This window comes from Streptomyces lunalinharesii (genome assembly GCF_039532155.1).
Lineage (GTDB): Bacteria > Actinomycetota > Actinomycetes > Streptomycetales > Streptomycetaceae > Streptomyces > Streptomyces lunalinharesii.
This window is the reverse complement of sequence record NZ_BAAARK010000020.1, coordinates 112345-167686: the sequence shown is the minus strand read 5'-3', so window position 1 is coordinate 167686 and position 55342 is coordinate 112345. Positions and strand designations below refer to the sequence as shown.

Annotated in this window: 53 protein-coding genes, 1 rRNA gene and 1 pseudogene (1 of these 55 cut by a window edge); 33 read left to right on the top strand and 22 right to left on the bottom strand. The window is 72.3% G+C overall.

Annotated features, from left to right (window positions below):
• The first annotated feature begins 1 nt into the window (after position 1).
• The 9 genes from rrf to ABD385_RS26965 all read left to right on the top strand — a co-directional run bounded on the left by rrf (position 2) and on the right by ABD385_RS26965 (position 7252).
• A 5S ribosomal RNA gene (rrf, locus tag ABD385_RS27005) occupies positions 2-118 on the top strand.
• A gap of 93 nt (positions 119-211) precedes the next feature.
• Positions 212-862, top strand: a complete 651-nt coding sequence (locus ABD385_RS27000) for an HAD family hydrolase (protein WP_344580826.1) — start codon at positions 212-214, stop codon at positions 860-862.
• A 90-nt stretch (positions 863-952) separates the two neighbouring features.
• Positions 953-2215: an MFS transporter gene (locus tag ABD385_RS26995; protein WP_344580824.1), complete on the top strand. Its 1263-nt coding sequence runs from the start codon at positions 953-955 to the stop codon at positions 2213-2215.
• A complete protein-coding gene (locus ABD385_RS26990) occupies positions 2166-3341 on the top strand; it encodes an acetoin utilization protein AcuC (RefSeq protein WP_344580822.1) in 1176 nt (391 codons plus the stop codon). The genes ABD385_RS26995 and ABD385_RS26990 overlap by 50 nt, the downstream gene beginning before the upstream one ends.
• 262 nt (positions 3342-3603) lie before the next feature.
• A complete protein-coding gene (locus ABD385_RS26985; protein ID WP_344580849.1) occupies positions 3604-4416 on the top strand; it encodes a phosphatase in 813 nt (270 codons plus the stop codon).
• Between the two features lie 131 nt (positions 4417-4547).
• On the top strand, positions 4548-4757 hold the full coding sequence (locus tag ABD385_RS26980) for a helix-turn-helix domain-containing protein (protein WP_014144137.1): 210 nt from the start codon (positions 4548-4550) through the stop codon (positions 4755-4757).
• A gap of 120 nt (positions 4758-4877) precedes the next feature.
• Positions 4878-4976 carry a 30S ribosomal protein bS22 gene (locus ABD385_RS26975; RefSeq protein WP_003948845.1) on the top strand — a complete coding sequence of 33 codons (99 nt, stop codon included), beginning with the start codon at positions 4878-4880 and terminating at the stop codon, positions 4974-4976.
• Between the two features lie 216 nt (positions 4977-5192).
• Positions 5193-6242, top strand: a complete 1050-nt coding sequence (locus tag ABD385_RS26970) for an NAD-dependent epimerase/dehydratase family protein (protein WP_344580817.1) — start codon at positions 5193-5195, stop codon at positions 6240-6242.
• A gap of 14 nt (positions 6243-6256) precedes the next feature.
• Positions 6257-7252, top strand: coding sequence for a lysophospholipid acyltransferase family protein (locus tag ABD385_RS26965; protein WP_344580813.1), 996 nt, complete (start codon positions 6257-6259; stop codon positions 7250-7252).
• 76 nt (positions 7253-7328) lie between these two features.
• On the opposite strand, the gene ABD385_RS26960 is transcribed toward ABD385_RS26965, so the two are convergent.
• From ABD385_RS26960 to ABD385_RS26945, 4 genes are all read right to left on the bottom strand, one after another.
• Positions 7329-8531, bottom strand: a complete 1203-nt coding sequence (locus tag ABD385_RS26960) for a DUF5667 domain-containing protein (protein ID WP_344580810.1) — start codon at positions 8529-8531, stop codon at positions 7329-7331.
• A gap of 267 nt (positions 8532-8798) precedes the next feature.
• Entirely contained in the window at positions 8799-9587 is a 789-nt protein-coding gene (locus ABD385_RS26955; RefSeq protein WP_344580807.1) for an ECF subfamily RNA polymerase sigma factor, BldN family, read from the bottom strand.
• A 330-nt stretch (positions 9588-9917) separates the two neighbouring features.
• Positions 9918-10787, bottom strand: a complete 870-nt coding sequence (locus ABD385_RS26950) for an HAD family hydrolase (protein WP_425585484.1) — start codon at positions 10785-10787, stop codon at positions 9918-9920.
• A gap of 240 nt (positions 10788-11027) precedes the next feature.
• Positions 11028-11306, bottom strand: coding sequence for a glutaredoxin family protein (locus tag ABD385_RS26945; protein ID WP_344580801.1), 279 nt, complete (start codon positions 11304-11306; stop codon positions 11028-11030).
• A 333-nt stretch (positions 11307-11639) separates the two neighbouring features.
• Between ABD385_RS26945 and ABD385_RS26940 the strand changes: the two genes are divergently transcribed.
• The 5 genes from ABD385_RS26940 to hemB all read left to right on the top strand — a co-directional run bounded on the left by ABD385_RS26940 (position 11640) and on the right by hemB (position 17610).
• On the top strand, positions 11640-12434 hold the full coding sequence (locus ABD385_RS26940) for a redox-sensing transcriptional repressor Rex (RefSeq protein ID WP_344580798.1): 795 nt from the start codon (positions 11640-11642) through the stop codon (positions 12432-12434).
• The gene (locus tag ABD385_RS26935) at positions 12431-13801 is read left to right on the top strand and encodes a glutamyl-tRNA reductase (protein WP_344580795.1); all 1371 of its coding nucleotides are present in this window, start codon (positions 12431-12433) and stop codon (positions 13799-13801) included. The genes ABD385_RS26940 and ABD385_RS26935 overlap by 4 nt, the downstream gene beginning before the upstream one ends.
• Positions 13798-14814, top strand: a complete 1017-nt coding sequence (gene hemC / locus ABD385_RS26930) for a hydroxymethylbilane synthase (RefSeq protein ID WP_344580793.1) — start codon at positions 13798-13800, stop codon at positions 14812-14814. The genes ABD385_RS26935 and hemC overlap by 4 nt, the downstream gene beginning before the upstream one ends.
• A complete protein-coding gene (locus tag ABD385_RS26925) occupies positions 14811-16469 on the top strand; it encodes a bifunctional uroporphyrinogen-III C-methyltransferase/uroporphyrinogen-III synthase (protein ID WP_344580791.1) in 1659 nt (552 codons plus the stop codon). Before hemC ends, ABD385_RS26925 begins: the two co-directional genes overlap by 4 nt.
• Positions 16470-16617: 148 nt before the next feature.
• Complete coding sequence (gene hemB, locus ABD385_RS26920; RefSeq protein WP_344580788.1) at positions 16618-17610, top strand: porphobilinogen synthase; 993 nt, start codon at positions 16618-16620, stop codon at positions 17608-17610.
• Positions 17611-17713: 103 nt separating this feature from the next.
• Here hemB and ABD385_RS26915 read toward each other — a convergent pair whose 3' ends face one another.
• Both ABD385_RS26915 and ABD385_RS26910 read right to left on the bottom strand, forming a co-directional pair.
• Positions 17714-18259, bottom strand: a complete 546-nt coding sequence (locus tag ABD385_RS26915) for a DUF4232 domain-containing protein (RefSeq protein WP_344580786.1) — start codon at positions 18257-18259, stop codon at positions 17714-17716.
• A gap of 76 nt (positions 18260-18335) precedes the next feature.
• On the bottom strand, positions 18336-19022 hold the full coding sequence (locus ABD385_RS26910; protein WP_344580783.1) for a DUF4232 domain-containing protein: 687 nt from the start codon (positions 19020-19022) through the stop codon (positions 18336-18338).
• Between the two features lie 264 nt (positions 19023-19286).
• Between ABD385_RS26910 and ABD385_RS26905 the strand changes: the two genes are divergently transcribed.
• Complete coding sequence (locus ABD385_RS26905) at positions 19287-20711, top strand: transcriptional regulator (RefSeq protein ID WP_344580781.1); 1425 nt, start codon at positions 19287-19289, stop codon at positions 20709-20711.
• A 61-nt stretch (positions 20712-20772) separates the two neighbouring features.
• On the opposite strand, the gene argS is transcribed toward ABD385_RS26905, so the two are convergent.
• A complete protein-coding gene (argS, locus tag ABD385_RS26900; protein WP_344580778.1) occupies positions 20773-22527 on the bottom strand; it encodes an arginine--tRNA ligase in 1755 nt (584 codons plus the stop codon).
• 212 nt (positions 22528-22739) lie between these two features.
• Between argS and lysS the strand changes: the two genes are divergently transcribed.
• The gene (lysS, locus tag ABD385_RS26895) at positions 22740-24467 is read left to right on the top strand and encodes a lysine--tRNA ligase (protein WP_344580776.1); all 1728 of its coding nucleotides are present in this window, start codon (positions 22740-22742) and stop codon (positions 24465-24467) included.
• A 98-nt stretch (positions 24468-24565) separates the two neighbouring features.
• A complete protein-coding gene (locus ABD385_RS26890; RefSeq protein WP_344580772.1) occupies positions 24566-24772 on the top strand; it encodes a hypothetical protein in 207 nt (68 codons plus the stop codon).
• 78 nt (positions 24773-24850) lie between these two features.
• Here ABD385_RS26890 and ABD385_RS26885 read toward each other — a convergent pair whose 3' ends face one another.
• From ABD385_RS26885 to ABD385_RS26875, 3 genes are all read right to left on the bottom strand, one after another.
• The gene (locus tag ABD385_RS26885) at positions 24851-26173 is read right to left on the bottom strand and encodes a DUF2637 domain-containing protein (RefSeq protein ID WP_344580769.1); all 1323 of its coding nucleotides are present in this window, start codon (positions 26171-26173) and stop codon (positions 24851-24853) included.
• Positions 26174-26297: 124 nt separating this feature from the next.
• Entirely contained in the window at positions 26298-27011 is a 714-nt protein-coding gene (locus ABD385_RS26880) for a DUF3558 family protein (protein WP_344580768.1), read from the bottom strand.
• A gap of 201 nt (positions 27012-27212) precedes the next feature.
• Positions 27213-28130, bottom strand: a complete 918-nt coding sequence (locus ABD385_RS26875) for a hypothetical protein (protein WP_344580764.1) — start codon at positions 28128-28130, stop codon at positions 27213-27215.
• A 162-nt stretch (positions 28131-28292) separates the two neighbouring features.
• Here ABD385_RS26875 and ABD385_RS26870 point away from each other — a divergent pair, with 162 nt between their 5' ends.
• Entirely contained in the window at positions 28293-29486 is a 1194-nt protein-coding gene (locus ABD385_RS26870) for an RtcB family protein (RefSeq protein ID WP_344580761.1), read from the top strand.
• A gap of 166 nt (positions 29487-29652) precedes the next feature.
• On the opposite strand, the gene ABD385_RS26865 is transcribed toward ABD385_RS26870, so the two are convergent.
• The 4 genes from ABD385_RS26865 to ABD385_RS26850 all read right to left on the bottom strand — a co-directional run bounded on the left by ABD385_RS26865 (position 29653) and on the right by ABD385_RS26850 (position 34238).
• Positions 29653-30438 carry a DUF2306 domain-containing protein gene (locus ABD385_RS26865; protein WP_344580758.1) on the bottom strand — a complete coding sequence of 262 codons (786 nt, stop codon included), beginning with the start codon at positions 30436-30438 and terminating at the stop codon, positions 29653-29655.
• 147 nt (positions 30439-30585) lie between these two features.
• The gene (locus tag ABD385_RS26860; protein ID WP_344580755.1) at positions 30586-31380 is read right to left on the bottom strand and encodes an SDR family NAD(P)-dependent oxidoreductase; all 795 of its coding nucleotides are present in this window, start codon (positions 31378-31380) and stop codon (positions 30586-30588) included.
• A gap of 665 nt (positions 31381-32045) precedes the next feature.
• Complete coding sequence (locus tag ABD385_RS26855; protein WP_016572466.1) at positions 32046-32381, bottom strand: YnfA family protein; 336 nt, start codon at positions 32379-32381, stop codon at positions 32046-32048.
• A 132-nt stretch (positions 32382-32513) separates the two neighbouring features.
• Entirely contained in the window at positions 32514-34238 is a 1725-nt protein-coding gene (locus ABD385_RS26850) for an FAD-dependent oxidoreductase (RefSeq protein WP_344580750.1), read from the bottom strand.
• A 114-nt stretch (positions 34239-34352) separates the two neighbouring features.
• Here ABD385_RS26850 and ABD385_RS26845 point away from each other — a divergent pair, with 114 nt between their 5' ends.
• A complete protein-coding gene (locus ABD385_RS26845; RefSeq protein WP_344580747.1) occupies positions 34353-35051 on the top strand; it encodes a TetR/AcrR family transcriptional regulator in 699 nt (232 codons plus the stop codon).
• Between the two features lie 43 nt (positions 35052-35094).
• On the opposite strand, the gene ABD385_RS26840 is transcribed toward ABD385_RS26845, so the two are convergent.
• Positions 35095-35532 (bottom strand): MazG-like family protein, encoded by a 438-nt coding sequence (locus ABD385_RS26840; protein ID WP_344580744.1) that lies wholly within the window; start codon positions 35530-35532, stop codon positions 35095-35097.
• Positions 35533-35685: 153 nt separating this feature from the next.
• Between ABD385_RS26840 and ABD385_RS26835 the strand changes: the two genes are divergently transcribed.
• Positions 35686-36207 carry a cupin domain-containing protein gene (locus ABD385_RS26835; RefSeq protein WP_344580742.1) on the top strand — a complete coding sequence of 174 codons (522 nt, stop codon included), beginning with the start codon at positions 35686-35688 and terminating at the stop codon, positions 36205-36207.
• 278 nt (positions 36208-36485) lie between these two features.
• Positions 36486-37220: an SDR family NAD(P)-dependent oxidoreductase gene (locus tag ABD385_RS26830; RefSeq protein WP_344580848.1), complete on the top strand. Its 735-nt coding sequence runs from the start codon at positions 36486-36488 to the stop codon at positions 37218-37220.
• A 97-nt stretch (positions 37221-37317) separates the two neighbouring features.
• On the opposite strand, the gene ABD385_RS26825 is transcribed toward ABD385_RS26830, so the two are convergent.
• Positions 37318-37911 (bottom strand): hypothetical protein, encoded by a 594-nt coding sequence (locus ABD385_RS26825; protein WP_344580741.1) that lies wholly within the window; start codon positions 37909-37911, stop codon positions 37318-37320.
• A gap of 319 nt (positions 37912-38230) precedes the next feature.
• Here ABD385_RS26825 and hemL point away from each other — a divergent pair, with 319 nt between their 5' ends.
• From hemL to ccsB, 7 genes are all read left to right on the top strand, one after another.
• Positions 38231-39556, top strand: a complete 1326-nt coding sequence (gene hemL, locus ABD385_RS26820; RefSeq protein WP_344580740.1) for a glutamate-1-semialdehyde 2,1-aminomutase — start codon at positions 38231-38233, stop codon at positions 39554-39556.
• Positions 39557-39591: 35 nt separating this feature from the next.
• A complete protein-coding gene (locus ABD385_RS26815) occupies positions 39592-40287 on the top strand; it encodes a histidine phosphatase family protein (protein ID WP_344580847.1) in 696 nt (231 codons plus the stop codon).
• A gap of 147 nt (positions 40288-40434) precedes the next feature.
• Positions 40435-41658 carry a polysaccharide deacetylase family protein gene (locus ABD385_RS26810; RefSeq protein ID WP_344580739.1) on the top strand — a complete coding sequence of 408 codons (1224 nt, stop codon included), beginning with the start codon at positions 40435-40437 and terminating at the stop codon, positions 41656-41658.
• 142 nt (positions 41659-41800) lie between these two features.
• A complete protein-coding gene (locus ABD385_RS26805; protein ID WP_344580738.1) occupies positions 41801-42415 on the top strand; it encodes a TlpA family protein disulfide reductase in 615 nt (204 codons plus the stop codon).
• Positions 42416-42419: 4 nt separating this feature from the next.
• Positions 42420-43184 carry a cytochrome c biogenesis CcdA family protein gene (locus ABD385_RS26800; protein ID WP_233661132.1) on the top strand — a complete coding sequence of 255 codons (765 nt, stop codon included), beginning with the start codon at positions 42420-42422 and terminating at the stop codon, positions 43182-43184.
• Between the two features lie 3 nt (positions 43185-43187).
• The gene (resB, locus tag ABD385_RS26795; RefSeq protein ID WP_344580737.1) at positions 43188-45029 is read left to right on the top strand and encodes a cytochrome c biogenesis protein ResB; all 1842 of its coding nucleotides are present in this window, start codon (positions 43188-43190) and stop codon (positions 45027-45029) included.
• Positions 45026-46111, top strand: coding sequence for a c-type cytochrome biogenesis protein CcsB (ccsB, locus tag ABD385_RS26790; protein WP_344580736.1), 1086 nt, complete (start codon positions 45026-45028; stop codon positions 46109-46111). The genes resB and ccsB overlap by 4 nt, the downstream gene beginning before the upstream one ends.
• Positions 46112-46220: 109 nt before the next feature.
• Here ccsB and ABD385_RS26785 read toward each other — a convergent pair whose 3' ends face one another.
• The 4 genes and pseudogenes from ABD385_RS26785 to ABD385_RS26770 form a co-directional block, all read right to left on the bottom strand.
• Positions 46221-47648, bottom strand: a complete 1428-nt coding sequence (locus tag ABD385_RS26785) for an alkaline phosphatase family protein (RefSeq protein WP_344580734.1) — start codon at positions 47646-47648, stop codon at positions 46221-46223.
• A gap of 430 nt (positions 47649-48078) precedes the next feature.
• The gene (locus ABD385_RS26780) at positions 48079-48690 is read right to left on the bottom strand and encodes a DUF4291 domain-containing protein (RefSeq protein WP_344580731.1); all 612 of its coding nucleotides are present in this window, start codon (positions 48688-48690) and stop codon (positions 48079-48081) included.
• An 81-nt stretch (positions 48691-48771) separates the two neighbouring features.
• A complete protein-coding gene (locus ABD385_RS26775; protein ID WP_344580729.1) occupies positions 48772-49335 on the bottom strand; it encodes a nucleoside deaminase in 564 nt (187 codons plus the stop codon).
• Between the two features lie 179 nt (positions 49336-49514).
• A pseudogene (locus ABD385_RS26770) lies at positions 49515-49901 on the bottom strand (PLD nuclease N-terminal domain-containing protein); the annotation flags it as partial.
• 87 nt (positions 49902-49988) lie between these two features.
• Here ABD385_RS26770 and ABD385_RS26765 point away from each other — a divergent pair.
• Entirely contained in the window at positions 49989-51443 is a 1455-nt protein-coding gene (locus tag ABD385_RS26765) for a menaquinone biosynthesis decarboxylase (RefSeq protein ID WP_344580726.1), read from the top strand.
• A gap of 73 nt (positions 51444-51516) precedes the next feature.
• Positions 51517-52419, top strand: coding sequence for a menaquinone biosynthesis prenyltransferase MqnP (gene mqnP, locus ABD385_RS26760; protein WP_344580723.1), 903 nt, complete (start codon positions 51517-51519; stop codon positions 52417-52419).
• Positions 52420-52531: 112 nt separating this feature from the next.
• On the opposite strand, the gene ABD385_RS26755 is transcribed toward mqnP, so the two are convergent.
• A complete protein-coding gene (locus ABD385_RS26755) occupies positions 52532-53131 on the bottom strand; it encodes a rhomboid family intramembrane serine protease (RefSeq protein ID WP_344580720.1) in 600 nt (199 codons plus the stop codon).
• Between the two features lie 110 nt (positions 53132-53241).
• Between ABD385_RS26755 and ABD385_RS26750 the strand changes: the two genes are divergently transcribed.
• The gene (locus ABD385_RS26750; protein WP_344580717.1) at positions 53242-53991 is read left to right on the top strand and encodes a UbiX family flavin prenyltransferase; all 750 of its coding nucleotides are present in this window, start codon (positions 53242-53244) and stop codon (positions 53989-53991) included.
• Here the strand turns inward: ABD385_RS26750 and ABD385_RS26745 are convergent.
• Complete coding sequence (locus ABD385_RS26745; protein WP_344580851.1) at positions 53988-54122, bottom strand: hypothetical protein; 135 nt, start codon at positions 54120-54122, stop codon at positions 53988-53990. The genes ABD385_RS26750 and ABD385_RS26745 overlap by 4 nt on opposite strands.
• 125 nt (positions 54123-54247) lie before the next feature.
• On the opposite strand from ABD385_RS26745, the gene ABD385_RS26740 reads away from it, so the two are divergent.
• A complete protein-coding gene (locus ABD385_RS26740) occupies positions 54248-54706 on the top strand; it encodes an Lrp/AsnC family transcriptional regulator (RefSeq protein WP_344580713.1) in 459 nt (152 codons plus the stop codon).
• A gap of 179 nt (positions 54707-54885) precedes the next feature.
• On the top strand, positions 54886-55342 hold the 5' portion of the coding sequence (gene mqnE, locus ABD385_RS26735; RefSeq protein ID WP_344580846.1) for an aminofutalosine synthase MqnE. The gene runs 707 nt beyond the window's last position; the window shows 457 of its 1164 coding nt (coding positions 1-457); its start codon is at positions 54886-54888; its stop codon lies beyond the right edge, outside the window.

The window sequence follows — 55342 nt, the reverse complement described above, 5'->3', positions numbered from 1 at the left end:
TTTCGGTGGTTTTAGCGTTAGGGAAACGCCCGGTTACATTTCGAACCCGGAAGCTAAGCCTTTCAGCGCCGATGGTACTGCAGGGGGGACCCTGTGGGAGAGTAGGACGCCGCCGAACAAATTTTGATAAAGCCTCGTTCCCCGAGTTTCGACTCGGGGAACGAGGCTTTTTTGCGTTTGTGCGCCCGAAGGCCGTAGGTAGGGTCGAGGGATGCGCTATGACCTGATCATTTTCGACAATGACGGTGTGCTCGTGGACAGCGAGCCGATCTCCAACGAGATCCTCGCCAGCTATCTCACCGAATTGGGGCACCCGACCACGTACGAGGAATCGCTGCGTGACTACATGGGCGGTTCGGTGCAGCGGATTCGGGACATCGTGCGGGAGAGATCCGGGCGGGCGCTGCCGGGAGACTTCGAGGCCGGTTTCCACACGCTGGTTTTTGACGAGTTCCGCCGGCGGCTGGAACCGGTGCCCGGCGTGCGGACGGTGCTGGAGAAGCTGGCCGCGGACGGCGTGCCCTACTGCGTCGGGTCGTCGGGGAGCCATGAGCGGATCCGGGTGGCGCTGACGAAGACCGGGCTGTTCGAGCGGTTCGGGGCGGGGCGGATCTTCTCGTCGCAGGACGTGGGACGGGGCAAGCCGGCGCCCGACCTGTTCCTGCACGCCGCGAAGGAGATGGGTGTCGACCCCGGGCGGTGCGCGGTGGTCGAGGACAGTCCGCTGGGGGTGCAGGCAGCGGTGGCCGCAGGGATGGACGTGTACGGGTTCACGGCGATGACGCCGGCCGCGAAGCTGGCGGACGCCGGCGCGACCGCGCTGTTCGGCGACATGGCGGAGCTGCCGCAGGCGTTGCAGTAGGGAGCGGCGGGGGACTCCTCGTACGGCAGCGGGAATTGGGTCGGTGATCCATCTACCCAGCGGTAGCCGGGAGTTCTAGGCTGACCGGCCATGACGCCTCCTCAGGTACCGGGTGCGCGGCTGCGGTACGGCCGGGTCGCGCTCGCCCTCAGCTTCTTCGTCCAGGGGGCGGTCTTCGCCCTGCTCGTGACCCGGATACCGGCCATCCAGGTGCGTTACGGCATCTCGGACGGCCTGCTGCCGGCCTTCCTGGCGGCCGTTCCGGTGCTCGCCGGCGTCGGCAGCGTCGGTACCGAGCACCTGGTGAAGCGGGTCTCGCCGAAGACCGTGCTGCGCTGCGTGCAGCCGGTCGTCTGCCTGGCGCTGCTGGCCGTCGGCGCGGTCGGCTCGTTGGCGCAGGTGGCGGTGGCGCTGGCCGTGTTCGGGCTGACGGTGGGGGCCCTGGACGCGTCGATGAACATGCTCGGGGTGAGCCTCCAACGGGCCTACGGGCGCAGCATCATGCTCGGCTTCCACGCCGCGTACAGCCTGGGCGGGATCGTCGGGGCGTCGCTGGCGTGGGTGGGGGCGCACGGGCAGCTGCCGCTGTGGTGGCTGTACGGGCCGGTGGTGGCGGTGTCGGTGCCGCTGGTGCTGCTCAGCGGCCGGTGGCTGGCGGGCAGGGGCGACGAGGACGGTGGGGACGAGCGGCCGGGGCGGCCCGCGGCGGGGGTCGGGTCGCCGGTTGCCATGCGGCTGCTGTTGCCGCTGTGCCTGGTGATGGCGTTCGCGTACATCGGGGACTCGACGGTCTCCAACTGGAGCGCGAAGTACCTCCAGGACGTCCTGGGCAGCTCGGAGCAGCTGGCGACCGTTCCGTACAACGTCTACATGGTGATGACGCTGTTCGGACGGACCGTCGGTGACCTGGGCGTGCGGCGCTTCGGCCCGGCCCCGGTGGTGCGGACCGGAACCGTGGTGGCGGCGGTCGGCTTCGCGGTGGTGGCGGCGGCGCCGGACGCCTGGGTCGGGATGGTCGGGTTCACGCTGCTGGGCCTCGGGCTGTGCGTCATCGTGCCGCAGACCTTCGCGGCGGCCGGGCGGTACGCGGTCGAGCGGCACGGCCCCCAGGCTTCGGACCCGACCATCGCGCGCCTGAACATCTTCAATTACGTCGGTTTCCTGATCGGTTCTCCGCTGGTGGGGGCGCTCGGGGACGCCTGGAGCTATCGGGGCGCGATGCTCGTACCGATGGTCCTGGTGCTGGTGACTTTGGTGTACGCCCGCTCGTTCGGGTCGTCTTCGGCCAGATACGGTGACGACCATGAGCGGCCGCGCACAGTTGATGTGGGACGAGGCAGTAACGGGCTATGACTTCGGGCCGGGGCATCCGATGGACCCCGTCCGTCTCGCCCTGACGATGCGGCTGGTGGAGGCGTACGAGCTCCACCGCGGGCCGCTGGAGGTGGTGGCGGCCAAGCCGGCGGGTGACTCGACGCTGCGGCTGGTGCACCGGGAGGACTACGTCGCGGCGGTCCGTCGGGCCTCCGCCGATCCGGCCTCTGCGGACGTCGCCTACGGGCTGGGGACCGAGGACGACCCGGCGTTCGTGGGAATGCACGAGGCGTCGGCGCTGATCGCCGGGCAGTCCGTGGGCGCTGCGGAGGCCGTCTGGCGCGGTGAGGCGCAGCACGCGGTGAACTTCGCGGGCGGCCTGCACCACGCGATGCCCGGCGGCGCTTCGGGGTTCTGCATCTACAACGACGCGGCGCTGGCCATCGCCCGGCTCCTGGAACTGGGGGCCGAACGGGTGGCGTACGTGGACGTGGACGTCCACCACGGAGATGGGGTCCAGGCGGCGTTCTGGGAGGACCCGCGGGTGCTGACGATCTCCCTGCACGAGCATCCGCGGACGCTGTTCCCGCAGACCGGCTGGCCGGAGGAGACCGGCGGGGAGGGCGCGGAGGGCAGCGCGGTGAACGTGGCGCTGCCGGCCGGTACGGGGGACGCGGGTTGGCTGCGGGCCTTCCACGCGGTGGTGCCGGAGCTGCTGGCCGCGTTCCGGCCGCAGGTCCTGGTCACCCAGCACGGAGCCGACACCCACTTCGAGGACCCGCTCGCGCACCTCGCGGTGAGCCTGGACGCGCAGCGGGCGGCGGCCGAGTCCTGCCACGCCCTGGCCCACGAGCACGCCGAGGACCGCTGGATCGCGCTCGGGGGCGGTGGCTACGCGGTGGTGGACGTGGTGCCGCGTAGCTGGACGCACCTGGCGGCGATCGCCGGGCACCGGCCGATCGACCCGACGTCGTCGGTGCCGGAGGCGTGGCGGCACGAAGTGTTCCGCCGGACACGGCAGTTGGCGCCGCTGCGGATGACGGACGGGCGGACGCCGCACTGGCGGGACTTCGCCGACGGCGGTTACGACCCGGCCGACCGGCTCGACCAGGCGGTGCTGGCCACCCGGCGGGCGGTGTTCCCGTCCCACGGGCTGCTGCCCTGAGGTGGGGCGGGGGCCCTAGGGGGTGGGGGAACGGATCCCGTAGGGGGTCTGAGTGCCCCCTGCGCGGCCACAACGTGGCGGGGTGGGGCGGGTATTCCGTCCCCGGTCGCCGATGGTGCGGCGGAACCTGAGGCGAGGCGGGGCCTGGGCTGATGGGGCGTCGCTTCCGCCGGGGTGCTTCCCGGGTGGTCGCTGCCCCAGATGTGTGACTACCCGTCGGTTAGGGCATCCGCCCTGCGGCCAACCAGTCACCATGGGGGCCGTGTTGGGCACCGGTGCGCTGCGGGCGCACCTGATCGAGGCGGGGCTCGCGGGGACGATCGCGACCACGCGGGAGCAGAGCCTACGGCGGTACCGGCTCTTCGCGGCCCGTGATCCGCGGGCGCTGCTGGGGTTGGATCCCGAAGGGGACTGGTCCTACGGCGACGTTCTGCGGCTGATGGGGCGGAAGTGTGGGGTTTCGGCCGATCCGGCGCACACTTCCGGTCTGGATGTGATCGACCCGGACCGGACGATCGGGGCTTTGGACGCGTTCGCCGACCGGGTCACCGCGGCGGCCGGTCGGCGGCTGCCGGTGCTGCTCGGCACCGGCCATCCGCACCGGCTATGGGAGTTCTACGCCGCCCTCGCAGACGCCCTCTCGTCGGCGGGCTGCCCCGTCCTCACCCCCGCGCATGGCCACCGTGTCGACATAGCGACCCGGTTCGGGGTACGTACCCGGGTCCTCGCTTACGTACGGGGAGTCGCGCTGATGCGCGAACCCGGCGTGCGGGGCGCACCTGCTGAGGGGGGCGTGCACACCCACTCGCCGCTGCCGGTACGGACCGCACTGGAGGCCGCGGCGACCTCCGGAGGGTCGCTTCCGGGGTTGGTCATCGGGGACCACGGTTGGGTCTGCGGAGCAGGTCAGCTGGGTATCGAGGCGATCGGACTGGCGGACGCCGACGACCCCGCGCCGTTCGTCGGAGAGGCGGAGGGGCGACTGTCCGCGGTGGTGCCGCTCGACGATGCCGTCCGGTCCGTGGACTATCGGCCGCTGACGCGCTATGTCCTCAATCGGGCAAGTCTGTCCTGATAGGCGGTCGTTCGCTGCTCCTCTTCCCCACTCGCATCACCCGCCCCTAATCTGGGGAGTGAACGCATGGCGACGAAGAGTCACCGGAGGGGAAGCCGGTGACCGTCTTATGCGGAAGGTGCAGGTGTGTGATGGCTGCGGACCAGAGGCCGTTGAACGAGGTTGTGTTCCTGACAGTGGCGGAGGTCGCCACGGTGATGCGAGTGTCGAAGATGACCGTGTACCGCCTGGTGCACAGTGGTCATCTGCCCGCGATCCGCGTGGGGCGGTCCTTCCGGGTGCCGGAGCAGGCCGTCCACGACTACCTCCGGGAATCGTATGTGGGGGTGGAGTCGGCCTGACCGCTGGTTCGACGACCCTCGGATTACGCGGTACGGCCGGCGCCGGGTACCCTGGCCCGATGTAGGTAGTGTGGGCTCGGACGCCCCGCACCGAGTGATTCGAAGTGAGCGAGGGTAGTCGTGGGCTCTGTTATCAAGAAGCGGCGCAAGCGGATGGCGAAGAAGAAGCACCGCAAGCTGCTCAAGCGCACCCGCGTCCAGCGTCGCAACAAGAAGTAAGCGACGCTGATCGCGATTTCGCGGCCCCTCATCGCCTTAGGGCGGTGAGGGGCCGCGGTGCTTTTCGCGCGGCGCTTTTGTGGGCCGTATGGACGGAGGTGGTACGCAAATGTCGCTACGGGCACTGCGCGGTCATCACCGTGCAACACCGACCCGATAGCGTGAGCGGCACAGCTCGTCGCAGGCGGAAGCCGCGGGCGCTAAGGAGGGCCGATCTTGGGCAACGTCGTGCTCGTCACGGGCGCCGCACGGCAGCTGGGGGGCCGGTTCGTCCGCCGGATCCAGCGCGATCCCGACGTCGACCGGGTGATCGGGGTCGATGCCGTGGCGCCGGAGCACCACCTCGGCGGGGCCGAATTCCTCAAGGCCGACATCCGGCATCCGGCGATCGCCCGGGTCCTGGCCGAAACGGGCGTGGACACCGTCGTCCACATGGACATCAACGGCACGCCCCTGGGCAGCCGCGGCGGCCGGGCCTCCGTCAAGGAGGCCAACGTCATCGGCACCATGCAACTGCTTGGCGCCTGCCAGAAGGCGCCGAACGTCCAGCGCGTGGTGATCAAGTCCAGCACCAGCGTGTACGGCTCCGCGCCCCGGGACCCGGCCGTCTTCACCGAGAACACCCCGCCCAAGTCGCTGCCCAGCGGTGGCTTCGCCAAGGACACCGTCGAGGTCGAGGGGTACGTCCGGGGCTTCGCCCGGCGCCGGCCCGACGTGGCGGTCTGCGTGCTGCGGTTCGCCAACGTCCTCGGACCGTGCGCGGACTCCCCGCTCGCCGAGTACTTCTCGCTGCCCGTCCTGCCCACCGTCCTCGGCTACGACCCGCGGCTGCAGTTCGTCCACGAGGACGACGCCATCGACGTGCTGCGGATCGCCGCCGCCGCGCCCCGCCGCGGCACCCTCAACAGCGGCACGTTCAACATCGCGGGGGACGGGGTCCTGCTGCTCTCGCAGGTCTCCCGGCGCCTGGGGCGGCCCACCCTCCCGCTCTTCCTGCCCACCGTGACGTGGGCCGGTACCGCCCTGCGGTCCCTCGGCATCACCGACTTCTCCCCGGAGCAGATCCGGATGCTGACCCACGGCCGGGTCGTGGAGACCACGCAGATGCGCGAGACACTGGGGTTCCACCCCAGGTACACGACGGCGGAGACCTTCGAGGAATTCGCCCGCAGCCGCGGACCCGGGCTCCTGCCGCCCGCGTCCCTCGCCCGCACCGTCGACCGGCTCGCCGGCGTGCTGTCCGCACGTCGCGGCGCGAGCCAGTGAGGAGTTCAGCCACCATGGCGGACGCCAAGGTCATCCCGTTCGGCGAGGAGCCCCGGGCGCGCCGCAAGGCCCGGCGGGCCGGGCACGGTGGGCGGGGCACGGCGCTGGCGCCCGTGCCGGAGGCCCGTACCGACCCGGAGCCGCCGCCGGCCCCGCGTCCGACCGGCGGCCGGACCCTGGACGAGCGGATCGCGGGCGGGCTGGCGTTCCTGCGCCGCCGGATCACCGGCGACTACGAGGTCGACGACTTCGGCTACGACGAGGAGCTGACCGACCAGGTCCTGATGTCGCTGCTGCGGCCGCTGTACGACAAGTACTTCCGGGTCGAGGTGAAGGGGATGGAGAACATCCCCGCCGAGGGCGGTGCGCTGATCGTCGCCAACCACTCCGGGACGTTGCCGCTGGACGGCCTGATGCTCCAGGTCGCGGTGCACGACAACCACCCGGCACGGCGCCACCTGCGGCTGCTGGCGGCCGACTTGGTGTTCGTGCTGCCGGTGATGAACGAGCTGGCGCGCAAGGCCGGGCACACCCTGGCCTGTGCGGAGGACGCCCAGCGGCTGCTGGAGCGCGGGGAGATCGTCGGGGTGATGCCGGAGGGCTTCAAGGGCATCGGGAAGCCGTTCGCGGACCGCTACAAGCTCCAGCGCTTCGGGCGGGGCGGCTTCGTCTCCACGGCGCTGAAGGCCGGGGTGCCGATCGTGCCGTGCTCGATCGTGGGCGCGGAGGAGATCTACCCGATGATCGGGAACGCCAAGACCCTGGCGCGGGTGCTGGGGCTGCCGTACTTCCCGGTCACGCCGACCTTCCCGTGGCTGGGGCCGCTCGGTGCGGTGCCGCTGCCGACGAAGTGGACCATCCAGTTCGGTGAGCCCATCGCGACCGACGGCTATCCGGCCGAGGCGGCGGACGACCCGATGCTGATGTTCAACCTGACCGACCAGGTCCGGGAGACCATCCAGCACACCCTCTACAAGCTGCTCGTGCAGCGGCGCTCGGTGTTCTTCTGAGGGAGGACCGGAAGAACACCGAGCGCCGCTGACCGCTGCGCCGCCCGCCGCGGGACCGTGCCCCGGCGGCGGGCCGTTACTTGGGCAAGCTGTCGCCGTCGATGCTCAGGTCGGGCAGCAGCCCGGGCAGCAGCGGTGGCAGCGTGACGTCGGGCCGGCCGGTGCCCTCCTTGCCGTGGCTGCCGTCGTGCGGTGAGGCGCTGCCCTTGCCGGGCGGGCCGAGCAGGCCGCCCGTATTGCCGCCGAGCAGGCCGTCCTGCTCCGGGGACGGCGAGGCCGAGGGGCGCGGGGCCTGCTCGCCGGTGCCGTGGGAGCCGGACGCGGCTCCGCTGCCGGCCGGTGACGGGCGGCGGCCGCGGTCGGTGCTGCCCCCGTCGGCCGGCGTGTCGCGGTGGCGGCTGTGGGACTCCGGGCCCGGCGGGAGCAGCGAGCGCAGCGGGCCGACCTCATCGTCTATGGCGTCGAAGACCGAACTCACCTCGTCGCGCACGTCGGTGAGCTGGACCGGGAGCCGGTCGCGCAGCTGCGTCCAGGTGGTGCGGTGCGACTTGGTGAAGGAACTCAGCGTCTGGATGGGGCCGAGCGAACCGTCGCGTTCGTACGCCGCGTGCAGCAGGCGGTGCCCCTCGCCCGCGTCGTGGCGGACGCCGGCCAGCGCACGGCGGACCTCGGCGAGCTGCTCGTGGTCGAGCTGGGCGGCCCGGCCGCGCTCCATTAGGCGGCGGGCCTCCAGCATCCGGGTGGACGCCTGGTCGAGGTAGAGCCGACCGCGGTCGGAGTCGTCGCCCGCCATGGTGAGCTGGAGGTCCTCCATGCCCCGCTTGAGGCCGTAGAGGGAGTCGCCGGGGAGGGCGTCGGTGCTGGCCATGGCGACGCCGCTGAACGCGCCGGCGGCGACGCCGACCGTCAGACCGCCGGCTGCCAGGCCCTTGGAGAGCCGGGAGCGCGGGCGCAGCCGGCCGAGTGATTTCGTGGCGCGGTGCGCGCCTCCCGCTTCGCGTTGCTCGGGCACCCGGGTGTCGCCGGACGGGGCGCCTTCGGCGAAGGCGGCCTCCATCGCGGCGATGAGCTGGGCGCGCTGGACAGTCTTGACCTCGGCGGCCATCTCCGGCTTCGGGAGTTCCCCGAGGCCGTCAGCGACCGCCAATAGCCCTGCGTCTACCGGCGTCTGTGCCGGATTGTCGACCTGGTCCCCGGTCGCCGCGCCCTTGAGCTCCTGCTCCTCCAGGGCTTGGGCGAAGGCGTTGGCCCGCCGGTGCACCGAGACATTCGTGATCACGGGCGGCACCTCCTCTCGTCATCCCGCTCGACTCCCCGGACTGGCATTGACTATCCAGACGGGCCGGATGGTTGCACGCCGTTGTCCGCGGCCACTCGAACGAGTGAGAGGCAGCGGGCATGGCGTGACCGCGTGGAGCCTGCATCCCGCACAACGAGCGGCGCGGCACTCGGGTTACGCACTCACGATGATCTGACCGTCAGGGCATGCCTGGTCACCAACGGTGAGCGGTGGGCGGGGTGTTGGGGGTGGCGGAGGGGTCGGACGTCAGCGGGCGTCGTCGGGGAGGAGCCGTGCCAGGGTGCGGACGGCCCGGTACTGGAGGGTCTTGATGGCGCCCTCGTTCTTGCCCATGACGCGGGCGGTCTCGGCGACCGAGAGGCCCTGGAGGAAGCGCAGGGTGACGCATTCCTGCTGTTGGGGGTTGAGCTTGCGGACCGCCTCCAACAGGGCGGCGTTGGAGAGGGATTCGAGGACCGAGTCCTCGGGGCTGCGCTCGACCTCGTTGGCGTCGAGCATCTCTCCGGTGGTGACTTCCAGGCGGAAGCGGGAGGACTTGAAGTGGTCGGCGACGAGGTTGCGGGCGATGGTCACCAGCCAGGCGCCGAAGTCCCGCCCCTGCCAGGTGAACGTGCCGATGCGGCGCAGGGCGCGGAGGAAGGTCTCACTGGTGAGGTCCTCGGCCGTGGCGCGGCCGCCCACGCGGTAGTAGATGTAGCGGTAGACGGTGTCGGCGTACTGGTCGTAGAGCCGGCCGAAGGCGTCGGCCTCGCCGGCTTGGGCGCGTTCGACGAGGTCCATCATGCGGCGGCTGTCGCTGTCCGCGGGGCGCCGCGCGGTGGTGGTGCCGGTGCCGGCGCGGCGGGTTCTGCCGGCGGAGGTGGCCTTGCCGACCGCAGCGCTCCCGTCGGCCAGCGCGTAGCAGGGGCCGGTGGGGACGGCTGTGGCGAATGCGGGGACGGCGTACGCGGTGGGGACAAAACTGCGCAGGTGGTCGACGAGCGTCGTACGCAGCGTAGCCAGGCCCGAGGCGTCAACCCCGACGTGTGGGTACACGGGACTCCCAGAGGCAGAGCTTCCATCACGTGCAGTGCGGGACCGTTCACTCGTCGTAGGGACGTGTGGGTTCCGGAATGCGTCTGAGGAGAATAACGCTTCGTACAGGCAGCGCTACACCCAGTTGCTCAAATCATCGATTACTTACGGTCCGTGTTCGGTTGGTGGCGGATCAAGTATCGAATATTGAGCAACTATTGATCGGAAGGGAGCGCAATCTGCCTGGTTGGAGGGCGTGTTGTGGCTAACCGCCAGGAAAGGGACTGACGGGGCGGCGGCGGGGGTAGGGAGTGCGGATGGTCCGCCGCCGGGGCCGGCGATCAAGGCTGGTCAGCGACGGCGGCGCTGGAGGGCCGCGGCGGCCGCCGCGCCGCCCGCGAGCGCGCCCACCCCGGCGGCCGCCGGGATGCCGATCCGGACGGCCTTGCGGCCGGTGCGGTAGTCGCGCACCCGCCAGCCGTGCTCCCGGGCGTGCTTGTGCAGCCGGGTGTCGGGGTTGATCGCGTAGGGGTGGCCGACGAGCGAGAGCATCGGGATGTCGTTGGCCGAATCGCTGTAGGCGGCGCAGTGCGACAGGTCCAGGCCCTCGGCGCCGGCCAGGGCGCGCACCGCCTCGGCCTTCGCCGGGCCGTGCAGTGGTTCGCCGACCAACTTGCCGGTGTAGACGCCGCCGACGGACTCGGCGACCGTGCCGAGGGCGCCGGTCAGGCCCAGGCGGCGGGCGATGATCGTGGCGGTCTCGACGGGCGCGGCGGTCACCAGCCAGACCTTCTGGCCGGCGTCGAGGTGGGCCTGGGCCAGTGCGCGGGTGCCGGGCCAGACGCGCTCGGCCATGTACTCGTCGTAGATCTCCTCGCCGATCGTCATGAGTTCGGCGACGCGGTGGCCCTGGACGATGGAGAGCGCGCTGTTGCGGACGTCCGCCATGTGCTCGGGGTTCTCCGAGCCGGCGAGGCGGAAGTAGACCTGCTGCCAGGCGAAGCGGGCGAGGTCGCGCTTGTGGAAGAAGCGGCGCTTGTACAGGCCGCGGCCGAAGTGGAAGAGGGCGGCGCCCTGCATGACGGTGTTGTCGAGGTCGAAGAAGGCGGCCGCGCTGGTGTCCCCGGCGACCGGGAATTCCGGTTCGGCCGGGGCCTCGGCGGGTGGCGTCTCCTGGGACGACTTCCGGGCGGCCTCGGCCGCGGCCTCGCCGGCGAGCACGCTGCGTGCCGTGGCGGGGCGTCGGCGGCGGGTGAACCACCCCGTGGGGAAGAGCGCCCCGGCGGGGCTCCGGTCGGGGCGGTGAGCGGGCGACGGGCGGGCCATGCGGCTAGCGTAGCCAGTTTGTTCGGTGCTTCCGGTTACGGGCGCGTGTCTGGAAGCAGCGGGACCGCCGACGGTTGCGTTAAGGCCATCCGGAGGGCCCCAACGGTCCGGGCGGTCCCCGTGGCGCGGTGGGGCTCAGGCGCCCAGTGCGGTGCGCAGGCGGTGGGGGTCGACGCGCCAGAAGTCGTGCTGGGCGCCGTCCACGAGGACGACCGGAATCTGCTCCCAGTACTTGCGGTGCAGCTCGGCGTCCTCGGTGATGTCCTTCTTCTCCCAGGAGGCCCCGGTCTCGGCGCACACCTCCTCGATCACCGCCTGCGCGTCGTCGCACAGGTGGCAGCCCGGCTTCCCGATCAGGGTGACCGTCCGGTCGGCGGGGCTCTTGCGGGGGGTGCGGCTGAACAAGGGGGCCATGGGGGTCATTGTGCCGGTTCGGGGCGGCGCTCCCGCCGGATGGTTTCGCTTACCATCAATGGGCGATTTGTTGGTTTCCGGGGGTGTAACGGTGAGGAGTGAGGGCGCGTGCTCCCGTCGGTGCTGCCGCGAATCGCCGGTGGCGCGCGTGAACGGCGTGATGCGGGAGTTGGTTCCGCGGACACCCGTAAAAGCTGCGTGAGCCCCATCACTTTGGCCGGACAAAGCGGACACCATCTTTGTGCACGCGTTCACAAAGACATAGCCTGCAAGAGACGGGGCGGTCGGGTTTTTGACGGCCGTCCGCAGCCCCGCTCTACCCGCAGGAGCACCGTGGCAACTGGCCGAACTCACCGACCGGCGACCCGAAGCCGAGGCATCCCCGAGGCCACCGTCGCTCGGCTACCGCTGTATCTGCGTGCCCTGACCGCGCTCTCCGAGCGCTCGGTCCCCACGGTGTCCTCCGAGGAGCTCGCGGCCGCGGCGGGAGTCAACTCCGCGAAGCTGCGCAAGGACTTCTCCTACCTCGGCTCCTACGGGACCCGGGGCGTCGGCTACGACGTGGAGTACCTCGTCTACCAGATCTCGCGGGAGCTCGGCCTCACCCAGGACTGGCCCGTGGTCATCGTCGGCATCGGCAACCTCGGCGCCGCGCTCGCCAACTACGGCGGCTTCGCCTCCCGCGGCTTCCGGGTGGCCGCGCTGATCGACGCGGATCCGGCCATGGCCGGCAAGCCGGTCGCGGGCATCGCGGTCCAGCACACCGACGAGCTGGAGCAGATCATCCAGGACAACGGCGTCTCGATCGGCGTGATCGCCACGCCGGCCGGCGCCGCCCAGCAGGTCTGCGACCGCCTGGTCGCCGCCGGTGTCACCTCGATCCTGAACTTCGCACCGACCGTGCTGACCGTTCCCGACGGGGTCGACGTCCGCAAGGTCGACCTCTCCATAGAGCTGCAGATCCTCGCCTTCCACGAGCAGCGCAAGGCGGGCGAGGAGAGTGGCCAGGGCGGTTCGGAGGCGGCGGAGGACCTGGAGGGCGCCCCGGCGCCTTCGGCCCGTGCCGCGGCCGCCACGACCGACCGCAAGGGACCTGACGGGGACGTCCCCGCGGTGATGCCGGCATGAGCCTCCTCGTCGTCGGGCTGAGCCATCGCAGTGCGCCGGTCAGCGTGCTGGAGCGGGCCGCGCTGGCTCCCGGGAGCCGCGGCAAGCTGCTCCAGGACGTGGTGTCGGCGGAGCCGGCCACCGAGTCCGCGGTGCTCTCCACCTGCAACCGCATCGAGCTCTACGCCGACGTGGACAAGTTCCACGCCGGGGTCGCCGAGCTGTCCACCCTCCTGGCCCGGCACTGCGCCGTCGGCCTGGAGGAACTGACCCCCTACCTGTACGTCCACTACGAGGACCGTGCCGTCCACCACCTGTTCTCGGTGGCCTGCGGCCTGGACTCCATGGTGGTCGGCGAGGGCCAGATCCTCGGGCAGATCAAGGACGCGCTGGCCGTCGCCCAGGAGCAGCACACCGCCGGGCGGCTGCTCAACGACCTCTTCCAGCAGGCCCTGCGGGTCGGCAAGCGGGCGCACAGCGAGACCGGCATCGACAAGGCCGGCCAGTCGCTGGTCACCTTCGGCCTGGAGCAGCTGGCCGGCGGCGCGGACGTCGCCGGTTGGGCGCGCGGCAAGCGGGCGCTGGTGATCGGTGCCGGCTCGATGTCCTCGCTGGCCGCCACCACCCTCGTCCGCAGCGGCGTCGGCGAGCTCGTCGTCGCCAACCGGACGGTGGCGCGCGCCCAGCGGCTGGTGCAGATCCTCACCGAGCCGGGCGGGCCGGGCGCCGCGACCGGGCTGACCGCCCGGGCCCTCGCCATGGACGCCGTCGAGGCGGAGCTGGCCCGCGCCGAGATCGTCATCTCCTGCACCGGGGCGTCCGGGCTGGTGCTGACCGGCGAGCAGATCGCCGCCGCGCTGACCGGCCGCGACGGCCGGGTGTGGCTGCTCGACCTGGCCATGCCGCGCGACGTCGACGCCGCGGCGCACCGGATCGACGGGGCCCGCCTGGTCGACATCGAGTCGCTGGCCGAGGCGTCCGCGGACGCGCCGATGGCCGCCGACGTGGACACGGTCCGCGCCCTCGTCGCCGAGGAGGTCGCCGCCTTCGGCGCGGCCCAGCGGGCCGCGCACATCACCCCCACCGTGGTCGCCCTGCGCACCATGGCCGCGGACGTCGTCAGCAGCGAGATCGCGCGACTCGACGGCCGCCTCCCCGACCTCGACGACAAGCAGCGGGCGGAGATCACCCAGACCGTCCGCCGGGTCGTCGACAAGCTCCTGCACGCGCCCACCGTGCGGGTCAAACAGCTCGCCAGCGAGCCCGGCGGTGCCGGGTACGCGGACGCCCTGCGGGAGCTCTTCGACCTCGACCCCCAGACGGTCGCGGCCGTCAGCAGGGCCGACACCCGAGCAGACCAGCACGACGCCGCACGGGAGCGGGCATGACCGACAGCACGATGAGTCCCCTGCGCCTGGGTACCCGGCGCAGCAAGCTCGCCATGGCCCAATCCGGGCTGGTGGCCGAGGCGGTGCGCGACCTGACCGGCCGCCCCGTCGACCTGGTGGAGATCACCACCTACGGGGACACCTCCCGCGAGCACCTGGCGCAGATCGGCGGCACCGGCGTCTTCGTCTCGGCGCTGCGCGACGCGCTGCTGGCCGGCGAGATCGACTTCGCCGTCCACTCGTTGAAGGACCTGCCGACCGCGCAGCCCGCGGAGCTGGCCCTGGCGGCCATCCCCGTGCGGGTGGACCCCCGGGACGCGCTGATCGCGCGGGACGGGCTCACCTTCGAGGAACTTCCCGACGGTGCCCGTGTGGGCACCGGCTCGCCCCGGCGGATGGCCCAGCTCAACGCGTGGGCCAAGACGCTGGGCAAGCGCATCGAGACCGTCCCGGTCCGGGGCAACGTCGACACCCGGATCGGCTTCGTCGAGAAGGGCGAGTTGGACGCGGTGGTGCTGGCTGCCGCCGGCCTCACCCGGATCGGCCGGATCGACGAGGTGACGCAGCTGCTGTCGCCCGACGTGGTTTTGCCCGCCCCCGGCCAGGGGGCACTGGCGATCGAGTGTGTCGCGGCCAACGCGCACCTCGTCGCCGCGCTCGCCGAGCTCGACGACCCGGTCACCCGGGCCGCCGTGACCGCCGAGCGCTCCCTGCTCGCCGCCCTGGAGGCCGGCTGTTCCGCCCCCGTGGCGGCACTCGCCGACCTTTCCCCAAGCTCTCGACTTCGCTCGAGCAGGGGAGGCCCCAAGATCGACGAGCAGGCTGCCACCGAAATGCACCTGCGTGGAGTCGTCGGCACGCTCGACGGCAGCACGTTGGTGCAGCTGTCCACCACCGGGCACGTACCTGCCTCTCTTGACGACGATTCGGTCCCGCTTCGCATGGGCCGGGAACTCGCCGTCGAGATGCTCGCAAAGGGTGCGGCCGGTCTTATGGGGGAGCGAGCACTTTGAACCCCACCGCCCCAAACCACTCCGCCTCCGGTCAGGTCACCTTCCTGGGTGCCGGGCCGGGAGACCCGGGTCTGCTGACGTTGCGCGCCGTTGAGGCGCTGGCCTCAGCGGACGTCCTCGTCGCCGACCCGCAGGTCCTGGACGTCGTGCGTGTGCACGCACGCGCGCAGGTGGACACTCCGTTGCAGGCATCAGCTGACGCGGCGTCAATCCCCGGCAGTCCCACCGGCGTTTCCGCCCTTCGGGACACCGCCAATCTTGTCATGGCGGCCGCGCGCGCAGGCAAGCGGGTCGTCCGTGCGGTGACCGGAGACCCCGGCCTCGACGGCTACGTCGCCGAGGAGATGCTGGCGTGCGCCGCCGAGGGCATCGTCTTCGAGGTCGTCCCCGGCATCGCCGCCGCGGTCGGCGTGCCGGCGTACGCCGGCGTGCCGCTGCGTGACGCGCAGGGCACGGACGTCCGCTTCGTCGACGCCCGCAGTGCCGACGATCGCTGTTGGACCGAGCTGGGTGCCAGCGACGCCACCGCGGTGGTCTCCACCACCTTGGACTCGGTGGCCGCGGCCGCCGGGGAACTGGTGGCCGGGGGCCGCAAGCCGGACACCCCGATGACCGTCACGGTCGCCGGCACCACCACTCGGCAGCGCACCTGGACCGCCACCCTCGGGAGCGTCGCCCAGGTGCTCAAGGCCGCCAAGGTGCTGCCGTCGCCGGACGGCGGGCAGCCGGTCATAGCCGTGGTCGGCGAGCGCAGTGCCGCAGCCCAGCGCGACCAGCTCTCGTGGTTCGAGAACAAGCCGCTGTTCGGCTGGCGGGTGCTGGTCCCGCGGACCAAGGAACAGGCCGCGTCGCTCTCCGACCAGCTCGTCTCGTACGGCGCGGTGTCGCACGAGGTCCCGACCATCGCCGTGGAGCCGCCGCGCACCCCGCAGCAGATGGAGCGCGCGGTCAAGGGCCTGGTCACCGGCCGCTACGAGTGGATCGCCTTCACCTCGGTCAACGCCGTCAAGGCGGTCCGGGAGAAGTTCGAGGAGTACGGGCTGGACGCGCGGGCGTTCGCCGGGATCAAGGTCGCGGCGGTCGGTGAGCAGACCGCGCGGGCGCTGGTCGCCTTCGGCGTGAAGCCGGACCTGGTGCCCAGCGGCGAGCAGTCCGCGGCCGGTCTGCTGGAGGACTGGCCGCCCTACGACCCGGTCTTCGACCCGATCGACCGCGTCTTCCTGCCGCGCGCCGACATCGCCACCGAGACGCTGGTGGCCGGGCTGATCGAGCTGGGTTGGGAGGTCGACGACGTCACCGCCTACCGGACGGTGCGCGCCTCGCCGCCGCCGGCCGAGACCCGTGAGGCGATCAAGGGCGGCGGCTTCGACGCCGTGCTGTTCACCTCGTCCTCGACCGTGCGGAACCTCGTCGGCATCGCCGGCAAGCCGCACAACGTCACCGTGATCGCCTGTATCGGTCCGGCCACCGCCAAGACGGCCGAGGAGCACGGGCTGCGGGTGGACGTGATGTCGCCCGAGCCGTCGGTGCACAAGCTGGCCGAGGCGCTCGCGGAGTTCGGGGCGGCGCGGCGCGACGCGGCGCTGGAGGCCGGCGACCCGGTCACCCGCCCCAGCGAGCGCCGGCCGGGCTCGCGTCGACGGGCCCGTAGCTGACCGTCGGTAGGCACCGTGGTGAAAGGGCGTCCCCGCTTTCGGGGGCGTCCTTTCGCGCGTCCGCCCTCGGCTGCGGTCCCGATCGCGGCCCGTCCGCCCGACGTTGCGTCGGCAAAGGCGGGTGCGGGGCGGGCGTAGCGTGGAGGGCATGACGAAGTACGGAAGCTTCCCGGGGGCGCGGCCGCGGCGGCTGCGCACCACCCCCGCCATGCGGCGGATGGTCGCGGAGAACCGCCTGCATCCGGCCGAACTCATCCTCCCGGCGTTCGTGCGGGAGGGCATCGCCGCGCCGGTGCCGCTCGCCGCGATGCCGGGCGTCGTCCAGCACACCCGCGACACCCTGCGCAAGGCGGCCGTCGAGGCGGTCGAGGCCGGGGTCGGCGGGATCATGCTGTTCGGCGTGCCGGAGGACGCCAACAAGGACGCGGCCGGCACGGCGGGCACGGACCCGGACGGCATCTTGCAGCTCGCCATCCGGGACGTGCGGGCCGAGGTCGGCGACGACCTGGTGATCATGTCGGACCTGTGCCTGGACGAGTACACCGACCACGGCCACTGCGGGGTGCTGGACGCCGACGGGCGGGTCGACAACGACGCGACGCTGGACCGGTACGCCGAGATGGCGCAGGTGCAGGCCGACGCGGGCGTCCACGTGGTGGGCCCCAGCGGCATGATGGACGGTCAGGTCGGGGTGGTCCGGGACGCGCTGGATCAGACGGGCCACGAGGACGTCGCGATCCTGGCCTACACCGCGAAGTACTCGTCGGCGTTCTACGGGCCGTTCCGGGAGGCGGTGGGCTCGTCGTTGCAGGGCGACCGCAAGACCTACCAGCAGGACCCGGCCAACCTCCGCGAGTCGCTGCGCGAGCTGGCGCTGGACCTGGCGGAGGGCGCCGACATGGTGATGGTCAAGCCGGCGCTGCCCTACCTGGACGTCCTGGCGAAGATCGCGGACGAGGTGGACGTGCCGGTCGCGGCGTACCAGATCTCCGGCGAGTACGCGATGGTCGAGGCGGCCGCGGAGAAGGGCTGGATCGACCGGGACAAGGCGATCCTGGAGACCCTCACCGGGATCAAGCGGGCCGGCGCCAACATGATCCTCACCTACTGGGCGACCGAGGTGGCGCGGAAGCTGGGCTAGCCACCCCACGGCCAGAGGGCCCCGGGCAGCGCGAGCGGAGCGCGGTGCCCGGGGCCTCGTCATGGGCGCTGCGCGGTCGGCGGCGGGCCCGGTGGGCGTCGGGTCACCACCTCAGGGCGTCGGCCCGGTTCGGCTGCCAGTAGGTGACGAACGCCGAACTGTCCACGTACACACCGCCGGTCGGCAGTTTCGGACGGGCCCAGCCGCCCACGCTGCCGTCCATCGCGCGGTTGGAGAACAGGACGCCGAGCCGGTGCGCCTGGTACCCGTGGGTGCCCTCCGGGGACTGGGTGCCGATGGCGGCGTACGCGCTCTCGCCCGGCTCCAGGGTGACGACGGCCTGCGGCACGCTGTCGCGGAGCACGAAGGTGGACGCCTGGTCGTCGTCGAAGCGGAGGTAGGGGGCGTTGTAGGCGTAACAGGGCTTGCTGCCGGTGTTGGTGGCGGTCAGGAGCAGGTGGTTGAGGGGGCGCTGCACCTTCTGGACGGTCACCTTGGTGGTGGCGGCGGTGCAGGTGACGGGCTTCGCGGTCGAAGTGCCGGCGGCGGCCGCCGGGACGGTGCCGAGCGCGCTGAGGGCGAGGGCGCTGGTCAGGGCCGCGGCGGCGGCCCGGACGCGGGGGGCGCGGTGGCGGGGGCGGATCTGCATGGGGTGGTTCTGCCTTTCTCGAAGGGCCGCGGGCGGTGCCGCGGGGTGGACTTGGGGGTCGGTGCCGGTGCGGTCGTCAGTCGAGTGCGTCGGCCGGGTCGGACTGCCAGTACGTGACGCGCAGCGCGTCGTCGACGTGCACCGCGCGGGCCCGGAGCACGGCGTCGGCCATCGCGTCGGTGCCGGGGAAGCCGATCTGCAGGCTCCGCGCCGAGTAGCCAGCGCCGCCGCTGCCGTCGCCGGCGGAGAGGACGACGCCCGCGTAGCCCTGCGCGCCGGGCCGGAGCGAGACGACCGCCTGGGGCTTGGTGTCCTCGATGACCGGCGGTACGGACTGGGCGTGCTCGAACCGGACGATCGGGTAGCCCGGCAGGTCGCACAGGGTGGAGCCGGTGTTGGTGACCGTGAGGAGCAGGTGGTCGAGGGGGCGCTGTACGGGGGCGGCGGTGATCCGGGTGTTGGCGGCGGTGCAGGGCACGCGGCGGTCCGCGACGTGGGGGTCGGCGGCCGTGCCGCGCTTCTCGGTGGCGGTCGTCGCGGAGCCCTTGCCGGCGGGGTCCTTCGCGTCGGCGGGGCCGCCGGGCCCGGCCGCCGGCCCCGGGGTCGCGTCCGTGGTGGACGACGCGTCGCGGGCGGGGGCGGCGCCCGCGTCCCGTATGCCCGAGGCGCCGCTGTTGCAGGCCGTGAGCGAGAGCGCGGCGAGCGCGAGCGTGGTCGCGGCGAACAGCCGGGTGCGGGGGCGGCGGAGGCTCGGGGTGCGCATGGCTGGATCTCGCTATCTGTGCGGCGGGGGCTGAACCATGGGTGGCGCGGGTGGCCCGGGAGACGCGCGGCGTCCTCCCCGGACGAGGGGGGCGGCGTGTTTGGATGGCCCCAGCTTGTGGCCCGTTCGGTCCCGGTCGCCAGCGTCGCCCGGCAATCCGGGACGCTGGAACGCCCGTAGCGGCGCTGAACTGCGCGAACGGGAACTGCCCGGGACGGCGGGCTGGAACGCCGACGGGAAACGGCGGGGGGAAGGGAGGAGCACGTGGGGGCGGGGGATCTCGCCGCATTGTTGCGGGAGTTGAAGGAGCGGTCGGGGCTGAGCTACGGGGCGCTCGCCAAACGGCTGCACACCAGTACGTCGACGCTGCACCGGTATGCGAACGGGACCGCGGTGCCGACCGAGTTCGCGCCGGTGGAGCGGTTCGCCCGGGCGTGCCGGGCGGCTCCGGAGGAGTTGGTGGAGGTCCACCGGCGGTGGATCGTGGCGGACGCGGCACGGGGGCGCCGCGGCGCGGAGAAGGGGCCGGAGGCCGGGGCGGAGCGGGAGGCGCCGGCCGCAGAGGAGCAGGGGGCGGAGTCCGGCGCGGCGCCCCGGCCGGCACCGGAGGCGGAGACGGAGGCGGGCGCAGGTACGGCGGCCACCGCACCGTCCGCCGTCGTACCGGGCGAAACCGCGCCGCCGGCCGGGCCCGCCCGGCCCGCGTCCCGTGCGCGGTGGATCGCCGCCCTCGTGGGGGCCGGCGTCGCCCTGACGCTCGGGGCCACCGCCCTCGTCGTCCCGGGCGGGTTCCTGGCGTCGAAGGGGGAGCGTGCCGGGGCGGTCGCGGAGGCGTCGCCGGACGGAGCCGGGCCGCCGGGGTTCGAGAAGCCGGGGTCCGAGAAACCGGGCGCGGGCGGCGTCCCGAAGCGGTCCCCGGGCGGCACGGCCGGGCCCGGCTCCGGGCGCGGGGTCGACGGGCACGACACCGGCGAGGGCGCGGCCCCCGACGGCACCCCGTCCCCGGGGGGCGGGCGGCAGGACGGCGGGCCGCCGGCCACCGGCGCGCCGCTGACGGTGGCCACCCAGCCGCAGTACTGGGACAGCCCCTGCGGCCATCCCTACCTGATCGACCGGCCGCCGGGCGGCATCGCGCCCCCGCCCAACGAACAGGACGCCCCCGGTTGGGTGTCCGCCAACGGCGCGGTGTCCGCGGGCCGGCAGAGCGTGCGGCTGACCGTCCAGGGCGTCGGCGGCGGCACCGTCGTCCTGGAGTCCCTGCACGTCCGCGTCGCCGGCACCGACGCGCCGCTGGCCTGGAACGACTACGCGATGGGGTACATCGGGGTGGGCTGCGGCGGCGACGTGCCCAAGCACAGCTTCGACGTGGACCTCGACGCCTCGGTGCCCCGCCTGACCCCCGAGGAGGGCACGCACGACGACTTCCCCTACACGGTGCGGGCCGACGACGCCGAGACCTTCTACGTGAACGCGGCCGTCGAGGACCACCACGTGCGCTGGTACCTGGAGTTGGAGTGGTCCAGCGGCGGCCGGCACGGCACGGTGCGCATCGACGACACCGGGAAGCCGTTCCGCACCAGCGGTGAGCGGGGCCGGCCGCAGTACGGGTACTCCCTCGACAAGAAGCGGTGGGTGCCGATCCGGCGCGAGCCGGACGGGGCGGTGACCGAACTGCCGGAGGGCGCGTGAACGACCGGGCCCCGTACCGCGCGGTGCGGTACGGGGCCCGGGTGGTGCGGCGGGGTGGGCGCTACAGCCGCTCGGGGGTGCGGATGCCGAGCAGGGCCATGCCCTTGTGGAGGGTGCGGGCGGTCAGGTCGCACAGGAAGAGGCGGTTCTCGACCTGCTCCCGGGTGTCCGCCTTCAGGACCGGGCACTGGTCGTAGAAGGTCGTGTACAGCGACGCGAGCTGGTAGAGGTACGCGGCCAGCTTGTGCGGGGCGTACTCCGTCGCCGCCTCGGCGACGGTGGCGCCGAACGCGTCGAGGTGCAGGCCCAGCGCCCGCTCCGCCGGGGCGAGTTCGAGCTGCTCGTGGGCGGCCGGGCGGGTCTCGCCGGCCTTGCGCAGGATCGACTGGATCCGGGCGTAGGCGTACTGGAGGTACACGCTGGTGTCGCCGTTGAGCGACACCATCTGGTCCAGGTCGAACTTGTAGTCCCGGCTCGGCGACGTCGACAGGTCCGCGTACTTCACCGCGCCGATGCCGACCTGCGCGGCCCGCTCCTGGATCTCGTCCTCGGTGAGGTCCCGGGCCTTCTCGCGCACCACCTCGGCGGCGCGCTGCACCGCCTCGTCGAGCAGGTCCTGGAGCCGCACCGTCTCGCCCTCACGGGTCTTGAACGGCTTGCCGTCCGCGCCGAGGACCGTGCCGTAGCCCATGTTGTGGGCCTTGACCTGGTCGTTCAGCCAGCCGGCCCGGCGGGCCGCCTCGAAGACCATCCGGAAGTGCAGCGACTGGCGGACGTCGACGACGTACAGCAGCGTCGTGGCGTCCAGGTCGAAGACGCGGTTGCGGATCGCGGACAGGTCGCTCGCCGCGTACCCGAAGCCGCCGTCCGCCTTCTGCACGATCAGCGGGACCGGCTTGTCGTCCTTGCCCTTGATGTCCTCGAAGAAGACGACCAGGGCGCCCTCGGAGCGCACCGCGACGCCGGACTCCTCCAGCAGCCGCGCGGTCTCGGCCATCATGTCGTTGTAGGCCGACTCGCCGACGATCTCGTCGTCGCGGATCTCCATGTCGAGCTTCTCGAAGACCGAGTAGAAGTAGACCTTCGACTCGTCCACGAACCGCTGCCACAGGCCGAGGGTCTCCGCGTCGCCGGACTGCAGGGCGACGACCCGCTTGCGGGCGCGCTCCTTGAACTCCTCGTCGGTGTCGAAGACCGCGCGCGAGGCCTTGTAGACCCGGTTGAGGTTCGACATGGCCTGGTCGCCGTCGACGTCGGCGGCCGGGGCGAGCTCGTCCGGGTTCTCGATCAGGTACTGGATGAGCATGCCGAACTGCGTGCCCCAGTCGCCGATGTGGTGGCGGCCGATCGTCTTCTCGCCGGTGAAGTCCAGCATGTTGCGCAGGGCGTCGCCGATCACCGCCGACCGCAGGTGGCCGACGTGCATCTCCTTGGCGACGTTGGGCTGCGCGTAGTCGATGACCGTGGTGCCGGTGGTGGTCGCGTACGGCACGCCGAGGCGGTCGTCGGCGGCCCGCGCGGCGAGCGTGGCGACGATCGCCCGGTCGGCGACGGTGATGTTGAGGAAGCCGGGGCCGGAGACCTCGACGTCGGCGAGGACGCCGTCGGTGCCGAGCGTCTCGACGACCTTGCCGGCCAGCTCCCGCGGGTTGCCCCCCAGCTTCTTGGCCAGGGCCAGCAGACCGTTGGCCTGGAAGTCGGCCCGGTCGCTACGTCGCAGCAGCGGGTCCGCGGCGCCGGCCTCCGGCAGGGCTGCCGAGAGGGCGTCCGCGACGCGCTGGTTGACCGTAGCTGCGAGGGAGGTGACCGAGGCCATTGAGCTGCCGTTCCGTTGGGGTGGAAAGGGTTTGCCCTGAGTATCCCACGGCAGTACCACTGAATTTCCGGGCGGCGGGCGTCTGGGACAATGGGCACCGTCAGGCTTTTGACCGTCCGGACCGTTCGGCCCGCGCCGCGGGTGACGGAGCGCGGCACCGGAGGGCGCGAGTGGGCGCATCGGAAAAGCACCAGGAAGAGGAAGGGCCGATCGTGGCTCAGCAGAGCACCGAAACCGACTGGGTTTCCAGGTTCGCGGACGAGGTCGTTGCCGAGGCGGAGCGCCGCGCCCCGGGCAAACCTGTCGTCGTCGCCTCGGGACTGAGCCCGTCCGGCCCGATCCACCTCGGCAACCTCCGCGAGGTGATGACCCCGCACCTGGTCGCCGACGAGATCCGGCGCCGCGGCATCCCCTGCGAGCACGTCCTGAGCTGGGACGACTACGACCGGTACCGCAAGGTGCCGGCTGGTGTGGACCCGTCCTGGGAGGAGCACATCGGCAAGCCGCTGACGGCGGTGCCCGCCCCGCCCGGCAGCCCGCACGCCAGCTGGGCCGAGCACTTCAAGGCGGCCATGGAGGAGTCCCTGGCCGAGCTGGGCATCGAGTACCGCGGCGTCAGCCAGACCGCCCAGTACACCTCGGGCGCCTACCGCGAGCAGATCCTGCACGCGATGAAGCACCGTGGTGACATCGACGCCGTCCTGGGCCGCTACCGCACCAAGGACAAGGCCACCGGCAAGCCGAAGAAGCAGCAGCAGAAGCCGGTGGACGCCGCGGAGCTGGAGGCGGCCGAGGGGTCCGGCGCGGCCAGCGAGGACGACGGCAGCGCCGGCGGTGCGGGCTACTTCCCGTACAAGCCGTACTGCACGGTCTGCAACAAGGACTTCACCAAGGTCATCGGCTACGACGACGCGTCCACGGAGATGGCGTACGAGTGCGTCGCCTGCGGCCACTCCGAGACCGTGGCGCTGCGCGAGTTCGACCACGGCAAGCTGGTGTGGAAGGTCGACTGGCCGATGCGCTGGGCCTACGAGGGCGTGGTCTTCGAGCCGTCCGGTGTGGACCACTCCTCGCCCGGCTCGTCGTTCGTCGTCGGCGGCCAGATCGTCCGCGAGGTGTTCGGCGCCGACCAGCCGATCGGCCCGATGTACGCCTTCGTCGGCATCAGCGGCATGGCGAAGATGTCCTCGTCCAAGGGCGGCGTGCCCACCCCGGGCGACGCGCTGAAGATCATGGAGGCGCCGCTGCTGCGCTGGCTGTACGCCCGCCGCAAGCCCAACCAGTCCTTCAAGATCGCCTTCGACCAGGAGATCCAGCGGCTCTACGACGAGTGGGACAAGCTCGCCGCCAAGGTCGCCGAGGGCACCGCGCAGCCCGCGGACGCCGGGGCCTACGCCCGGGCCATCGGCACCGCCGCCGGTGAACTCCCGCGCACGCCGCGCCCGTTGCCGTACCGCACGCTCGCCTCCGTCGCGGACATCACCGCGGGCCACGACGAGCAGACCCTGCGCATCCTGAGCGAACTCGACCCGGAGAACCCGGTCGGCTCCCTCGCCGAGACCCGGCCGCGGCTCGACAAGGCCGAGCACTGGATCGCCACCCAGGTCCCCGCCGACCAGCGCACCGTCGTCCGCGACGAGCCCGACGCGCAGCTGCTGGGCTCCCTGGACGAGCAGTCCCGGGGCGCGCTGCGGCTGCTGCTCGACGGCCTGGACGACCACTGGTCGCTGGACGGCCTGACCACCCTGGTCTACGGCGTTCCGAAGGTCCAGGCGGGCCTGGACCCGGAGGCCAAGCCGACCCCGGAGCTGAAGGTCGCGCAGCGTTCCTTCTTCGCGCTGCTCTACAACCTCCTGGTCGGCCGGGACACCGGTCCGCGGCTGCCCACGCTGCTGCTCGCGGTGGGTGCGGACCGGGTCCGCAAGCTGCTGGCCGGCTGACGGGAGGAGGCCCGGGCGGCCTCCTCCTCCCTGAGGGCGAGAACGGGTTCGGCCCCGGGAACGACGGTTCCCGGGGCCGAACCCGTCACGCTGGAGGAATGCGGGCAATCATCGGGTTCTTCGTCATGGTCCAGGGCGGTCTGGGCCTCGCCGGCCTGTTCTTCGCGGACGGCCCCTGGGGCGTGCTCCGGCACTGGGTCGACCTGCCCTGGCCCGCCTACGGCGCCCTCTTCGTGGCGGGCGCCGCACTGCTGGTGTGGGGGGAGTCGGACCGCAAGGGGAAGGGGGCGGGGGCGGCGGCGTAGCCGGCACCTCCGCCGCGGGCGGCGCCAACGGGCTTGCGGGGCCGGCCCGTTCGGCGCCGGCCGGGCCGCCCCGTGGGCTCACGGGATGTGTTCCGCCTCCATCTCCATCCGGAAGCGGGCGCGGAACTCCCGGATGAAGCCGCGCAGGTAGCCCTCGCTGAGCGGGCCGCCGTCGCGGCCCTGGTACCCGTAGAACTCCAGCAGGTAGCGGCCGAACTGCCGGGAGTCCGGGAAGTCGTTCTTCTCCGCCACGTACGAGCGGAACGCCGCGAAGTACTTCTCGTCCCGGGGCGCGTCGTCGGCGGGCTCCCCGGCGGGGACGTCGCCCGGCGCGTCCTCCGGGAGCGCGCCGCCCGCGGTGCCCAGGGGGCGGCTGCGGCCCGGGCCGACCGGGACGGTCAACTGGTGCCCGGATGCGGCGAGTTCGACCTCGGGGGCTTGTGCGACGGGTTCCGGGCGCGGCGGGGGGACGTCCTGGTGCGCGGGCCGGCCGACTGCGACCGGTTCCGCCGCTGGTTCCGTCGCCGGTGCGGGCTCCTGCCCCGACCCCTGCGGGGGGGCCGGTTGCTGTTCCGGTTGTGGTTCCGTTTCCGGCCGTGGGGGCGTGGGTGCCGGGCGGGTGTCCGTGGCGGCGGGCAGGGCCTCCGGGCCCGGGTGGGCGGGGGCCGGGGAGAGCGCGCGGGAGCGGGCGGCGTCCGCCGGCTGGTCGATGCCGGCCGCGGCGAGTCCGGCCGGCGCGGTCTCGGCCAACGGGACGCCGTACCGGGCCAGTCGCAGCGGCATCAGCGACTCGACCGGTGCCCGGCGGCGCCAGTTCCGCCCGTAGCGGGCCCGCAGCCGCGCCTGGTAGACGAGCCGGTCCTGTTCCAGCCGGATGACCTGGTCGTAGGAGCGCAGTTCCCACAGCTTCATCCGGCGCCACAGCCGGAAGGTGGAGGGGAAGGCGAGCAGCCAACGGACGAGCCGGACGCCCTCCATGTGCTTGTCGGCGGTGAGGTCGGCCATCCGGCCGACGGCGTGCCGGGCGGCCTCCACGGCGACCACGAACAGCACCGGGATCACCGCGTGCATCCCGACGCCCAGGGCGTCGGGCCAGGCGGCGGCGCCGTTGAACGCGATGGTCGCGGTCGTCAGCAGCCAGGCCGTCTGGCGCAGCAGCGGGAACGGGATGCGGATCCAGGTGAGCAGCAGGTCCAGGGCGAGCAGGACCACGATGCCGGCGTCGATGCCGATCGGGAAGACGACCGCGAAGGCGCCGAAGCCCTTCTTCTCGGCCAGGGCGCGGACCGCCGCGTAGGAGCCGGTGAAGCCGATCGCCGCGATGAGGACCGCGCCGGCGATCACCACGCCGATCAGGATGCGGTGCGTGCGGGTCAACTGCGCGGTCTGTGTCGCGGACACCCGCGGTCCCTCCCCGGACTCGGCGAATTGGCGCGCATAGCGTTGCACACCCGTTCCTGCCGGGTCGGGGAGGGCTCCGGGACGCGGGAGGGGGTCCCGGGCGGGTCCGTCGGCCCCGGGCGGGTCAGCCCTGGTTGGCCTTGGTCGCGGCGGTGACGGCTTCCTTGGCGGCGGCCTGGGCGGCCTTCAGCAGGTCGTTGCCGTTGGGGGTGTCCGCGCCGGCCATGCCCGCGCCGTTGTAGTTGACGGTGACGACGATGTTGGCGGTGCGCGCCACGATCGTCGTGTTCTTGAAGTCGTTGTCTTCCTTGCTGACGTCGTAGCTGATGGCCGTGGCCGCGTCACCGGTGCCCGCGGTCGGCACGGCGGCGACCTTCTTGGCGCCCTGGGTGGCCTTGGCGTCGTTGACCTGCTGGGTGTAGAAGTCCGTGGCCCGCTTCTCGCCCGAGCCGATGGTCGGGTCGGAGTCGTAGCGCTGGAAGGCGACGTCCAGCCAGCGGAACTGGGTGCCGTCGACGCCCTGGTCGTCGGAGCTGCTCCAGGAGCAGGCGCCGCGCGAGGTGGTGTCGGTGGACTTGCCCTGGGTGCCGGCCGCGTCCTTCACCTTGGGCAGCAGCTTGTCGAGGGTGCCCTTGGAGAACGCCTCGCAGGGGTTCGGCAGCTTCTTGAACTTCGCGGCGGCGACGGTCGGCGAGGGGCTGCTGGCGGCGCTGGACGAGCCGGAGGGAGTGCTGTCACCGGAGCTCTTGCCGTCCGAGCCGGAGCACCCGGCGACGAGCAGCACCGGTACTGCTGCGCAGGTGAGGAGGCTGGCGAGTCGCTTGGCGGATCGGTGCATGGTTCCTTCGCTGTTCGTCGTCGTCGAGTCGGTGCGGACCCTTGTGGAGCGTGCTGGTCCGGCCCCGGGGGCGGGGCTGGTCCTAGGGCACGGTACGCGGCGGAGCGAGGGGGGTGGCCGATTCATAACAATTGAGCGGTGGGACGAATCGGGCGATTCGTGAGTGAAGCACCTGATCCGGATTAACGGCATCAACGGGGCCTATTCGCTGAGGCTGTCGGCCAGTTCGCCGGCCAGGGAACGGGCCTTGTCCTGCAGTTCCTGGCTTTCCGGCAGCTGCGTCTTGTCCGTGGACCACTGGTCGTAGGTGAGCGTCACGATGACGTTCGACGTGCGAAAGACCACAGTGATGTCGCGGTGCACGCCGGAGTCCGTGGTGATCAGTTGGTCGTTCAGGAAGGCCGCGTCGCCGAGGCCGTCCAGGACGCGCGGGGCGAGCGGGCTGCCGGGGCCCGTCGCGGGGTCGGACGGGGTCGCCGAGGGGGAGTTCGACGGGCTGGCCGGGGCGCTGGTCGCCGCCGCGGCGCCGTCCGCCTTCTTCCCGCCCGCGGCGGCGTCCTGGCCGCCGCCCGCGTCCGTGGCGCCGGCCGTCGGCGTCTGCTGGCCCTTGGGCGCGTCCTTCGGGCTGGCCGACGCGGAAGGGGTGGCGGAGCCGGCGGACGGGATCTTGGCGGCCTGCTCCTTGCCGAGGTAGAGCTCCTGCGCCCGGTCGTCGTCGCTGACCGCGGCGTTGTACGAGACCACGCGCTGGATGTCGAGCGTGAGGTGGCGGGTCCCCGCGGTGGTCTCCCGCGTCCACTGGCAGCCGACCCGGCGGTCGGTGTCGTAGGTGATGTCGGCCCGGCCGCCGTAGATCTTCTGCGCGTCCGCCTGCGACAGCTGCTGGTCGTCGCCGGGGAGCATGGCGCGCAGGGTGCTGCGGGACGGGAGGCCGCAGGCCTCCGGCAGGGTCTGGTAGCGGCCCGGCTGGGCGGACGGGCTGGCCGTGGTGGCGTCACCGCCCTTGCCGTCACCGCCGCTGGTGCCCGTGGCGGAACCTCCGGAACAGCCGGTCAGGCCGGCGGCCAGGGCCACGGTGACCAGCAGTGCGGCACCGGGTACGAACGACTTGCGCGGCATCGTTCGCGGCTCCTTCCCTGCGGAAATGCGGTTGCCGCCGGGCGGCGGCCGATGGACACAATGTGTACCGCACGTTTTGCCGTGAACGCCGGTTCGGCGTCCAAGATCGGACATATTGTCCGGCTTTTGCGTTTTCCAATTTTTCGGGGGAAAGAGACAGGTATGTCGTACACCGAGGTGCCCGGTGCCCAGGTGCCGATCCGGATGTGGGCCGATCCCGCCACGGTCGAGGGCGTCGCGATGCAGCAACTGCGCAACGTCTCCACGCTTCCGTGGATCAAGGGGTTGGCCGTGATGCCGGACGTGCACTTCGGCAAGGGGGCCACCGTCGGATCGGTCATCGCGATGCGCGGTGCGGTCTGCCCGGCCGCCGTCGGCGTCGACATCGGCTGCGGGATGAGCGCGGTCAAGACCTCGCTCACCGCCGACGACCTGCCCGGTGACCTGTCCCGGCTGCGCTCCCGGATCGAGCAGGCGATCCCGGTGGGCCGGGGCATGCACGACGACCCGGTCGATCCGCGCCGCGTCCACGGGTTCCCGGCCGCCGGCTGGGACGACTTCTGGGGCCGCTTCGACGGCGTGGCCGAGGCGGTCAGGTTCCGGCACGAGCGGGCGGCCAAGCAGATGGGCTCGCTGGGCTCCGGCAACCACTTCATCGAGTTCTGCCTGGACGAGACCGGCGCGGTCTGGCTGATGCTGCACTCCGGTTCCCGCAACATCGGCAAGGAACTGGCCGAGCACCACATCGAGCAGGCCCGGAAGCTGCCGCACAACCAGGGGCTGGTCGACCGCGACCTCGCCGTCTTCGTCGCGGACACCCCGCAGATGGCGGCGTACCGCAACGACCTGTTCTGGGCGCAGGAGTACGCCCGGCACAACCGCGACGTGATGATGGCCCTGTTCCAGGACGTCGTCCGCGCGGAGTTCCGCAAGGCCCGGCCGACCTTCGAGCCGGTGATCTCCTGCCACCACAACTACGTGGCGGAGGAGACCTACGAGGGCGTGGAGCTGTTGGTGACCCGCAAGGGCGCCATCCGGGCCGGCAGCGGTGAGTACGGGATCATCCCGGGCTCGATGGGCACCGGTTCGTACATCGTCCGCGGGCTGGGGAACCCGGCGTCCTTCAACTCCGCCTCGCACGGCGCCGGCCGCAAGATGAGCCGGAACGCGGCGAAGAAGCGCTTCTCCACGCGCGACCTGGAGGAGCAGACGAGGGGCGTGGAGTGCCGCAAGGACTCCGGCGTCGTCGACGAGATCCCCGGCGCCTACAAGCCGATCGAGAAGGTCATGGAGCAGCAGCGGGACCTCGTGGAGGTCGTCGCCAAGCTCAAGCAGGTGGTGTGCGTGAAGGGGTGAGCGGGCGGGGTGCTCGCTCACCCCGGGGCGCTCGCTCCACCCGGAGCGGCGCTGCCCGCCCGTTGGTTCGGTGCCTGCTGTGGCCTGTCGGTTCGATGTGCGTCGGGACCGTCGGACCGGTTTGCGTCATGCCTGCCGGTTCGGTGTGCGTCATGCCTGCCGGGGTCTACGCGGCGTGTTCCCCGCGGGGAGCGGTGGGCCCGGGGCGGCGGCGGGCCGGTCGCCGACGTTGGATCAGGTACTCGGCGGCGATCAGGTTCACCAGCAGCGCGCACCACGACGAGGTGCTGGCGATGTCGTGGCTGGCCGCGAGCAGATCGCCCGCGTACGCGACCGGGTCGGCGAGTTGGCCCGCCACGAGGTGCTCGACGACGGGCTGGATGATCCGCGAGGTGACCGCGACCAGGGTCAGTGCGACGTTGCGGACCATCCAATCCCGGTGGTCGGCGTAGCGGCGCGCGCGAGCGGCGCGGTAGCCGGCGACTCCGGTGACGATCCACAGCGCGTCGAGCGCGGCCAGGGACACCTGGTTGCTCAGCCCCACTGGGACGAAGTAGACGACCGGTATGCCGATCAGGGCGGAGGGGAACACCCCGCCGAAGAAGTAGGTCCGGCCGATCCACCGGTGGGCGACCGGGTACCGGCGGCGCAGCCAGGGCCAGCACTGGGCGAGGCCGGTCAGCACGGCGACGGTGGCGGTGAAGATGTGCGCCACCAGGAGTGCGTAGTGCAGTTCGCTGCGCGGCGGGACGCGACTGGTGTGCAGGTCGGGCGGGACGTAGGCGCTGACCGCCTGCACCGTGACGAGCAGCGACACCGCGATGAGCGGGACCAGCCAGAGGGCGGTCGGGGGACGCCGGCGCCGGGTGCCCCTGGGGGCGGTGGGCGCGGGCCGGGGTGCGTGCGGGCCGGCGGCCGGTGACGGGGACGCGGGCCTCGGGGTCGTTGGCATGCGTCCACTGTCGTGGCGCGGGAGGAGCGGGACACGGGGCCCGCCCACCCAGGAGGGGGTGTACCTAGGCCCCCTCTTTTGATCGACCTCACCACTCCGCCGGGGCCGGCACCCCCGCGGGTGCCGGCCCCGTCACCCGCCGTCCGGTCAACTGTTGCGGTGCACCTTGGTGTTGGAGGCCTGTGCCCGGGGGCGGACGACGAGCAGGTCGATGTTGACGTGCGGGGGGCGGGTGACCGCCCAGGCGACGGTGTCGGCGACGTCCTGCGCGGTGAGGGGTGCGTCCACGCCCTGGTAGACCTTGGCGGCCTTCTCGGCGTCGCCGCGGAAACGGGTGGTCGCGAACTCCTCGGTCTTGACCATGCCGGGGGCCACCTCGATGACCCGCACCGGCTCGCCGCACAGCTCCAGGCGGAGCGTCTCGGCGATGACGTGCGCACCGTGCTTGGCGGCGACGTATCCGCCGCCGCCCTCGTAGGTGCTGTGGCCGGCGGTGGAGGAGAGGACGACGACGGTGCCGTCGCCCGAGGCGGTCAGCGCGGGCAGCAGCGCCTGGGTCATGTGCAGCACGCCGAGCACGTTGACCTCGTACATCGTGCGCCAGTCGGCCGGATCGCCGGTGGCCACCGGCTCCGCGCCGACCGCACCGCCGGCGTTGTTGACCAGGACGTCCACGGAGGGGAAGCGGGCGAGGGAGCGCGCGAACGCGTCGACCGCGGCGCGGTCGGTGACGTCGAGCGCGTACGCCTCGGCGTGCGGGAGTTCGGCGGCGAGCGCCTCGATGCGGTCCTTGCGGCGGGCGGTGAGCACGACCCGGTAGCCGGCGGCGGACAGCGCCCGTGCGGTCGCGGCACCGATGCCGCTGCTCGCTCCGGTGACGACGGCGGTACGGACGCCGGCGGTGTCGGCGGTGTCAGCGGTGTCGGCGGTGTCGGCGGTCATGGTGCTCTCCCTCTACGCGGTACGGGTGCGGGCGGCGCGTCGTGGTGCCGCCCGTGAACCAGGGTGCAGGTGGCCCGCGCCATCGTGGTGCGGTGTGCGAGCCGGGGTCGGGTCCGGGGCCGGGGTCGGGTCCAGGACCGGGGCGAGTGGAGCCCCGTGTGTCGTGGTGTGGTGCGTGCGATGCGATGCGTGCGGTGGGTGCGATTCGTGTGATGCGTGCGATGTGTCGTGGTGCAGGTGGTGCAGGTGGTGCGGGGTGGTGCGTGCGTGGTCAGGATATGCAGGGGAGCGGGGCGGGTTGACGGCCGGAGGGCCGGCTGACCGTGGCCCCTCGGTCCTGGGGCGCCTGTGTCCTGCCCGGTGGATGCGTCGGGTTCCTGGCTGGGGTTCGTGGCCGGGGTTCGTGGCCTGGTCCCGTGGCCTGGGTCCCCGGCCGGAATCCCCCGCCTAGGCTCCGTGCTCTGGTGCTGCGCGCTTTGGTGCAGTGCCCGGTCCAGTGCCCCGGCGCAGTGCCTGATGGGTTCGGTGGCTTGGTTCCGCCGAGGCCCGGGCGGGCACGTCCCGGAGGGTCACGCCCGGGGCCCCGGGCGTGACCGGGTCAAGCCCGGGGACCCGTGCCCGGCGCCAGCCCCGCCCGGCATGGCTCGACAGCCGGCGGGAGGGCGTCAGCGGCCGCGGGGGGCGTACATGATCACGGCCATGCCGACCAGGCAGACCAGCGCGCCGATCACGTCCCAGCGGTCCGGGCGGTAGCCGTCCGCGACCATGCCCCAGGCCAGCGAGCCGGCGACGAACACCCCGCCGTACGCGGCGAGGATCCGGCCGAAGTTGGCGTCCGGCTGGAGCGTGGCCACGAAGCCGTACACGCCCAGGGCGATCACCCCGGCTCCGATCCACGCCCAGCCCCGGTGCTCCCGTACCCCTTGCCACACCAGCCAGGCACCGCCGATCTCGAAGAGCGCGGCGACGACGAACAGGGCTACGGAACGGGCGATAAGCATGCCGCTCAGCGTAAGGATCCGAGCCGGCCTCGGGTGAGGACGGGTCCGTCCCGGCCCGCCGCCGGCGCGTGGCGCGCGGGCCATCGCCCGCGGACCGGAGCGCATCGGCGTCGCCGCGGTCGCCCCGGCGCCTCACCTCCGCGCGGAGCGACCCGCGGACCGTGCGGCAGCGGGGGCGGACGCGGGGGACGCGGGGGACGCCGAGGACGCGGTGGCCATGCCGGCCGGGTCGGCCGGGTCGGATCCGATGCCGGTCCACCGGACGAGGGCGGTGCGGAGTGCCGCGGCGCGTTCGCCGGGGTCGGTGGCGTCGGTGGCCCAGGCGACGTAGCCGTCGGGACGCACCAGCAGGGCCGTCCGGCGCTCGCTCGCCCAGCAGGCGGTGACGACCCGGTCGGTCGCGGCCTCGCGCATCGCCTCCTCCGGTATCTCGCCCGCCGGGGTGACGAGGACGAACGCGCTCTGCCGCAGCAGCTCGTAGAGCCGTCCGCCACCGGCGAGGCGGAGGTCGGGCGCGCGGCGGCCGGCCAGCCGGTGGGCGCCGGGCCCGGCCGGATAGGCGACGTCGATGCCGGAGACGCCGCCGATCGCCCGCCGGGACAGTGGCGGCAGGTGGGTGAGGAGTTGCCCGCCGAGGCGGCGCAGCGCCCGGCCCGGAGCGGCGCGCAGCAGCGCGAGCCGGATCAGCGCACCGCTGCTGCGCAGCACCGCGGTGCCGACCGGGTGGCGTTCTTCCTGGTAGCTGTCGAGCAGGGCATCGGGGGAGTGGCCCCGCACCACCGCCGCCAGCTTCCAACTGAGGTTGGCCGCGTCCTGGAGGCCCACGTTCATCCCCTGGCCACCGGCCGGGGAGTGGACGTGCGCGGCGTCACCGGCGACGAAGACCCGGCCGACGCGGTAGGCGGGGGCCTGGCGTTCGTCGCTGTGGAACCGCGAGATCCAGCGGGCGTCGTGCATGCCGAAGTCGGTGCCGAAGGAGAGCCGGGTGACCTCGCGGACCTCGTCGAGGGTGGCGGGGGCGTCGTCGGAGGCCGGCGCGTGGCGGTGCCACCCCAGGACGCGGTACCAGCCGTCACCGAACGAGCCCACCAGGGCGAAGGCGTCACGGGCGGCGCGGACGGCGAAGGGAGAGTCGGGTGCCCGGTCCAGCCGGACGTCGGCGAGGACGACGGAGCGGACGACGGCCTTTCCGGGGAAGGGCAGGCCGATCGCCGCGCGGACGGAGCTGCGGGCGCCGTCGGTGCCGACCACGTAGCCGGCGCGCAGGCTCCCGACGTCCCCGGCAGGCTCGCCGGCCGCCCGGAACCGCACCGTCACGCCGTCCGCGTCCTGGGTGAGCCCCCGCACCTCCGCCCCGTACCGGAAGGTGACGCCGGCCTGCCGCGCGCGCCGGAGCAGCAGTCGTTCGACCTCGTACTGCGGCGTGATCAGGACGAAGGGAAAGCGGCTGTGGAGGCGGGTCGCGGGGAGCACCGCGTCCCCGAACACCTGGAGGCCGGGGAGTCGATGGCCGCCGGCGATCAGCTCGTCGGCGAGCCCGCGGGCGTCCAACTGCTCCAGCGTGCGGGCGTGCACGGCGAGGGCCCGGCTGAGATTGCTGGTGGTGTCGTCGCGCCGCTCCAGGAGCGTGACGGCGAGCCCGGCCTCGGCGAGGTCCCCGGCGAGCAGCAGGCCGGTCGGGCCGGCGCCGACGACGATCACGTCCGTGTCCCGGCCGGCGGGCGCGGTGGCGGGGGCGCGCCGTGCCTCGGTGTCGATCTCCGGCCGCGCGGGCGGAACGGTCGGTCGGGTGGCCGGTTCGCTGTCGTGGTCGTGGTCGCTGCTGAGGTCTGCGGGCTTGCGGTTGAGGGCATCCATGTCTGCCGCCTCCTACCAACGCACGGTGGTCAACAACTGTTGGTCAACGCTTGTTGGCAAGCGTACGGCGCCCGCCGCTCGCATGTCAACGCCCGTTGGCCTACAGTTGTTGACATGGTCGAACGCGATCCCTCCGCCACCCCCTCCGGCCCCCGGTCCGCCGGCCGGTCCGGCGGCCCCGCCGCGGCGGTCGGCCCCGAGGTCGACGCCGGCCCGCCGCCGGTCGCCGCCGAGGCCCCCGACGTCGGCGTCCACCGCCGCCCCCGCCGCTCCGACGCCAGCCGCGCCGCGATCCTCGCCGCCGCCCGGGACCGCTTCGCCGCCGACGGCTACGAGCGCGCCACGATCCGTGCGATCGCCCGGGACGCGGGCATCGACCCGTCGATGGTGATGCGCTACTACGGCAACAAGGAGGGCCTCTTCGCGGCCGCCGCGGAGATCGACCTGCGCGTGCCCGACCTGACGGCGCTGCCGCCCGAGGAGCGCGGCGCCCGGCTCGTGCGCCACTTCATCGAGCTCTGGGAGGGCGACGAAACGCTGACCGGGATGCTCCGTGTCGGCGCGACCAACGACGCGGGCGCCGAGTGCATCCGGCGGGTCTTCGCCGAGCAGGCGCGGCCGATGATCGACGCTGCCTGCCCGGTGCCAGCGGAGGCGGCGGCCCGCGCCGCCCTGATCGAGTCGCAGATCCTGGGCATGGCGCTGTGCCGCTACGTCCTGCGCGTCCCGCCCGCCGTCGACCTCAGCCACGACGAACTCGTCGCCTGGCTGGCCCCCACCATCCAGCGCTACCTGACGGCGGAGCGACCCTGACGGAGCGGATGCGCGGGCGCGGCCCTGCCGGCCGGGCGCGTCGCTAGGGAGCCTCTGACCCCGGCACCCGCTCCGCGACCCGCCGCAGGTGGCCTTCGAAGACCTGCCGGGCCTCGGGCGTCAGCGTCCGCAGCGCCACCATCGCCGTCACGATCACGTCGCACAGCTCGGCGTGCACGTCGTCCCACGTGTGGCTGCGCCCCTTGCGCGGATTCTGGCCGGTGGCCCCGATGACGGCCTGGGCCGCCTCGCCCACCTCCTCCGAGAGCTTCAGGACGCGCAGCAGCCGCTCCTGCTCCTTCGGCAACGCGCTCTCCCGGTCGAGCCACCCGACGAGCGCCTCGACGGTGCGCCAAGGCGCCGCGTCTGCGGGGTCGGTGGGGGCGGCGGGGGCAGTGGGGCCGGCGGAAGAAGGGGCCGCGGCGGGAGGGCAGTTGGCGTCCGGAGCGGGATCCGAGGAGGCCGTGACGGGATCAGACATGGCCCGATTCTGCCGCTCGTTCCGCGGCCCGCGCCCCGTCCGCCCCTAGGGTGAGGCGACAGTCGGCCACCTGAGCGCGGCCGGCGGGCCCGCGGGGCTGCCGACCGACGGCCGGCACCTCGGCACGCGGACGAGCGGAAGGCGGCCGGACGGATGGACGAACACCCCGCGGCGCCCCGGGACCGGTTCCCGCAGGAGCTGGTCGCCTTCTACGGGTTGACCCGGCTGCCGCGCGAGGGCGGCTGGTACCGGAGGACCTGGGCCGGGCCCGAGCGGCCGGACGGCCGGCCCGAGGGCTCGGCGATCGTCATGCTGCTGACCGCCGAGCCGGGCGTCTTCTCCGCGCTGCACCGGCTGCCGGCCGACGAGACCTGGCACTTCTACCGGGGCGACCCGCTCACCCTGTTCCTGCTGTCCGAGGGCGAGCCCGCGAAGGGGCGCGCCCGCACCGTCGTCCTCGGCCCGGACGTACTCGGCGGCCAGCACGTGCAGTTCACGGTCGGCGCCGGCACCTGGATGGCCGCCGAGGTCGCCGCCGGCGGTGCCTGGACGCTCTTCGGCTGCACGATGGCGCCCGGCTTCACCTTCGCGGACTACGAGCACGGGGACGCCGGGCGGCTGACCGCCCGGTTCCCCCACGAGGCGATGCGGATCGGAGCACTGAGCCGGGCATGACAGTGGTGCAGACCCCTCATGAGCCGAACGGCGCGGACGGGGCGGGTGCTTCCGAACTCGCCGCGGAACAGGGCGCATTCGGCCAGGACGATCGTCCTGCCCGGAGCGTTCGTCCTACGGGCGCGACGGGCGCGACGGGCGCGACGGGCGCGACGGGCGCGACGGGCGCGACGGGCGCGACGGGCGCGACGGGCGCGACGGGCGCGACGAATCCCGCCCGCGCGGACCGCAGGACCCGCGCCGACCTCCCAGACCTCCCCGACCTCACCGATCACGTCGTGCTCGTCACCGGGGCGTCGGGCGGGATCGGTCGGGGCATCGCGCTGCGGTTCGCCGCCGCCGGGGCGGCGGTGGTGGTGCACTACCGGGCGGGCGGTGCTGCCGCGCGCGAGCTGGTCGGGCAGATCGAGCGGGGCGGTGGCAGCGCGCTGGCGCTCCACGCGGAGCTGGGCGTGGAGGAGGAGTGCCGGCGGCTGGTGGCGGAGGCCGCGGCGTGGCGGGGGCGGCTGACCGGCCTGGTCAACAACGCCGGGGTGCAGCCCGTCCAGGACCTCGCCGGGATGTCGCTCGCCGACTGGCGGGCGGTCACCGATCCCACCGTCCACAGCGTCTTCGCCTGCACCCAGGCGGCGGTGCCGGTGCTGCGCGCGGCCGGCGGGGGATCGGTCACGCACATCGCCTCGATCGAGGCGGACCGTCCGGCACCGGGGCACGCCCACTACTGCGCGGCGAAGGCGGCGGTGGTGATGCACGCCCGGGCCGCGGCGCTGGAGTACGGGCCCTACGGGATCCGCGTGAACACCGTCTCGCCGGGCCTGATCGAGCGGCCCGGGCTGGCCGAGGACTGGCCGGAGGGGGTGCACCGCTGGCAACGGGCCGCGCCCACCGGGAGGTTGGGGCGCGCCGAGGACGTCGGCGACGCCTGCGTCTTCCTCGCCTCGCCGATGGCCTCCTGGATCACCGGGCACGATCTCGTGGTGGACGGCGGCGTCTCGGCCCGCCCCACCTGGTGACGGCGCCGGCACGGCGCTGCGCCCGTGCCCCGACGACGTCCCCCACGGCCGCGGACGACCCCGGCACCGGCCGGGTCGCCCCGCTCGCCCGGTCCCGTTACGGCCAGACCAGGCAGTACGCCTGGTGTCCCGCCTCGTGCAGGCGGTGGGAGAAGTCCTGCCACTCGTGGAGGAGCCGGTAGACGCTGAAGGCGTCCTGCGGGCCGCCGCGGTCGGGGACCGTGGACCAGATGAAGGCGGCCGCGCCGACGGACTCCTCGCCGACGCCGCGCAGCGGGTCGACGACGGTCATGGGCAGTTTGACGACGGCGTAGTCGGGGTGGAGGACGACCAGCTCCAGCGGGGGAACCTTGTGCAGCGGTATGCCCTCTATACCGGTGAGGACCATGGCGGCCATCGTCTCCGGCTTGATCTTGGTGAACATGCCGCCCATGCCGAGCTCGTCACCGCCGAGTTCCTCGGGACGCATGGAGATCGGGACCCGGGCGGCCGTGGCGCCGTTGGGTGCGCCGAAGTACTTGTACGTCACCCCCATGCGGCCGCCCTTGTTGTCCCCGCCCGTAATGCTTTCGGTGGCCTCGTGCCGGTCGTCGCCGGTTCTCTCGGCGCCGTCGCGTCGGTGACGGCCGCGCTGGGCGCGCTCGGGACCCCGGTCATTGGTTCCCTCGCCCAGTTCGCCACCGCGATGCATATCTCCACCCGACCACTCGCAGCCCCAGCCGCGCAACCCGATCATCGTCTCAGAGACCTCCCCCGTCACCGGCGCATGAAACGCCCGGCCGCACGCCCCCGTGCGCCTCTGAGACCATTGCTTGCGTGACCCACTCGTACGACGCCCCAGTTTTGCAGACGCGCGGGGTCTGGGGCCCGGTCGCGAGCGAGAGGAACGAAAAAGAAACCAAGAGGGAATGAAGGGGAATCGCGTCGACGGACCGGGTGGTCCGCGGGGTGGTTCCCGTACTGCTGTCAGCCGGGCCGTGTCCGTGCGCCGCCGCCCTCCCCCCCCGTATATGCAGGTCAGGATCACAGTGTCTTTTCCGTATGAAGCCCCTGTTTCGCAGTCGCTGTTCGACCGTGCGTCCGTGGTGACGCCGGGCGGCGTGAATTCTCCGGTGCGGGCGTTCCGAGCCGTGGGTGGTACGCCCCGGTTCATGGTGTCCGGTACCGGTCCATACCTCACTGATGCCGATGGCCGGGAATACGTCGACCTGGTGTGTTCGTGGGGGCCGATGATCCTCGGCCACTCGCACCCCGAGGTGATCGCCGCGGTCCAGGACGCGGTCGCCCGCGGGACGTCCTTCGGGACGCCCGGTGCCGGCGAGGTCGAGCTGGCCGAGGAGATCGTGGCGCGGATCGCGCCGGTCGAGCAGGTGCGGCTGGTCTCCAGCGGCACCGAGGCGACGATGTCGGCGATCCGGCTGGCGCGCGGCTTCACCGGCCGCGCCAAGGTGGTCAAGTTCGCCGGTTGCTACCACGGGCACGTGGACGCGCTGCTGGCCGCGGCCGGTTCGGGCGTCGCGACGTTCGGGCTGCCGGACACCCCCGGGGTGACCGGCGCGCAGGCCGGCGACACGATCGTGCTGCCGTACAACGACCTGGCCGCCGTGCGCGCCGCGTTCGCCGCGCACGAGGGCGAGATCGCCTGCGTGATCACCGAGGCGTCGCCGGGCAACATGGGCGTCGTCCCGCCGCTGCCGGGCTTCAACCAGGGCCTCGCGGACCTGTGTTCGCAAAACGGCGCGCTGTACGTCTCCGACGAGGTCATGACCGGCTTCCGGGTCAGCAAGGCCGGCTGGTACGGCATCGACGGGGTCCGTCCGGACCTGATGACGTTCGGCAAGGTCATGGGCGGCGGCTTCCCGGCCGCGGCGTTCGGCGGGCGCGCGGACGTCATGGCGCACCTCGCTCCGGCCGGGCCGGTCTACCAGGCGGGCACGCTCTCCGGGAACCCGATCGCCACCGCCGCCGGTGTCGCGCAGCTGCGGCTGCTGGACGACGCCGCGTACGCGAAGGTCGACGCGGTCTCCGCGGAGGTCCGCGGGCTTCTCACCGCGGCGCTGGCCAAGGAGGGCGTGGCGCACCGGCTCCAGGTCGCCGGGAACATGTTCTCGGTGTTCTTCACGGACGCCGAGGTGACGGACTACGAGAAGGCCAAGACGCAGGAGTCGTTCCGCTTCACCGCCTTCTTCCACTCGATGCTGGCGCAGGGCGTCTACCTCCCGCCGTCCGCGTTCGAGTCGTGGTTCGTCTCGACCGCGCACGACGACGCGGCCGTCGAGCGGATCGCCGCCGCGCTGCCGGCCGCCGCCCGGGCCGCGGCGGAGGCCACCGCATGACCGGCACGAGCGGGACGGACCGCACGGCGGGCGCGATGGGCGACGGCGAGCAGGGCGGCGACGAGATCACCGTGGTGCACCTGATGCGGCACGGCGAGGTCCACAACCCCGAGGGCGTGCTCTACGGGCGCCGGCCCGGCTACCACCTCTCCGACCTGGGGCGGAAGATGGCCGACCAGGTCGCCGAGCACCTCGCGGAGCGGGACGTCACGCACGTGGTGGCCTCGCCGCTGGAGCGCGCGCAGGAGACCGCCGCGCCGATCGCCGGGGCGCACGGTCTGGAGATCGCCACCGACCCGCGGCTGATCGAGGCGGCCAACGTCTTCGAGGGCAAGACCTTCGGGGTGGGGGACGGTGCGCTGAAGAAGCCGGGCAACTGGAAGTACCTGACCAACCCGTTCCGGCCCTCGTGGGGCGAGCCGTACCTGGAGCAGGTCGTCCGGATGATGGCGGCGCTCGGCGCGGCCCGGGACGCGGCCCGCGGGCACGAGGCGGTCGCGGTCAGCCACCAGCTGCCGATCTGGATCGTGCGGAGCTTCGCCGAGCGGCGGCGGCTGTGGCACGACCCGCGCAAGCGGCAGTGCACCCTGGCCTCGCTGACCTCGTTCACCTTCCACGGTGACAAGATCATCTCGGTGGGGTACAGCGAGCCGGCGCGCGACCTGGTTCCCTCCCACCTGCTGGCCGGTGCCAAACCCACGAAGGGCAAGTCCAAGGCCTTCGGCGCTTGATGCACCCTCACATGGCGGAATGTCAAATTCGCCGGAAATGCAAGATGTGACCCAATAGCACGGAACCTCACCGTCCGGCATGCCCTCTATAAAGATGTCCGTTTATATGGATATCGAGTTCGGTGAGCACGGATGGGGAACGACGCTATGGGCGCGATGAATCGGCGGAGTCTGCTCGGGATGGGGGTCGGGGCGGCCGCGGCTCTGGGTGTCGCCGGGTGCTCCGCCTCGGGCCAGGACGGCGGGGAGGGGCAGCGGGTCAAGAACGCGGCACCGGCCCGCCCCAAGCTCATAGGTGACGGCTCGACCGCCCACTACGGCAAGCAGCCCCACCAGCCCGGCGCGCCCGAGCGGCTGGAGGCGGGGCAGACCCCGCCGCAGTTCGTGATCTTCTCGTGGGACGGGGCGGGAGAGGTCGGTAACGGCCTCTTCCCCCGGTTCCGCAAGCTCGCCAAGGACCACGGCGCGGCCATGACCTTCTTCCTCTCCGGGCTGTACCTCCTGCCCGAGGACAAGAAGCGCCTCTACCTCCCGCCGAACAACCGTCCCGGCGCCTCCGACATCGGCTACCTCAGCGACGCGCACATACGGGAGACCCTCGACAACGTCCGGCAGGCGTGGTTCGACGGGCACGAGATAGGCACCCACTTCAACGGCCACTTCTGCTCCGGCCGGGGCAGCGTGGCGCACTGGACGCCCGCCCAGTGGAAGTCCGAGATAGACCAGGCCATGGGCTTCGTCACGAAGTGGAAGACGCACACCGGACTCGCCGACGCCGACCCGCTGCCCTTCGACTACGGCAAGGAACTCGTCGGCGGTCGGACGCCCTGCCTGCTCGGCCAGGAGAACCTGCTGCCCACCGCCCGCGAACTGGGCTGGCGCTACGACGCCAGCTCGCCGGGCGGCCTGCAGATGTGGCCCCGCAAGAAGCAGGGCATATGGGACTTCCCGCTCCAGCAGATACCGTTCCCCGGTCACTCCTTCGAGGTGCTCTCGATGGACTACAACATCCTGGCCAACCAGTCGAAGAACTCCACCAAGGCCCCGCCGGCCAACTACCCGGGCTGGCGCAAGCAGGCCGCCGAGGCGTACATCTCCGGTTTCCAGCGGGCCTACGAGACCAACCGCGCGCCGTTCTTCATCGGCAACCACTTCGAGCAGTGGAACGGCGGCATCTACATGGACGCCGTGGAAGAGGCGCTCAAGCACGTCGCGGACGAGCGGAACAAGGACGTCCGGCTGGTCTCCTTCCGCCAGTTCACCGATTGGCTCGACGTCCAGGACCCCGGCGTCGTCCGCAAGCTCCAACAACTGGGCGTCGGTCAGCGGCCGGCCGGCGGCTGGAAGTCGTACCTCTCCGCGACGGCCTGAGCGGCCCCGGCGTCCCCGGCAGACCCCCGGTGACGCGCCGGAAGCTCTCGTTCCGTACGGTCTGACATGGCGCTTCGTCAACAGTGCGGCGGGGCGAGGGGGGCGCGGAAGATCCGCAAATGGCCCATGCGAAACTTTTCACATGAGTGACAGCCGCGCCCCCCGCCGCCTCACCAGTCGCCGTCGTCTCGCCCTGTTCGCCGCGGGAGCGGCGGCCGCCTCGCTGACGCTGAGCGCCTGCGGCGACGGTGCCTCCGGCGGCTCGGCGCAGACCCGGTTCGTCCAGGGCAAGAACGGCGTCGACACCGTCAAGCCCGACGAGCGACAGTCGGCCCCCGACCTGTCCGGGGAGACCACCACCGGCAAGAAGCTGGACGTGGCCGCCTACAAGGGCAAGGTCGTCATCATCAACGTCTGGGGCTCGTGGTGCGGCCCCTGCATCGCCGAGGCCCCCAACTTCGCCAAGGTCGCGAACGAGGACAAGGACAAGGGCGTCCAGTTCATCGGGATCAACACCCGCGACGCCGAGAAGTCGCAGGCCACCGAGTTCGAAGAACAGCACAAGGTGCCCTACCCGAGCCTGTACGACCCCACCGGGAAGCTGATGCTGCGCTTCCCCAAGGGCAGCCTCAACCCGCAGTCCATCCCGTCCACGATCGCCCTCGACCGGCAGGGGCGGATCGCCGCGCGCTCGATCGGCCCGCTCGCCGAGGACGACCTGCGCAAGATGGTCGACCCGCTGATCGCCGAGAAGTGATCGCGTGATCGCGCTCGCCGCCAACGCCGCGGAGAACCAGACCATCCTCACCGGTGCCCTGATCGCGGCCGTCCCGGTCGCCCTCGTCGCCGGCCTGGTCTCGTTCTTCTCGCCCTGCGTGCTGCCCCTCGTCCCCGGCTACATGTCGTACGTCACCGGGGTCACCGGCACCGACCTCGCCGAGGCCCGGCGCGGGCGGATGCTGGCCGGTGCCTTCCTCTTCGTCCTCGGCTTCACCGCCGTCTTCGTCTCCGGCGGCGCCCTCTTCGGCTTCTTCGGCAAGACCCTCCAGGACTACAAGGACGTCATCTCGCGCGTCCTGGGCGTGCTGATGATCCTGCTCGGACTGGCCTTCGCCGGCGTCCTGAAGCGGTTCGGCCAGCGCGAGCTGCGATTCCACCGGAAGCCCGCGATGGGCCTGGCCGGCGCGCCGCTGCTCGGCGTCCTCTTCGGCGTCGGCTGGACGCCCTGCCTGGGCCCCACCCTCACCGCCGTCAACACCCTCTCCTTCTACGACGCCAGCGCCGGCCGCGGCGCGTTGCTCACCGTGGCGTACTGCCTGGGCCTGGGGCTGCCGTTCATCGCGGTGGCCCTCGCCTTCCGCCGGGTCCTCGGGGCCTTCGGCTGGGTCAAGCGGCACTACGTCTGGGTGATGAGGGCCGGCGGCGGCATGATGATCGCCCTCGGCGTCCTCCTCCTCACAGGCGTCTGGGACATCCTGATGTCCCAGCTACAGAGCTGGACGCAAAGCATCACCGTTGGGATCTGATTGATGTCCACCAAGACCGACACCACGGACGAGCCGGGCGCCGCCGCCGACCGGGGCGGTGATCTCGGCACTGCCGGATCCCAGCTCTCGACCGCCCCCAAGGAGGACGTCTCCCTCCCCTCCCTCGGACCGATCGGCTGGGCGCGCTGGTTCTGGCGGCAGCTGACCTCGATGCGGGTGGCGCTGCTGCTGCTCTTCCTGCTGTCCATCGGGGCGATCCCCGGTTCGCTGATCCCGCAGACCAGCATCGACCCGGTCAAGGTCGACGCGTTCAAGACCAAGCACGAGACCCTCGGCGAGGTCTACGACAAGCTGGGGATGTTCCACGTCTACAGCTCGGTCTGGTTCTCGGCGATCTACCTGCTGCTGTTCATCTCGCTGATCGGCTGCATCGTGCCGCGCGCCTGGCAGTTCATCGGCCAGCTCCGCGGCCGCCCGCCGGTGGCCCCCCGCCGCCTGACCCGGCTGCCCGCGTACACCACCTGGCGCACCGAGGCGGCGCCCGAGGAGGTCCTCGCGGCGGCCGAGCGGCTGCTGAAGAAGCGGCGCTTCCGGGTCCGCCGGGAGGACACCTCGGTCGCCTCCGAGAAGGGCTACCTGCGCGAGGCCGGCAACCTGCTCTTCCACGTCGCGCTGATCGTGATGCTGGTGGCGTTCGCCGTCGGCGGCCTGTGGAAGTCCGAGGGCGGCAAGCTGGTCACCGAGGGCGACGGCTTCTCCAACAGCCTCACCCAGTACGACGACTTCACCTCCGGCCCGTTCTTCGACACCGACACCATGGAGCCGTTCGGGTTCACCATGAACTCGTTCGACGCGACCTACGAGCGGACCGGCCCGCAGAAGGGCACCCCCCGCACCTTCCGCGCCAACATCACCTACTTCACCGGCGCGGACGGCACGCCCCACAAGAAGTCGATCGAGGTGAACACCCCGCTCGAAATCGCCGGCAACAAGGTCTACCTGCTCTCCCACGGCTACGCGCCGGTCGTCACCGTCAAGGACGCCCGCGGCAAGGTCGTCTACCACGGTGCGGTGCCGTTCCTCCCGCAGGACCCGAAGAACTTCACCTCCTCCGGCGTGGTGAAGGTCCCGGGCGCACAGACCAAGGACGGCCAGCGCAACCAGCTCGGCTTCCAGGCGCTGTTCGTCCCGACCTTCGGCGGCAAGAACTCCGGTTCGATGTTCTCCCAGTTCCCCGCGCCGGACTTCCCCGTCCTGTCGGTCAACGCCTGGCACGGCGACCTCGGCCTGGACTCCGGCCTGCCGCAGAACGTCTACCAGCTCGACACCAAGCGGCTGAAGCAGTACAAGGACGCCAGCGGCGACATCTTCAAGAAGATGCTGCTGCCCAAGGACCAGGCGGCAAAGATGCTCGGCCACGCCGGTGCCGAGCTGACCCCCCAGCAGCTCGACGCCGAGTCCACGATGACGCTCCCGAACGGCGCCGGCTCCATCACCTTCGAGGGCATCAAGACCTGGGCCAGCTTCAAGATCGCCCACCAGCCCGGCAACGGCCTCGCCCTGACCGGCGCCGTCGGCGCCCTGCTCGGCCTCGCCGGCTCGCTGTTCATCCAGCGGCGCCGCGTCTGGGTCCGCGCGGAGCGGCCCGCCGACGGCGGCGCGGGCGGCGGCACGGTGGTCGAGATGGCCGGCCTCGGGCGCAGCGAATCGTCCCGGCTGGCCGAGGAACTCGCCGCCCTCGCGGCCGCGCTGACGACCAGCGCCCCGCTCGCCGCCGCGCCCTCCCCGGACACCGCGGACGCCTCCGCCCCGTCCGCCGAAGAACCGACGGAGCCTACCGACTCTGCCGATCCTGCTGATCCCTCCGAAGGAGCGCGCGCGTGAATCTCGCTGCCGCAGCCAACGAGACACTGGCTCACAACAGCAATGTGTTGGTGTATTCGGCGATGGCCGTCTACACCCTCGCCTTCCTCGCCCACATGGCCGAGTGGGTGTTCGGCAGCCGCAGCAAGGTCGGCCGGACCGCCGCCGCACTGACCAGCGAGGCCGCCGCGCCGGCCGCCCCGCTCGTCCGGACCGCGCAGAAGGGCGGCACCGCCGTCCTGGAGCGGCCCAAGGTCGTCACCCGCTCCGTGACCGGCAGCCGGGACGTCCCGGACGGCCCCGGCGCGCACGGTGGCACCGAGAAGGGCGACCTCTACGGCCGGATCGCGATCTCGCTGTCCGTCCTGGCCTGGGCCCTGCACGTCGCCGGCATCGTCACCCGCGCCCTGTCCGTGCAGCGCGCCCCCTGGGGCAACATGTACGAGTTCTCCACGACCTTCGCCGGGGTCGCGGTGGGCGTCTACCTGCTCCTGCTGGTGCTGAAGAAGAACGTCCGGTGGATCGGCCTGCCGCTGGTCACCAGCGTCCTGCTGACCCTGGGCCTGGCCGTCAGCGTCCTGTACACCGCCAGCGACCAGCTGGTGCCCGCGCTGCACTCCTACTGGCTGTGGATCCACGTCTCCTGCGCGATCATCTCCGGCGCGGTGCTCTACCTCGGTGCGGTCGCCACCCTGCTCTTCCTCTTCCGCGACCGCTACGAGGCCAAGCTCGCCGACCCGGACGGCCCGCAGCCCGGCGCCTTCGCCACCTCGGTGCTGGAGCGGCTGCCCTCGGCCGCCTCGCTCGACAAGTTCGCCTACCGCGTCAACGCCACCGTCTTCCCGCTGTGGACGTTCACCATCATCGCGGGCGCCATCTGGGCCGAAGCCGCCTGGGGCCGCTACTGGGGCTGGGACCCCAAGGAGGTCTGGTCCTTCATCACCTGGGTCGCGTACGCCTGCTACCTGCACGCCCGCGCGACCGTCGGCTGGAAGGGCCGCAAGGCCGCGTGGCTGGGCCTGATCGCCTTCGCCTGCTACCTCTTCAACTACTACGGCGTGAACATCTTCGTCACCGGCCTGCACTCCTACGCCGGCGTCTGACGCACCCGCCCCACCCGCAACACCCCGGTGCCGTACGGACCCAGGGCCTCGCTCGCGAGGCCAGTCCGTACGGCACCGTCGTGCGTCCGGGGGGAGCCGCGGCGGCGGGTCAGCGCCGCTTGCGCCCGCCGTGCTCCTGCCGCGGCGGCTTCTGGTCCGCCCCCGGCAGCGTCGGCTTGGGCAGGTGCGCCACCTCCCACTGCGCCTCGGCCAGCTTCTCGGCGGTGTCCCGCGGCAGCCGGGGCGGGTGGTGCGCCGGCGAACGGAAGCCGAACGCCGACGTCAGGTCGCCGAACGAGGCCCGTCGCCAGTCGGTGATGTTGGGCTCCGTCACGCCGGTGAACCGCTCCAGGAACTGCAGCACCGAGGTGTGGTCGAAGGCGTCGCCGGCCGCCCAGCCCCCCACCGTCCAGGGCGAGACGATCAGGCACGGCACCCGGAACCCGGCCCCGATCGGCAGCCCGCGGACGAACTCGTCCTTGGTCCCGGCCGGCGGCACCGGCGGCGGCACGTGGTCGAAGAGGCCGTCGTTCTCGTCGTAGTTCAGGATGAAGGCCGTCTTGGCCCACACCTTGGGGTTGGCGGCGATCGCCTCGATCTTCTTGGCCACGAAGTCGGCGCCGGCGGCCGGCAGGTAGTCCGGGTGCTCCGACTGGTAGCTGGTGGGGATGATCCAGGAGACCGCCGGCAGCCGGTCGTTGCGGGCGTCCTCCTCGAAGGCGCCGGCCGGCCCCGGCCGCACCCCCTTCTCGTACAGTGGGCTGCCCGGCTTGGCGTCCCGGAACGTCTGGAACTGCTCCAGCAGGTTGCAGCCGTAGTCGTCCTCCTCCTGGTACACCTTCCAGCTGACGCCGGCCGCCTCCAACCGCTCCGCGTACGTCGTCCAGCGGTACGGCTGGGGCGCGGTGTTGTTGAGGACCGGGCCGCCGAGGGTGCCGCCCGGGTCGAGGGTGCCGGTCATCCAGTACAGCCGGTTGGGCCAGGTGGGGCCGAAGACCGAGCAGAAGTAGTTGTCGCAGAGGGTGAACGCCTCGGCGAGGGCGAACTGGAAGGGGATGTCCGCGCGAGTGTGGTAGCCCATCACGTACGGGCCGTTGACGCCGTCGGCCTTGCGGTGCGCGGGCAGCCAGCGGTCCATCCGGCCGCCGTTCCACGCCTCGTGCTGGACCGACCAGGCGTGGCTGGTGGAGGGGATGGCCTGGGCGCTGGAGGTGTGGGTGTCGAGGCGGAACGGCAGCAGGTAGCCGTCGGGGTTCTCCGGGTCGGGCTGGTAGAAGACGGACCGGCCGGTGGAGAGGGTGAGCGCGTCCGGGTCGTTGAAGCCGCGGACGCCGCGCAGGGTGCCGAAGTAGTGATCGAAAGAACGGTTCTCCTGCATCAGCAGGACCACGTGTTCGATGTCGCGCAGGGTGCCGTGCCGCGGCGGGCCGGCGGCGACGGCCTTCTGGACGCTGGGCGGCAGCAACGACAGCGCAGCGGTGCCGCCGATCGCCCCGGCCGCCGAGCCGAGGAGTCTGCGTCGGGTCATATTCGGCATATGTGCCACTCTCCCTGAGTCGCGGAAGCTCTCGGTGGGCCGTCCCGACTGTGGCGGCGGCGCAGTTTCCCGGGCAGGGGGAGGTTGCTGAACGCTGAGTCAAATGGCCATGAACGGACCAGAGTTGGCCGACCGGCCCTACGCCTCGTACGTCACCCGAAGCAGCGCCCGACCGCTTGCGCACCACCCCGGCTACGCCTTTGTGGCGATTGACGGGGACACGCCGCTTACGCCCCGAGTTCCCCCGGGTGCCGGGCACGGGCTGCCGAGCGGGGCCACTCTCCTGGCGGACTCCACCCGCTCGCGGACGGGGGACCGGAGGGCGTCGGCCGCGGCCTCGAGGGAAGGCCGGCGCACGCTAGCGGAGCCCCGCGCGGTGGAGCAAGGCGGTCCGGGCGGTCCGGGGGCGGCCGGAAGTGGCCGTCGGGCGTCAGCGCAGCCGCGCCAGGGCCGCCTCCGGTGCGGGGTAGGGACGCTCGTCGGGCAGCAGCTCCCGGGCGGCCCGGTCGTCGCCCGCGCGCACCAGCGCCCGCACCTTCCGGGCCAGCGGCGTCACGTCGCGGACGGCCACGGTCCACTCGTCCGCGTACGCCCGGGCCAACGCGCCCGACAGCCCGAGCTGGAGGGAGCGGTGCGGCAGCGGCCGCAGGTGCAGATCGCGCTCGGGGTCCCACTGGACCCGGGCCGGCGCGCGGCGCAGCGCGCGCTGCCAGGCGGCGCGGTCCGGGTGCAGCCCGGGGACGTAGTGCGACAGGCAGGCCCGGCCCAGCGCCAGGTCGAAGCCCGCGCGGGTGATCTCCACGGCCAGCACCGTCTCCTGGTCGGCCTTGGTGGCCCAGCCGCAGCGGTACATCATCCACAGGAACGACGGCTTGATCCACGTCATCCGGTCGCGCTTCCAGGCGGCCGGGAACCGTCCGTCGCGGGCGGCGGGCAGGCCCAGTGCCGGCGCGTACGCCTGGTAGACGGTGACGGTGTCCGCGGTGTGCAGCGCCCGGACGCGGCAGGACGGCTCACGGGCGGCGGTGGTGCTGGTGCTCATGGCGGCATCCTGCCGGTGGCCGGGTGGCGCCGGCCACCGGATTACGGGCCCCGGCCCGGGGTGCGCGGCGCTCGCGCGGCCTCAGCCGCCGCCGATGTCCTCCTGCCACAGCTCCGGCCGCGCCCCGATGAAGTCCCGCATCATCGCCGCGCACTGAGGGTCGTCCAGCAGGACGATCCGCACGCCGTGCCGGGCCAGCCAGTCGTGGCCGCCGTGGAACGTCCGGGCCTCGCCGATGACCACCCGGGAGATGCCGAACTGCCGGACCAGCCCGCTGCACAGCCAGCACGGCGAGAGCGTGGTGACCAGCGTCGTGCCGCGGTAACCGGGCTGCCGCCCGGCCGCCCGGAACGCGGCGACCTCGGCGTGCAGTGCCGGATCGCCGTCCTGGACGCGGCGGTTGTGGCCGCGGCCCAGCAGCGCGCCGTCCGGGCCGAAGAGCGCCGCCCCGACCGGGATGCCGCCCTCGGCGAGCCCCGCCCGCGCCTCGGCGACCGCCGTGGCGAGCATGGCCCGGGCCTGCTCCTGGAGGTGGTCGGGGTGCCCGCACGGGTCGTCGTGACCGTCGACGCGGCCGTAGCGGCGGACGGCGTCGCGGTCCTGCCCCCACTGGCGCGTCGGGTCGGGATCCGGTGCCTGGTCCATGCCGGTCACTCTCCCCGCCCGGCCGGGACGCGGCAACGCGGGCTGGGCCTAACGGCCGTGCGGTGCGCTCAGGACGCGGCGGGCGGGGTGTCCTCGGGGTCCTTGCCGCCGCCCTTGCTCCCCTTGCCGTTCGTCCCGTCGCCGCCGTCGGAGCCGCGTCCGCCGGTGCCGGTCCCGCCGTCGGCGGACCCGGTCTCCTTGCGCCGCAGTTCCTCCTCGCGGCGCCGCAGATCGGCCTCCCAGTCCTTCAGCAGCGCCTCGTCCTTCGTGTTCTCCTCGCGCAGGGACCGCAGGAACTCGGGGTTGTCGTCCGGTGCCACCCACGTCGCGCCGCGGTTGCGGCGCCGCTCGGCGGGCGTGCCACCGCCGCCGGCCGCCGGCTGCCGCTGCTTGCCGGCCACCAGCCAGGCGATCGGCCCGATCAGCACCTCGCCGAACAGCAGGATGATCAGCACCCACACCACCTTGGGCAGGCCGCGCACCTGCGACTCGGGGGTGTTGATGCAGTCGATGAAGGCGTAGATCCACAGTGCCAACACGAGGAGGAACGGCAGATACCTGAGCATTGCGGATGGTCCCCCAGCGCGTGCGTGCGGGCCCTCGGCGGGGCCCCGTGACCCGTACAGGGTAGTGCGTACCGGATACTGGAGCGCATGGCTTACGACGATCTGCGCTCCCTGCTGCGGGCCCTGGAGCGCGAGGGCGACCTGACGCGCATCAAGGCCGAGGTCGACCCGCACCTGGAGGTCGGCGAGATCGTGGACCGGGTGCAGAAGGCCGGCGGGCCGGCGCTGCTCTTCGAGAACGTCAAGGGCTCGTCGATGCCGCTGGCCATGAACGTCTACGGCACCGACCGCCGCCTGTTGAAGGCGCTCGGCCTCACGGCGTACGAGGACATCAGCGGCAAGATCGGCGGGCTGCTCAAGCCCGAACTCCCGCACGGCTTCGTCGGCGTGCGCGAGGCGTTCGGCAAGCTCGCCAACATGACGCACGTCCCGCCGAAGAAGGTCAAGGGCGAGGCGCCCGTCCAGGAGGTCGTGCTCACCGGCGACGACGTCGACCTGGAGAAGCTGCCCGCGCTGTTCACCTGGCCCAAGGACGGCGGGTCCTTCTTCAACCTCGGCCTGACCCACACCAAGCACCCCGAGACCGGCGTCCGCAACCTCGGCCTCTACCGCCTCCAGCGCCACGACGCGCGCACCATCGGGATGCACTGGCAGATCCACAAGGACAGCCGCAACCACTACCAGGTCGCCGCCCGGCGCGGCGAGCGGCTGCCGGTCGCCATCGCCTTCGGCTGCCCGCCGGCGGTGACCTACGCCTCGACCGCGCCGCTGCCCGGCGACATCGACGAGTACCTCTTCGCCGGCTTCCTCCAGGGCAAGCGGATCGAGATGGTGGACTGCAAGACCGTCCCGCTCCAGGTCCCGGCGCACGCCGAGGTCGTCATCGAGGGCTGGTTGGAGCCCGGCGAGATGCTGCCGGAGGGCCCGTTCGGCGACCACACCGGCTTCTACACGCCGCAGGAGCCCTTCCCGGCGCTGAAGATCGACTGCGTGACGATGCGGAAGCGTCCGCTGCTCCAGTCGATCGTGGTGGGCCGCCCGCCGACCGAGGACGGGCCGCTGGGCCGGGCCACCGAGCGGTTCTTCCTCCCGCTCCTGAAGATCATCGTGCCGGACATCGTGGACTACCACCTCCCCGAGTCCGGCGGCTTCCACAACTGTGCGATCGTCTCGATCGACAAGAAGTACCCCAAGCACGCCCAGAAGGTCATGCACGCCATCTGGGGCGCCCACATGATGTCGCTGACCAAGCTGATCGTCGTGGTCGACGCGGACTGCGACGTGCACGACCTCCACGAGGTCTCCTGGCGGGCGCTGGGCAACACCGACTACGCCCGCGACCTGACCGTCGTCGAGGGCCCCGTCGACCACCTCGACCACGCCTCCTACCAGCAGTTCTGGGGTGGCAAGGCGGGCATCGACGCCACCAGGAAGTGGCCCGAGGAGGGCTACACCCGCGACGGCGGCTGGCCGGACATGGTCGAGTCGGACCCGAGGACCGCGGCGCTGGTCGACCGCCGCTGGAAGGAGTACGGGCTGTGAGCGAGCCTGGCGAGCCGACGATCAACAGGTGCGTGCCGTGCGCGTACCGGGCCGAGCGCAGTGAGGTTCCCGCATGAGTGCATCCGCCGCCGCGGTACCGCAGCCGGGCAGGACGCGGGCCTTCCTGCGGCTCGTCGTCATCGAGCACTCGGTCTTCGCGCTGCCCTTCGCCTACATCGCGGCCTTCACCGCGATGCACCAGCTCGACGGGAACGTCCACTGGGTCCGGCTGCTGCTCGTCACCGTCGCCATGGTCGGCCTGCGCACCTTCGCGATGGCCGCCAACCGCATCATCGACCGGGAGATCGACGCCCGTAACCCGCGCACGGCCGGGCGCGAACTGGTCACCGGCGCGGTGTCGGTGCGCTCCGCCTGGACCGGTGCGCTGGTCGCGGTGGTGGTTTTCCTGGGCGCGGCCGCGCTGCTCAACCCGCTGTGCCTGGCGCTGGCGCCGGTCGCCGTGGTCCCGATGGTCGTCTATCCCTACGGGAAGCGCTTCACCAACTTCCCGCACGCGATCCTGGGCCTGGCCCAGGCGATCGCCCCGGTCGGCGCCTGGCTCGCGGTCACCGGTTCGTGGTCGTGGGAGTCGGTGATCCTCGGTCTCGCGGTCGGCATCTGGATCGGCGGCTTCGACCTGATCTACGCCTGCCAGGACGTCGAGGCGGACCGCCGCAACGGCGTGCTGTCCGTACCGGCCCGCTTCGGCGTGCCGGGCGCGCTGTGGGGCGCCCGCTGGTGCCACGTCGTCACCACCGCGCTGCTGGCGTGGTACGGCGTCGCGATCGGCGCCGGGGTCTTCTTCTGGATCGGTCTGGTGATCGTGGCGGTGGCGTTCTGCTACGAGCACGCGATCGTGCGCCCGCACGACACCTCGCGGCTCAACCGGGCGTTCTTCCAGGTCAACAGCTTCATCGGGATCGCGCTGTTCGTCTGCGCGCTGCTCGACCTGTTCGTCCGCGGCCTGACGCCCTGATCGCCCCGTCGCCCTGACGCCCGGCCGGTCGGCCCGTGCCGGGCGGCCGGGCGCTCGGCCGTGGATAGGCCCCCGCACAGGTACGGGTACGGGTACGTACCCCTGCGCCGTACTACCGGCCGGGTATGACCACGCCCCCGGCCGTCGCCTGCCCCCGCTCGCGCAGGACGACCGCGGCCAGTATCCCGCCGATCAGCCCGAACAGGTGGGCCTGCCAGCTGATCCCGCTGGTGGTGGGCAGCGCGCCCCACAGGATCGAGCCGTAGACCAGGGCGACGCCCACCCCGATCCCGATGTCCAGCGCCTTGCGCTCGATGAAGCCGCGGACCAGCAGGTAGCCGAAGAGCCCGAAGACCACGCCGGAGGCGCCCGCGGTGTTGCTGTGCGGCGCGGCGGTCAGCCACACGCCGAGCCCGCTGACGACGATGATCAGCAGGGCCGCGGCCAGGAACCGCCGGATGCCGCTGCGCAGCGCGGCGACGAAGCCCAGCACCAGCAGCGGCAGGGTGTTGGCGGCCAGATGGCCGAAGCCGAAGTGGAGGAAGGCGGCCGGGATCACGTCCACCAGCTCGGCCGGATCGCGGGGCTGGATGCCGAAGGCGTCCAGGGCGTTGCCGCTGAGGGTGTCCACGCCCTCCAGGACCCACAGCAGCGCGACCCAGCCCAGCATCAGCAGGAGCGCGGGTCTGGCCCGTGCGGTGCGCGGTGTCATCTTCCGCCCCCTCGTTCTCGGCGTCTGCGGTCGGCTCCCCGGCGGCGTGCCGGCGCACAGGTAGTAACGGCCGTGACGGCCCCGACGGTTCCGCCGGATAGGCTCGATCCGTGGAGCCGCCGCACAACGACACCAGCAAGAACGCCAGCGCCGACAACGACAGCGCCGAGCCGGACCCGGTCCGCCGACCGTGGGTCGTCGGGGTCTCCGGCGCGTCCGGGACGCCGTACGCCGCCTCCGTGCTGCGCGGGTTGCTCGCGGCCGGGGAGGCGGTGGACCTCGTCGTCAGTCGGGCGTCGCGGCTGACCTTGATGGACGAGACCCGGATCGCCTTCCGGGACGCGCACTGGCGCACCGACCTGCGGGAGTGGCTGGCGCGCGGCGCGGACGGCAAGCCGGACACCTTCCCCGTGACCGAGGAGGCGCTGGCGGGGGTCCGCTACTGGCCGGCCGGCGATCTGGCCGCGGGGCCGTCGTCGGGGTCGTATCCGGCGAAGGGGATGGTGATCGTCCCGGCGAGCACGGCGTGCGTGGCCGGTGTGGCGCTGGGACTGTCGAAGGACTTGTTGCAGCGGGTGGCGAGCGTGACGCTCAAGGAGCGGCGGCCGCTGGTCGTCGCGGTGCGGGAGACCCCGCTGAACGGCCCGACGCTGAAGCATCTGGTGGCGCTGGACGAGGCGGGCGCCGTGGTGCTGCCCGCCTCTCCGGCGTTCTACGCGGGTGCGACGCACATCCAGGATCTGGTGGACTTCGTCGCGGGCCGGGTGCTCGATGCGGCTCAGGTGCCGCACGGGCTGTACCGGCGGTGGGAAGGGGAGCTGGGGGGCGGCTCCAAGAGGGAGGCCCCGAAGGCTCGTTAGCGCTTCTTGGCGGCGGCGCGGCCCAGGCGGCGTCGTGCCCGCGAGGTCGCGGGCTGCTGGGCGGCACGGGAACGATTGGCCTGGTCCTGCAGCTCACGCATGCGGGCGTAGGCCATCTCGATCGAGTACACGGTGACAACTCCTGTTGAAAGATCGACCTTGATCATTCTAAATGAATCACAGGGCTCGGACCCTGTATGCCTTAGATTCTACATGCAGAACGCAGAAACGCGGAAAGATTGGAAGGCTTGAGGGCATGGACGCGGTGGATAGGCAGCTCATCCAGGCACTTCGCGAGAACGGCAGGGCCTCGTACGCGGAGCTCGGCCGGCTCGTCGGCCTCTCCGGCCCCAGCGTCACGGACCGGATCAACCGCCTCGAAGCGGCCGGGGTGATCACCGGATACCGCGCGACGGTCGACGCCGCCTCGCTCGGACTCGGCGTCACCGCACTGGTCGGCATCTCCCTGTCGGACGCCGCCGACCACGAGGACGTCGCCCGCCGGCTCAAGGACCTCGAAGAGATCGAGGACTGCTGGTTCATCGCCGGCGACGACTCCTACATGCTCAAGGTGCGGGTCGGCGACGTCGACGGGCTGGAGCGCACCATCCGGCGGCTGTCCGGCACCAAGGGCGTCTCCCGTACGCGGACCACGATCGTGCTCTCCACCAAGTGGGAGAACCGTGTCGGCGAACTCCCCGAGCAGGTCGACTGAGCCGGGCGCGCACCGGGGGCGGGCGGCGGCGCCGGGGCAGTTCCCAGGGGTCGCCGCCCGCCGTGGAACCGGGGGAGTAGGCTCGGCGAAGCCCGTTTTTCGTAGGAAACGGCCAGCGTTTCACGTGAAACGGCCGGTGACAGACAGAGATGGTGGGAGGCGACCAGATGACTGCGTCGATGGATGCCGGCCTCAAGCGTGAGCTGGAGGCGAAGGTCCGCGCCGGCGAACGGCTGACCCGCGAGGACGGAATCGCCCTCTACGAGTCCGACGACCTGGCCTGGCTGGGCGGTCTCGCCCACGAGGTGCGGACCCGCAAGAACGGCGACGTCGTCCACTTCAACGTCAACCGTCACCTCAACATGACCAACGTGTGCACCGCGTCCTGCGCGTACTGCTCGTTCCAGCGCAAGCCGGGCGAGAAGGACGCGTACACGATGCGCATCGAGGAGGCCGTCCGCCTCGCCAAGGCGATGGAGAACGAGAACCTCACCGAGCTGCACATCGTCAACGGCCTGCACCCGACCCTGCCGTGGCGCTACTACCCGCGCTCGCTGCGGGAGCTGAAGAAGGCGCTGCCGGAGGTCTCGCTCAAGGCGTTCACCGCCACCGAGATCCACCACTTCGAGACCATCT

Coding starts and splice junctions, on each gene's coding strand:
- ABD385_RS27000 (WP_344580826.1), top strand. CDS start 212: ATGCGCTATGACCTGATCATTTTCGACAATGACGGTGTGCTCGTGGAC.
- ABD385_RS26995 (WP_344580824.1), top strand. CDS start 953: ATGACGCCTCCTCAGGTACCGGGTGCGCGGCTGCGGTACGGCCGGGTC.
- ABD385_RS26990 (WP_344580822.1), top strand. CDS start 2,166: ATGAGCGGCCGCGCACAGTTGATGTGGGACGAGGCAGTAACGGGCTAT.
- ABD385_RS26980 (WP_014144137.1), top strand. CDS start 4,548: ATGGCTGCGGACCAGAGGCCGTTGAACGAGGTTGTGTTCCTGACAGTG.
- ABD385_RS26965 (WP_344580813.1), top strand. CDS start 6,257: ATGGCGGACGCCAAGGTCATCCCGTTCGGCGAGGAGCCCCGGGCGCGC.
- ABD385_RS26945 (WP_344580801.1), bottom strand. CDS start 11,306: ATGGCCCCCTTGTTCAGCCGCACCCCCCGCAAGAGCCCCGCCGACCGG.
- ABD385_RS26935 (WP_344580795.1), top strand. CDS start 12,431: ATGAGCCTCCTCGTCGTCGGGCTGAGCCATCGCAGTGCGCCGGTCAGC.
- hemC (WP_344580793.1), top strand. CDS start 13,798: ATGACCGACAGCACGATGAGTCCCCTGCGCCTGGGTACCCGGCGCAGC.
- hemB (WP_344580788.1), top strand. CDS start 16,618: ATGACGAAGTACGGAAGCTTCCCGGGGGCGCGGCCGCGGCGGCTGCGC.
- ABD385_RS26915 (WP_344580786.1), bottom strand. CDS start 18,259: ATGCAGATCCGCCCCCGCCACCGCGCCCCCCGCGTCCGGGCCGCCGCC.
- ABD385_RS26910 (WP_344580783.1), bottom strand. CDS start 19,022: ATGCGCACCCCGAGCCTCCGCCGCCCCCGCACCCGGCTGTTCGCCGCG.
- argS (WP_344580778.1), bottom strand. CDS start 22,527: ATGGCCTCGGTCACCTCCCTCGCAGCTACGGTCAACCAGCGCGTCGCG.
- ABD385_RS26890 (WP_344580772.1), top strand. CDS start 24,566: ATGCGGGCAATCATCGGGTTCTTCGTCATGGTCCAGGGCGGTCTGGGC.
- ABD385_RS26880 (WP_344580768.1), bottom strand. CDS start 27,011: ATGCACCGATCCGCCAAGCGACTCGCCAGCCTCCTCACCTGCGCAGCA.
- ABD385_RS26875 (WP_344580764.1), bottom strand. CDS start 28,130: ATGCCGCGCAAGTCGTTCGTACCCGGTGCCGCACTGCTGGTCACCGTG.
- ABD385_RS26870 (WP_344580761.1), top strand. CDS start 28,293: ATGTCGTACACCGAGGTGCCCGGTGCCCAGGTGCCGATCCGGATGTGG.
- ABD385_RS26865 (WP_344580758.1), bottom strand. CDS start 30,438: ATGCCAACGACCCCGAGGCCCGCGTCCCCGTCACCGGCCGCCGGCCCG.
- ABD385_RS26860 (WP_344580755.1), bottom strand. CDS start 31,380: ATGACCGCCGACACCGCCGACACCGCTGACACCGCCGACACCGCCGGC.
- ABD385_RS26855 (WP_016572466.1), bottom strand. CDS start 32,381: ATGCTTATCGCCCGTTCCGTAGCCCTGTTCGTCGTCGCCGCGCTCTTC.
- ABD385_RS26850 (WP_344580750.1), bottom strand. CDS start 34,238: ATGGATGCCCTCAACCGCAAGCCCGCAGACCTCAGCAGCGACCACGAC.
- ABD385_RS26845 (WP_344580747.1), top strand. CDS start 34,353: ATGGTCGAACGCGATCCCTCCGCCACCCCCTCCGGCCCCCGGTCCGCC.
- ABD385_RS26840 (WP_344580744.1), bottom strand. CDS start 35,532: ATGTCTGATCCCGTCACGGCCTCCTCGGATCCCGCTCCGGACGCCAAC.
- ABD385_RS26835 (WP_344580742.1), top strand. CDS start 35,686: ATGGACGAACACCCCGCGGCGCCCCGGGACCGGTTCCCGCAGGAGCTG.
- ABD385_RS26825 (WP_344580741.1), bottom strand. CDS start 37,911: ATGCATCGCGGTGGCGAACTGGGCGAGGGAACCAATGACCGGGGTCCC.
- hemL (WP_344580740.1), top strand. CDS start 38,231: ATGCAGGTCAGGATCACAGTGTCTTTTCCGTATGAAGCCCCTGTTTCG.
- ABD385_RS26815 (WP_344580847.1), top strand. CDS start 39,592: ATGGGCGACGGCGAGCAGGGCGGCGACGAGATCACCGTGGTGCACCTG.
- ABD385_RS26810 (WP_344580739.1), top strand. CDS start 40,435: ATGGGCGCGATGAATCGGCGGAGTCTGCTCGGGATGGGGGTCGGGGCG.
- ABD385_RS26805 (WP_344580738.1), top strand. CDS start 41,801: ATGAGTGACAGCCGCGCCCCCCGCCGCCTCACCAGTCGCCGTCGTCTC.
- resB (WP_344580737.1), top strand. CDS start 43,188: ATGTCCACCAAGACCGACACCACGGACGAGCCGGGCGCCGCCGCCGAC.
- ABD385_RS26785 (WP_344580734.1), bottom strand. CDS start 47,648: ATGCCGAATATGACCCGACGCAGACTCCTCGGCTCGGCGGCCGGGGCG.
- ABD385_RS26780 (WP_344580731.1), bottom strand. CDS start 48,690: ATGAGCACCAGCACCACCGCCGCCCGTGAGCCGTCCTGCCGCGTCCGG.
- ABD385_RS26775 (WP_344580729.1), bottom strand. CDS start 49,335: ATGGACCAGGCACCGGATCCCGACCCGACGCGCCAGTGGGGGCAGGAC.
- ABD385_RS26765 (WP_344580726.1), top strand. CDS start 49,989: ATGGCTTACGACGATCTGCGCTCCCTGCTGCGGGCCCTGGAGCGCGAG.
- mqnP (WP_344580723.1), top strand. CDS start 51,517: ATGAGTGCATCCGCCGCCGCGGTACCGCAGCCGGGCAGGACGCGGGCC.
- ABD385_RS26755 (WP_344580720.1), bottom strand. CDS start 53,131: ATGACACCGCGCACCGCACGGGCCAGACCCGCGCTCCTGCTGATGCTG.
- ABD385_RS26740 (WP_344580713.1), top strand. CDS start 54,248: ATGGACGCGGTGGATAGGCAGCTCATCCAGGCACTTCGCGAGAACGGC.